Raw genomic sequence first — 57,671 nt, 5'->3', positions numbered from 1 at the left:
TTTGTCATCGATAGCACCGCCAACTGTAACAGAGCCTGCTTCTAGCTTCGGTTCATTTACTTTTGCGGTTACCCCTTTTTGGGAAAGTAGCTTTTCAAAAGCAGGATTAAATTTCGCATTTGCAAATTTGAAGTTCTTCTCTAGGAAGTTTACATTAAATTGCCCAGCAACAAATTGTTTCACATGTTTGGCGTTTAGCGTCACAGTGAATTCATCACCTTTATATACTTCTTTTTTATCATAGCTAGTTTTCGCATATTGAGCTCCTTGCGGGATAAACCAATAGTTATTTACACCGCTTGGATAGTCAGCTCCTGCAGTTGCATAATCGAAAATATATACCCCTGTGTTCATTGGACCTTCCACTTTAAAGGATTCAGGAGTAATGCCAACTTTAAAGTCACCGTTTGCATTAATAGGTAAAAACTTATGCAAGTATGGAGAATAGTCATAATACATCACTCCGTTTGCTTCTTGCGTAATGTTTAATCCTTTTCCTTTTAAGTAGTCAACATTCGAATCATACACATTTCCTTTAATCCATAATGCCTTTTTACCGTCTTCTACTGTATAGTTTTCTTCATTTAATTCATAAATACCAGGTTTTAATCCAGTTAATTTTACTTCTGGCGGTGTATTATCAATTACGACATAATCACCTTTCACACGTGCTTTACCATCTTTATCATAGCCAACAAATTCAATTGTGTAATCGCCTTCTGGTAAGTCGATTTTCTCATCACCAATTGGTTTTGCAGGATCATTTGTGAAAGGATATACTCTGCCGTTAAAGAATGAATCTAAGTAGTAATACACATCCGTTTTTAGTCCGCTTGTGTTTAATGTTCCAATGAAGCCAAGCGCTTTATTTGTTTTTGAATCCTTCACGATAAGATCTAACGTCTCAAGGTCGCTATTTAATTGGAATGCTCCGTGTAAATACGATTCACGGTATGGATTGAATTTAGATGTATCAGTTGAAATGGCTTTTCTTGATAAAAAAGCATTTTCAATACCAGGCTCTGATACACGAATAGAGAATGGTATTTGATACGTTTCTTCTTTATTTTTCGTATTTGTAATATGAATATATCCTTCATATCGGCCTTGCTTCACGCCAGCTGGAATATTAATTTTTGCTTCAACCTCATCTGATTTTCCAGCATCAACAGTAATTGTTTCTCGGGTAGAAACTTTTACACCATTTGCGGTAGCGTCGTTAATGGAAGGAGAAGCTGGTGTATAAGAAATTTCTGTTTTAAATTCTTTCTTCTCTTGTTTATTATGATTAGCTACTTTTATATTTCGTTTTTGTTCAAGAGCTTCACCGTCTTTTTGATAGAACTTCCCGAATGCAATGGATCCGGTTTCTTCTGGTACTTCAATTACTTCATCATTTACAACTGTTTTTGTTGTATCTAGCACTTTAAAACTTGTTTCCGTATGAACGGAGTTGTATGCATCTACTCGTCCAGCTCCAACTTCATATACGGAATACTTTTCTTTTAAATCATCAGCTGTGTTCATAAGAGACGCCTTTACATCGAATGGAGAGTATTCTGGGTGTTCTTGTAAAATAAGAGCAGCAACGCCCGCGATATGAGGAGAAGCCATAGATGTTCCTTGCATACGCTCATAGGAAACGTCATAGTTTTCGCCCTCTTGTGGGTCATTAATATATTCAGGTACTGTTGAAAGTACAGCAACACCAGGCGCTGTAATATCTGGTTTAATACCATCATTTGATGTAACAGGACCGCGTGAGCTAAAGTCTGCAAGATGATCGCCTTCTGTTTGAATATAACTAAGTTCGTCAAAAGTAAAGGATGTATTACCTTGTTCGATTTGAGCTTTTAGTTTTTCACCGTCTTCTTTCGTTAGGCGGAATGCTGGAATGTATTTTGTGCTTTCGCCAACGTAGAAAGGAATTTCTCCGTCCACATTGTTATAAATAATAACGGCCTTTGCGCCAGCTTGTTTTGCGTTAGCAATTTTTTCATCAAATGACAGTGTGCCACGTGCAACGAGAGCGATTTTTCCTTTTACATCTTTTTTACTAAACTCGTCAGGCGTACCGATTCCTATAGATTCAATAGGTAAAGTTTGTCCCTTGAAATCTTCTATTTTATCAGTGAAGTTTTTGCCGAACAAAATTAGGTTAGGGAATTGTAATTGTCCAGCATGACCTGATAGTTTCGGTAAGGAAATAGAGCTATCACTGGCTCCAACCGTAATAGCAAATGGCGAAGCACCTGGTGATCCGAGTGTTGATGGATTCGGTCCAGAGTTACCAGCAGCAACGACTGTAACAACGCCTGAAAGCATCGCGTTATTAACAGCGATAGATGTTGGATTAAGAGGATTGTTGCTATCATCACCTAACGATAAGTTAATAACGTTCATACCGTCAGAAATGGATTTATCAATTGCAGCGATAATACCTGAACTATCTCCACTTCCGTATGGTCCGAGTACACGATAGTTATACAGTTCAATGCCAGGTGCAACACCTTTTACTGCTGAATCAGATTGGTTCTTCTTTTGTGCAGAAACGATACCTGCTACGTGAGTGCCGTGGGCTGTGTAGAAGGAAGAACCACGGCTATCAAATTCAGGAGCACCAGATTGTTGCCATTCTGAATAAGTAGTTTCCATTGGATCTGCATCGTTATTAATAAAGTCCCAACCCTTTACTGAGTTTGGGTCTACTTTGCTAGAGTCCTCACCAGGTTTCGCGCGATAGCCTTTATATACGTCTTTTAAGTCAGGATGATTGTAATCAATACCTGTATCTAATACACCAACTTTAATTCCTTTTCCGGTAATGCCCTCACTATGTAACTTATCTACTCCAATTTGCGGGATGCTATCTGTTAGTTTTTGAGGCGCTTTTTGCTCAGCTTGTTTTGGTAAATTTAATTTCACTTCGTAATCTTTCCAAATACGTTTTACAACGCCAATTCGTAACAATTCTTCTACTGTATTTGCTGGTAATGTCATCGCAACACCATTTATCGCATGCTTATAAGAACGTTTAATTTGTACAGACTGGAAGTTTCCTGATTTTACTGATGGGCTGAATTGATAAAGACGTTTTAGTCCTTTTTCGAATTCTTCATGTTCTTGATCAATACGTGCTTTTATATTTTCAGGAGCAGACTGTAATCCTTTTTCTTTTTGTTTTAATTCATTAATCTTTACTGGAGCAGTTTGAAATTCTACGATGATATTTACAGGCTCAGAACTACTCGTATTAATATCTGGTGAAATTGTAAAACCAGGGTTGGCATCTACCGTTTGTAATGCCAGGCGTTGTTCTTTAGAAAGCTTAGATAATATAGAATGAGCATTTGAAGATTCAATTTGGTTAATAGGACTTTCAGCAAGTACATTGAACGGAATAGCAGTTGAAAACAAAACGCCAGCTGTTACAATTCCGGTAACAAAACGATTTTTCTTTTTCATTTATAGGCCTCCGGTAATTTATATTTTTAAAAATTATTTCTCCACGCCAGCTGTTTGCTCAGTATGGAATGTCCAGTTTAGCTGCAGGGAATCACCTTGAAATTTATTTTGATCTTGGTTGTTATCTTCAAATGAGAAGAGGACGTGTAAGAAATCTGTTTCACCAGATTTAATACCATCTATTAAGTTATGACGTTCTAGAGACGTAGCGACATCTTCAGGTTTCATAGTTTTTAATTGTGATAGTTTTGTTTCCCACAAAATCTCATGATCATCGTTTGGATTAGATGGCTGTCCATCATTTACTAGAAACTTGACGATAATGTGATCACCTAAATCTTCACCGTCATTATTTTGCTTTGCATCTGTAACTTCATATGATGTTTCAAGTGCTACTTTTGCGATATCCAATGTACCTTTATTTTCAAGCTTGAAGTTCCTTTCAATAAAATCACCTGGTTTTAAATCTTTCACATTAACGATTACACTTGGATTAATAGAAAGATCTAGTGTTCCAGCTTGAAATGAGTTACTTGATGTTTCTGAATCACTGAAATAGGCGAATACACCGCCGAATGTAAGGGATAAGCCAAGTGAAGCGGTGATAACTCCCATTCCTACTTTTTGTTTTAATGACATATGAAAGCCTCCTAGTTAAATTTGTATAGCAACCGTTCGCAACAAGGATAAATAAGTAAACATAGTAGTCCGCTATGAATTGTGGTTACGAAAGATCTATGTTCTTTATTGAGAACAAGTATATGCTTATAAATTTCGCATTTCAATAAAATTGTGACAAAAAATATTGAGAAACATTTTTTTATGACAGATTATTTTGTTTTGATTTTAAGTGAAAAATAGCATGAAAAATAGGATAAACATAATAAAATAAAGGTTGAGAAAAAATAATTGGTAAAAATATAGAAGAATAATAAAGCGTTTTCAATGAATATTCGTCAAAATTCGATATTTTACACGGAAATGTGAAGGAAAACTAACATTTTCAAGAAAAAAACGAATGTTTTTTATAAATTAACAAGGATATTGCAGTTTTTCGCAGAAATAGTTAAAGTATAAAAAATTCTGTCATCTAAGTGAGGTGAGCATATTGAGTGTAATAAATTGTGAAGAAGTGAAACGAGATGAGTTTCATACAGAAAAGTACTATGAAAGTTATAATATCTTTGGCGCACATGTTGTGACGGAAGATGAGATTCAAGGAGTACGATTTACAGTGTGGGCTCCTCATGCGAAAGCAATGAGTGTTGTTGGAGATTTTAATGAGTGGGATTATGAGCAACATAAAATGCTACAAGTGACAGAAGAAGGCATTTGGTCCTTGTTTATACCGCATATTGAAGAAGGAGAAATATATAAATATGCGATTGAAACGTTGGCTGGTGACGTCATTTTAAAGGCAGATCCGTATGCTGTATATGCAGAAGTAAGACCGAATACGGCATCTGTAGTTTTTGATATAAAGGGATATGAATGGAGTGATAAAAACTGGATTCGTAAGAAAAAGAAAAAATCGATTTATAAAGAAGCGATGACAGTTTATGAATTACATTTTGGTTCTTGGAAAAAGAAAGAAGATGGAACACTGTATTCTTACAGGGAAATGGTAGAAGAACTCATTCCATATGTGGTGGAACATCAATTTACACATATTGAAATTATGCCGCTTGTTGAGCATCCATATGATCGTTCTTGGGGATATCAAGGAACGGGATATTATGCAGCGACGAGTAGATTTGGTACACCGCATGATTTAATGTATTTTGTCGACGAATGTCATAAATATGGAATCGGTGTCATTTTAGATTGGGTGCCGGGGCATTTTTGTAAAGATGCTCACGGTTTATATTTGTTTGATGGTACACCGACCTATGAATATAAAGATAAAGATGTACAAGAAAATCCAGTATGGGGAACTGTCAATTTTGATTTAGGAAAGAGAGAGGTACGTAATTTCTTAATTTCAAATGCGTTATTTTGGATGAGATATTTCCATATTGATGGTTTCAGAGTTGATGCAGTTGCGAACATGTTGTACTGGAATAAAGAAGGACAAGAGCAAAGTAATGAGCATGCTGTTTCATTTTTAAGAGAGTTAAATGAAGCAGTGTTTGCAGAGGATGAAGATTTTCTTATGACGGCAGAAGATTCAACAGCTTGGCCACTTGTAACAACTCCAACGTATGAAGGTGGGCTTGGATTCAATTACAAATGGAATATGGGCTGGATGAATGACGTGCTGAAATATATGGAGTGTGCGCCTGAATATAGGAAACACATTCATGAGAAAATGACGTTTTCTTTGCTATATGCGTACTCTGAAAACTTCATATTACCGCTTTCTCATGATGAAGTCGTTCATGGGAAAAAGTCGTTATTAAATAAAATGCCAGGTGATTACTGGGATAAGTTTGCTCAGCTTCGTTTATTATATGGATATTTCTTTACTCACCCAGGAAAGAAATTACTTTTCATGGGAGGAGAATTCGGGCAGTTTGATGAGTGGAAAGACCTTGAAGATTTAGATTGGAATTTACATGATTTTGAAATGCATCGTTATATGCATGATTACTTTAAAGAGCTCATAGCATTGTATAAGCGCTCAAAACCACTTTGGCAGCTTGATCATTCGCCTGAAGGTTTTCAGTGGATTGATGCTAATAATAACGAGCAAAGTATTTTCTCGTTTATCCGTCAAGGGGATAAACAAGAGGATGCGTTAGTTATCGTATGTAATTTTACGAAAGCTACATATGAAAACTATAAAGTAGGTGTACCAGATTTCGAGTATTATAACGAGATTTTAAACAGTGATGCACAGCAATATGGCGGTTCGGGGCAAGTGAATAAGAAACGTCTTAAGACGATTCTAGAACCGTACCATAATCAAGCAGCACATGTAGAGATTACAATTCCACCATTTGGCGTATCCATATTACGACCAGTGAAGACGAGAAAGGGGAGCAAAAAACAAGATGGCTCAAAAACAAAAGTGCGTAGCAATGTTACTAGCAGGGGGAAAAGGTAGTCGTTTAAGTGCATTAACAAAAAATTTAGCCAAGCCAGCTGTTCCATTTGGTGGTAAATATCGCATTATTGATTTTACGCTAAGTAACTGTGCGAATTCTGGTATTGAAACGGTTGGGATTTTAACGCAATATCAACCACTCGAACTTCATAATTATATCGGAATCGGAAATGCGTGGGATTTAGACCGAGTAAACGGTGGAGTCACAGTATTACCTCCTTATGCGGAGTCTTCAGGGGTTAAGTGGTATACAGGTACGGCAAGTGCCATTTATCAAAACTTAAACTATTTAAGTCAATATGAACCAGAGTATGTTCTTATTTTATCAGGCGACCATATTTATAAAATGGATTACAGTAAGATGCTAGATTACCATATTGAGAAAGAATCGGATGTATCCATTTCTGTTATTGAAGTACCTTGGGATGAAGCGAGTCGCTTTGGCATTATGAATACGAATGAAGAGATGGAGATTGTTGAGTTTGAAGAGAAACCACAATTTCCAAGAAGTAATCTTGCATCAATGGGAATCTATATTTTTAATTGGTCAATTTTGAAAGAGTATTTAGAGATGGATGCAAGAAACCCTGAATCTAGTAACGATTTCGGAAAAGACGTACTTCCGCTTTTATTGGATGAAGGGAAGAAGTTAATGGCGTATCCGTTTGAAGGATATTGGAAAGATGTTGGAACGGTGAAGAGCTTATGGGAAGCGAATATGGATTTGCTTCGCGATGAAACATCACTGAATTTAAACGATCGTAATTGGCGTATTTACTCTGTCAATCCAAACGAACCGCCTCAATATATTGCTGAAAAGGCGAAAGTAGAAGAATCGCTTATTAACGAAGGGTGCGTCATTGAAGGGGACGTGAAGCATTCTGTTTTATTCCAAGGAGTGACGGTGGAAGAAGGAAGTATGGTGATTGATTCTGTCGTTATGCCAGGGGCTAAGATTGGTAAAAATGTTGTGATTGAAAGAGCGATTGTTGGATCAGAAATGGTTATTAAAGATGGAACAGTCATTCGTCCAGAAAAGAATGTTGACGATGTAGTATTAATTGCTGAAGGGAAATAGAAAAGGGGGATGAAATGAATGGGAGAAAAAATGTTAGGAATTATTAATGCAACGGGAAGTTTTCCTTCCTTAAAGAAAGTAACAGGGCATCGTTCACTAGCGGCGTTACCGTTTGGGGGCCGTTATCGACTCATTGATTTCATGCTTTCAAATATGGTGAATTCTAGTATTCATAGTGTGGCAGTTTTTACAAGCCATAAAAATCGTTCGTTAATGGACCATGTTGGTTCAGGAAAACAGTGGGATTTAGATAGAAAACGAGACGGACTATTTTTATTCCCGCCAAACTGCCAATGTGACCAAGATGAATTTGGGTCTTTTGCACACTTTAGAAGACATATTGATTATTTTCTAAGAAGCAGAGAAGAGTACGTTGTTATTACGAATAGCCATCTCGTAACAGCATTAAATTTTCAAGCGGTGTTAGAGCGACATATACATACGGCAGCTGATATTACAGAAGTTTGCCATGAAGGGGTTTCGCTTCAAACATACGTGTTAAAGAAACAATTATTGTTAGACTTATTTGAGTCATATAAAGGTGTGGAACAATACAGTTTATTTGATGTAGTGAGAGAAAAGCGCGGGAAATCATTACACATTGCTACATATGAACATACTGGATATGTAGCAATTATTGACTCGATTGAAAGTTACTATAAACATAGCTTAGAAATTTTGCAACCTGCTATTTGGAAGCAATTATTTAAGAAAGAAGCACCGATCTTTACGAAAGTAAAAGATGAGCCACCAACTCGTTATTTAAAGGGTGCAGTCGTGAAAAATACAATGATTGCAAATGGCAGTATTATTGAAGGGGAAGTCGAAAACAGTGTTGTTTCCCGTTCAGTTAAAATTGGAAAAGGTTCAAGTATTCGTAACAGTATTATTATGCAAAAGAGCCAAATTGGAGATAACTGTATAATAGACGGTGTTATTATTGATAAAGACGTGAAAATTGGCGACGGTGTCGTATTAAAAGGAAGCGCCGATGAGCCGTATGTTGTAGAAAAAGGAAGCGTACAAAACAGTACGATTAATAGTTATTCCTAAAGAATCAGTGGGGGCTTTTTCCTCCACTGATTAAAGTTTTAATTTAAATGAAAACTCGAAGGGAGGAAGCTGCAAGAGGAGTAATAAAAACTTTTCGCGCAGTGGGACAACAAGTGAATATTTTATTTGCAGTATCAGAATGTGTACCGTTTGTGAAATCGGGAGGATTAGCTGATGTAGCGGGTGCACTCCCAAAAGAGCTAAAAAAATTAGGAGTGGACGTTCGTATTATACTTCCGAATTATAGTCTCATTCCGCAAAAGTTAAGAGATGGATGTACGTTACATAAAGTAATTAACGTCCCTCTTGGGTGGAGAAATCAATATTGTGGAATTTTAAAAGGTGAGCAAGACGGAATTACGTATTACTTAATAGATAATGAATATTATTTTAAGAGAGATTCTCTGTATGGGCATTACGATGACGGAGAGCGTTTTTCTTATTTCTCAAAAGCAGTGTTAGAGTGTATTCCGCACCTTGATTTTGAAGTGGATGTTCTTCATAGCCATGATTGGCATACGGCTATGGTTAATTTCTTACTTCGTGAAAAGTATCAAGATAAACCGTTATATGAGCGTATTAAAACGGTATATACGATTCATAACTTGCAGTTCCAAGGTGTATTTCCTCCTGAAGTGATGTACGACTTGTTAGAGCTTGGTGATGAATATTTTCATAGTGAGCAGCTAGAGTTTTATGGAAACGTAAACTTTATGAAAGGCGGTATTATTGCTTCGGATCAAATTACAGCGGTGAGCCCGACGTATAAAGAAGAAATTCAATATAAATTTTTCGGTGAGAAGTTAGATGGATTACTACGAAAATATAATGATAAGCTTAGCGGCATTGTAAATGGTATTGATACGAGCGTATATAATCCAGAAACGGATTCGTATATTAAGGCCCAGTATGATGCAGAGTCATTATATGAAAAGAGTGAAAATAAACGCGCCTTGCAGCGTTATTTTGGTTTGCCAGAAAAAGAGGATACACCAATTATTTCAATGGTAACGAGATTAACGAAGCAAAAAGGTCTTGATTTAGTACGTACTGTATTCCGCGAAATAATGGAAGAAGATGTACAATGTATTATTTTAGGTTCAGGTGATTCGGAATATGAGCAATTCTTTGAGTGGATGGCATATGAGTATCCGGAGAAGGTAAAAGTTTATATCGGATTTAATGAAGAATTAGCTCACCAAGTGTATGCGGGAAGCGATTTGTTTTTAATGCCATCGCTGTTTGAACCGTGTGGACTTGGACAACTTATAGCATTAGCATACGGTACAATTCCAATTGTAAGAGAAACAGGTGGGTTAAACGACACGGTACATTCTTATGATGAAGAAACAGGCGAAGGAAATGGTTTCAGTTTCACGAATTTTAATGCACATGACATGCTACATACGATTCATCGTGCAATTGAATTCTATCACGATAAACCAGTGTGGGAGCAGCTTGTAAAACAAGCGATGAATGAAGATTATAGCTGGGAGCAATCGGCTCTTGCTTATAAGGAATTGTATAAAAGTCTCATGGAATAACATGTAGGTGGTGAAAAAATGTTTACTCATGTTGAAAGTTTTAAATCAACTTTTCTAGAAAAGTTAGAGACGATGTATGGTAAAAGTTTTAAAGATTCTACAACTCGTGATCAATATAATACGCTCGGCCATATGGTACGTGAGTATATGAATAGTCAATGGATTGCAACGAACGAGAGTTATCGATCCGGAGAGCAAAAGCAAATGTATTACTTGTCTATTGAGTTTTTGCTTGGACGTTTGCTTGGAAGTAACATCTTGAATTTAGGTATTCGAGATGTATGCGAGCAGGGGTTATCTGAACTAGGAATTTCGTTACAAGAGTTAGAAGAAGTGGAAGCAGATGCAGGCCTTGGTAATGGTGGGCTTGGACGCTTAGCAGCCTGTTTTCTCGATTCACTCGCATCTTTAAACTTACCAGGACACGGCTGTGGAATTCGTTATAAACATGGTTTGTTTGATCAGAAAATTGTTGATGGTTATCAAGTTGAATTTCCAGAACAGTGGCTTCTTCATGAAAACGTATGGGAAGTAAGAAGGTATGATCAAGCTGTAGAAGTAAGTTATTTCGGCAGTGTTGAACCGCTAGAAATTGACGAGCGTTTAGAGTTTAGGCATACAAATGCAGAAGTCATTATGGCCGTGCCATATGATGTGCCGGTAGTTGGCTATGAGACGAGTACTGTAAATACACTTAGACTTTGGAATGCTGAACCAGTTCCTTTCCCGCAAAACTGCAAAGATATTTTGAAATATAAGCGTGAAACAGAGGCTGTATCGGAGTTTTTATATCCAGATGATACGCATGATGAGGGAAAAATACTTCGTTTAAAACAACAGTATTTCCTCGTATCAGCAAGTTTGCAAAATATCGTTCGAATGCATAGAGAAAGATATGGTGACCTTCGTCAACTACATGAAAAAATTGCGATCCACATTAACGATACACATCCGGTTTTAGCAATTCCGGAACTGATGCGTATTTTACTAGACGAAGAAAAGTTAGCATGGGAAGAAGCTTGGCACATAACGACGCAGACGATTTCTTATACGAATCATACGACGTTATCAGAAGCGCTCGAAAAGTGGCCAATTCACATTTTTAAACCGTTATTACCGAGAATTTATATGATTATTGAAGAGATTAATGAACGTTTCTGTCATGAACTGTGGGAACAGTATCCGTATGAGTGGGATCGTATTGAAGCAATGGCGATTATTGCACATGACCTTGTGAAAATGGCTCATTTAGCGATTGTCGGTAGCCATAGCGTAAACGGTGTAGCAAAAATTCATACGGAAATATTAAAGCAGCGGGAAATGCGATTGTTTTATGAATTTTATCCAGATAAGTTTAATAATAAGACGAATGGAATTGCTCATAGGCGCTGGCTTATGAAAGCAAATCCACAGTTAACAAATCTCATTTCAGAGGCGATTGGAACGGAGTGGAAGAAAGAACCGATTAAGCTTCAAGAGCTACAATTAGTTCAATATGATGCGAGTTTCCAAGAGAAATTTGCAGAGGTAAAACAAGAGCGTAAAGAGATTTTAGCAGAGCGTATTCATAATACAATGGGGATTACCATTGATCCAAATTCTATTTTTGATGTGCAAGTGAAAAGATTACATGCTTATAAACGACAATTATTAAATGTTCTTCATATTTTAAATTTATATAACCGTTTGAAAGAGGATGCTAGTTTTACATTTTATCCGCGTACTTTTATTTTTGGAGCGAAAGCATCACCTGGCTATTATTACGCGAAAAAAATTATTAAATTAATAAATGAACTCGCAAGAAAAGTAAATAATGACCCGTATGTCAGTCAATATATGAAAGTTATCTTTCTAGAAAACTATCGAGTTTCTTTAGCGGAAGATATATTCCCAGCGGCGGATGTAAGTGAACAAATTTCAACGGCGAGTAAAGAAGCATCGGGAACAGGTAATATGAAATTTATGATGAATGGTGCGATTACACTCGGAACGCTAGACGGTGCTAACGTTGAAATAAAAGACCGGGTCGGTGATGATAACTGTTTTATTTTCGGTTTAACGGCCGAAGAGGTTCTTCATTACTATCAAAATGGTGGCTATCGTGCAAGTGATTATTATCACCACAATAGACACATTAAAAAAGTAGTTGATCAATTAACAAATGGTTTCTTTGCACAATCGGGAGCTGAATTTGAAGCGATTTACGATTCTCTCGTTATTCAAAACGATGAATATTTCGTTCTGCGAGATTTTGGTCCATATGCTGAAAGACAAGAGGCTGTCGGTAGAGCTTATGAGAACCGAACGAAGTGGCTAGAAATGTCGATTTTAAATATTGCACAGTCTGGTCATTTTGCGAGCGATCGAACAATTTTGCAGTACAGTAATGAAATTTGGGGTATTGGTAATGCAGTTAAACAGTTTTAAAGAGGTTGCTATATTGGGAGATATATTATCGATTTACCAACCGAAATGGATATTAATAAATAAAACGGGCTTAATAAAATTAAGCTCGTTTTATTTATTTTGCTTAAGAAAGAAATGGAACAGTGGTATATATGATACCTGCCCCATCATACTCTCCTGTCGCAAAGTATGAAAATGTAAAGAAACCTGTAACCGTAAAAATTACAATAAGAAAAAGTGCGAAGATAAATTTTAACATGTAAGGTCCCCTCATCCAAAAATAACTTCATACATTATTATAGTATACGAATATTTTATTTCCAATTGTTTACTGGTTAAAAATGAGAAGTCAGACATGTTTTGTATGTTGTAATGGAATGATTATTTGTAATGGATTTTGTGTTTTTTGTAAATGTCATGTTGTGATGGACGTGTGCATACTCCCAATCATGATCATTAAAATTTATGTTTCGGGGAGGGAGAAGTGGGACGACATCGAACAAGTTGACGAAACGAAAGCTACTAGCTACTTGTAGTTTATAATAATTTCGAAAAGCGATATCTCCTACTTTTGGAGAAGCGAATGTATAAAGTCCATACTGTGCGAAGGCAGTATTTATACGTGCATCTAATATGTGTAATGTGGCAAGCGCGCCACCTAGACTATGCCCAGTAGCTAGCAGTTTTTTATGTGCTGGCAATGATACGAGCATATCCATAATAGAATCACGACAAGACTCATAAATAGAGAGAAAACCGTTATGGACATTTCCGCCATTTAAAGCATAAGGATAAGGTTTTTGATTGACGAGAGAATCAATAATCCAATCGGGGTCTGTTTGAGTGCCTCTGAAGGCAACAATAATTGTATCCTCAGATTCTAATATAAATCCGAACCATTCTGTTGTTTGAATGGCCTTTCCTTGAAACCCTTGTACATATTGAAAACCATCTGGTATCTCGAAAATGCCATTTTGTTTATATTGTTCATACGTTAACTCACAACAAGAAGCTAACAGTATGGCAGTGTCTTTATCAAAGGATAAAGGAGTACGCATTAAGGTAGCCCTCCTTAAGAAAAGGTATAGTTTAATATATGCGGTGAGGAACTTGATTCATTCTTTTGGAGGTGGGGAATAGCTTGTATCGCTTATCTAAATCGGTGGAGGAAATTATAAGGTCAAAATAAAACAGTGCCTGATAAAGGCACTGTTTACTCTTTTTCATCTCAAGGAATCGACTTTTTTAGTTATTCTTAATGAACTGACGCATGCGTTAGTTGCATAAGTAAGAGGTTTGAAAAAATAGCCTGTATATATTTGAACGATGAATAACTTACCTATTTTCTTGTGTTTGTTTACACTATATACAGAAAAATTTGAAAAACAAAACGTATTATTTATCTGTTTGTTTTTGCTTCTTTTTCAAATACTCCGTACGCAATTTTTCAAGTTGCTGCTTTTTATCAAATTTGGCAGGTTTCTGTTTTTCATGGAACTTTGCCACAGCTACCTGACTTTTGGAATCCAATTGATATTTTCCCACTTTGTTCACCTACTTTTCTTGTCTCTAAAGAGAATCTATTCAACAAATATAATATACCTTATTTTCCTGAAGTAAACCTTATTACTTTATTTTAACTGCTTTTTCTCGTTTGTAGACGTAAATTAAAACACCCTTTCACTACATTACTGCAAGCAAGGGTGTTTTAATTTTATTATTTTATTAGTTGATGGCCATGCCTACATAAGGGCACAGTTTACTCTTTCCCATCTAATAAACGACCAAGTCCACCTAATACACTACCTTCGCCAGTACTTTGCGCTGCTGGGCTTGTAAGGCGTGCTGCTAAGCGGCTAAGTGTTAAGGACTGAATCCAAACTGTTCCAGGACCTTCTAATGTTGCGAAGAATAAACCCTCGCCGCCAAATAGAGCTGTTTTTACTTTACCAACGAACTCGACATCATAGTTAATGTCTTTTGTCATAGCAACGAGACAACCTGTATCAATACGAAGTTTCTCACCAGGTTTTAATTCACGTTTATATACAGTTCCACCTGCGTGCATGAAAGCAAGGCCGTCACCTTCAAGTTTCTGCATGATGAAGCCTTCACCACCGAAGAAACCAGTTCCTATTTTTTTCGTAAATTCAATTCCGATGGAAACACCTTTTGCGGCACAAAGAAAGGCATCTTTTTGACAAACTACTTTTCCTTGATACTCTGTTAAATCTACAGGAATAATTTTACCAGGATAAGGAGCAGCAAATGAGACGTGGCGCTTGCCGTGACCTGTATTTGTAAATACAGTCATAAACATACTTTCGCCTGTAACGAGACGTTTACCAGCGCCCATTAATTTTCCGAATAAACCTCCAGATGGGCCAGAACCATCACCGAAGATTGTTTCCATTTCTATGTAATCTTCCATCATCATCATTGCGCCAGCTTCTGCGATCACGCTCTCTTCTGGATCTAACTCAATTTCAACAAACTGCATATCATCGCCATATAACTTATACTCGATTTCGTGTGCTCTCATTTTTTTCACCTCGTATGTAATAGATACTTATATTGTACAGAATTTAATAGGATTAGAATACTTTAGTTTTGTTAATTTTCAAATAAATTGGAACCAGCCAAAACGGATTATCAGCTCCCGCCAATCAAGCTGTCCACAAATGGCGGGATAATATATGAATATGGAAATTCAACATTATATTAAAATTATAAAAAAATGGTGGAATGAAAGTGTTCTCATTTGACGTTTTGGATATAGCGTGATATAGTGAAATCACTATTGAGCTACATAATGTGGTACGGAAATAAAGCACGTTGAATTAAAGGCTGTAAGCTTGTTATACATTCATGTCCTTTATATCCACCTTTTCATGTGGATTCATAGTTTCATTTTTATTTAGGAGGTACATGACATGCAAACAGGTAAAGTTAAATGGTTCAACAGCGAAAAAGGTTTCGGTTTCATCGAAGTTGAAGGTGGAGACGATGTATTCGTTCACTTCTCAGCTATCCAAGGTGACGGATTCAAAACTTTAGAAGAAGGTCAAGAAGTTTCTTTCGAAATCGTTGAAGGTAACCGTGGACCACAAGCTGCTAACGTTACAAAAAACTAATTAGCTAGCGATAAAAAGCATTCCGATTTTCGGAATGCTTTTTTTTATTCTTTGGAACTAGATTCATTTGAAGATAATTCACCTTTGAAGGTACGTTCTTCAAAATCATCAAGCATTTGTTCATATTCTTCATGCTCTTCTGTAGCGAAAACTTGTGGGTTTTTCCCGTACATATCCGTACCGATAAAGTTTTCAAAATCCTCCACGTAGCCTACGTTTTCTTCACTATTTACATACATGCCATTATAGTTTTTTGAATCTTGTCTTTCTAAATCAGACGGCGTTTCAGATGTTCCGTAATTTGCGACATCTTGCCACGCATCTTCCGCATCGTACTCAACAGAATTGTCCTCATCATGCTTGTGGAAAGAAGGAGACAACACTTCTTCTTCAACTGGTCGTGTATTCATATTTAACTTATTTGTCGCGTGCTGGATGCATGTTGTAGCGGTTGGCATTGCTTCCAATCTTTCAAATGGAATCTCTTCGCCAGACACTTCGCAAATGCCGTACGTACCCGCTTCTATTTTTTGCAAGGCATGTTTCGTGTCCTCAAGCTGTTTATGCCAAAGTTCAATAAGCCCGAAGTCTTTTTCCCGTTCATATAGCTCTGTAGCCATATCACCTGGATGGTTGTCATAGCTAGACAGTTCTCCTACTGAGTCACGTTCAGAAGCACGATCTGTATTTTCATGAGTTTGTATCGTTTGCTCTAGTTCTTGTTTTTGTTTTTCTAAAATGGATTTAAATTGACCTACTTGTTGTGGAGTTAACATAGTCGTCCACCTTCCTACAATTCAGTTTCTTTACATAGTATGAGCGTTGAGAGTAGGAATTATGAGATGAATTTTAGATATGAAAAAGGAGCCGCATAAGCAGCTCCTTTTATAGAAAGTATCCAAGTAATAATCCGATTCCCATTAGGAAACCGAATATTGTATTTGTTTTTGCTGTTGCAATCATCGCAGGTACCATTTCCATCGGAATGCTTTTGCCGATAAAGCCTTTCGTCGCTTTAAATGCTTTCGGCGCACTTAAAAATACGATAAGCATCCATGGTGATACGATGCCCACGATAATTAAAGCAATTGTCCAAATGTAGGAAACGATGAACATCGAAGCAAGTACACCAACCGCTCGCTCGCGTCCAACGAGAATTGCTAACGTTTTACGACCGTTTTCTTTATCGCCATCCAAGTCACGAATATTATTGGCTAGTAAAATGGCACCAATTAAAATGGAGCTTGGAATAGATAGTAAAATGACTTCTGATGTTACAGTTCCAGTTTGAATAAAGAATGAAATCCCAATAATAATGACACCCATAAATAATCCGGCTGTCAACTCTCCAAATGGTGTATATGCAATTGGAAGTGGGCCACCTGTATAAAGGTAAGCAACGGCCATACAAACAAGACCGATTGCAGCAAGCCACCAGCTAGAATTTATACAAATATAAACACCTAATAGTATTGCGATGCCGAAAAATCCAAATGCTAAGTTAAGCACTGTTTTTGGCTGAATGCCATCGCGAACGATAGCGCCGCCGATACCAACTGAACCTTCGTGATCGAGTCCTCTTTTATAATCAAAGTATTCATTAAACATGTTTGTTGCTGCTTGAATGAGAAGACAAGCAAGAAGCATCATAAGGAAAAGAGGAAGATGTATTTGATTTATACCTCCGACCTGCATCGAATATGCTGTTCCGATGAAAACAGGTACGAAAGCGGCTGTTAATGTATGGGGACGTAGTAAACTCCACCAGATGCGCCAGCCTGTTTGCTTACTTGGCTTTGGCGCCGTAGGAGAGGAATTCGTTTTGACGTTCATTTCCATGTTGAATCCTCCTTTGGTCACATATTGTACACAACTAAGTGTAGAAAAAGCATCATTTAGTGTCAACGTTTATTTTCTAGGAAGAGAAGGTGAATTTCTCAGAAATGCTAAACGTTGACAGGCCTTTCGTTTGAGGTGTATCTTAAAATCAAGCGTAATTATGACTATTTTTCGCCCATAGGGGGGAGACAATTGTGATTCAAACGAAACAAAAAGGCTTGCAAGAAGTTCTTATTGCAGCTATCAAGCGTGCAACTAACGAAAAAACATTGGTTAGTTTTGTAAAACAAATAGACTGGGTGGATCCGCTTCTGTTCTATGCAGCAGGAAAAAGGATTTCATTCGAAAATAGATGTTATTTTGCAGACCCGGCTCAGCATGTAATATTTGCAGGAATTGGCTCTGTTTTCACTATAGCAAATTCTTCTCATAAGCGCTTTCAAATCGCTCGCGACGAGTGGGAGAAAGTAAAAGAGAATGCATTTGTCCAAAGAGATGAATATGAATTTGGAACGGGTCCGCTTTTATTTGGTGGTTTTTCATTTGATCCAGAAAAAGAGAAAACGGACCTATGGAAAGAATTTAAAGATACGACATTTTCACTACCAGCATTTTTATTAACTGTAAAAAATGAAAAAGCATGGTTAACGATGAATACATTTGTTTCAGCAACAGATTGTGCAGAAACTCTTTCTAACGAAATGATTTCTTTAGAAGAGAAAATTTTGAGAGAGAGTAAATGTGCGCTAAACGGATCGAAATTGACTGTTATTTCTAAAGTAGAAGTGGATCCGAAAGGCTGGATGAAAGCAATTGAAAAAGTACAAGATGAGATGAAGCAGGGTAACGTGCAGAAGGTTGTATTGGCGAGGGAACTAAAAGTAGAGATGAATCATTCGATTGATTCTGCTCTTGTTTTAGAAGCACTTCGCATTGGTCAACCGGATTGTTACGTATTTTCTTTTGATTATAAAGGAGCATGCTTCTTAGGAGCGACGCCTGAGAGATTAATTCGCAAAGAAAATGAGAAATTTACATCGATGTGTCTTGCGGGTTCAATCGGTCATGGTCATTCTATAGAAGAAAGTGAACGAAATAGTAATACGCTTCTTCATGATGAAAAGAATTTAGCTGAACATGGTTATGTTGTTAACATGATCCGCTCGGTACTAAATGAATATTGCGAATACGTTAATATTCCGGAAAGCCCAGGCTTATTAACAACGAAAAACTTAATCCACTTATATACGCCTGTAGAAGCAAAAGGCGATGCGAGTCTTTTAACAATGGTAGAAGAATTACATCCAACACCAGCTCTTGGCGGGACACCTCGTTTGGAAGCAATGAAACTGATCCGTGATGTTGAATTGTTAGACAGAGGGTTGTATGGTGCACCGATTGGCTGGATAGATGATGAAGGAAATGGTGAATTTGCGGTTGCGCTGCGCTGCGGATTATTAAACGGCGAGAAAGCATCCTTATTTGCCGGTTGTGGTATTGTAATTGATTCAATCCCGCAGCTTGAATATGAAGAAACAAGTTTGAAGTTTAGACCGATGCTTGGTGCTTTGGAGGAATTAATGAAATGAACAATCATATAGAAGCATTATCATATTATTTAGGCGCGTTCGTGGATGAACTGACGCGTCTAGATGTATGTGATGTTGTCATTAGTCCAGGCTCACGGTCAACGCCGATTGCTTTACTAATGGAACAACACGAAGGAATGAACACATATTTACATGTGGATGAAAGATCAGCAGGATTTTTCGCGCTCGGTATTGCGAAAGCAAAAAAACGCCCAGTAGCATTATTATGTACGTCAGGAACAGCAGCAGCGAACTATTATCCAGCTGTATGTGAAGCTTTTCATTCAAGGGTCCCACTTATCGTCTTAACAGCGGATAGACCGCATGAATTAAGAGATGTGGGTGCACCACAAGCAATGAATCAATTTAATTTATACGGTACTTTTGTGAAACAATTTACAGAGATGGCACTGCCAGAAGCAAGTGAAGCGATGTATCATTACGCTCGTATGACGACGCAGCGTATAGTAGCAAATGCTTGTTTAGCACCGCAGGGTCCTGTTCATCTTAATTTTCCAGTTCGCGAGCCACTTATCCCTGATTTCTCACTAGAAAGCTTATGGGATAAAGGACGTAGTGAATATACAGGAGTAGTTCAGCAAGGAAACGCGGTGATGCCGAGTGAATATGTAGATTCTCTTGTAGGGCGCCTTTCACATATGGAAAAGGGGCTTATTATTTGTGGAGATGATAGTCATGCAGAAATCGCAATATTTGCAACGCAACTAGCTGAAAAAACTGGCTATCCTATATTAGCAGACCCACTTTCTAATATTCGTAGCGGACACCACGATAAAACGATGGTAATTGACTGTTATGATACATTTTTACGAAATGAAAAGTTAAAAGAAACATGGAAACCGGACGTTTTAATTCGCTTTGGTGGTATGCCTGTTTCTAAATCATTAACGCAGTTCATAAAAAAACAAACAAAAGCAGTTCATATCGTTGTCGATGAATCAGGACAATGGAGAGATCCAGCTCTTGTTGCGACAGAAGTTGTGCAAGCAAGTGACATTGAATTCTGCAAGGCATTAATAGAAAAAATGCCAGTTATGAAAAAGAATGATTGGTCCCTAATGTGGCAACATATAAACGAAAAAACGAAGGAAACGCTTCGTGAAATGGAAACATATGAAACTGCATTTGAAGGAAAGGTTATTACAGATATTGTGCGCGTATTACCAGAAGACGCAACGTTATTTGCGAGCAATAGTATGCCAATTCGTGATACAGACTCATTCTTCTTCACATCGGATAAAAACATCCATGTGATGGCAAACCGTGGTGTAAATGGTATTGATGGAATCATTTCGACAGCTCTAGGAGCAAGCGTTATTTGCGATCCACTTGTATTAGTAATTGGTGATTTATCATTTTATCACGATTTAAACGGGCTGTTAGCAGCGAAATTACATGAATTAAACATAACAATTGTCGTTGTAAATAATGATGGTGGGGGTATTTTCTCATTCTTACCACAGTATGAGAAAAAGGAACATTTTGAATCATTATTTGGAACACCAATTGGACTTGATTATGAGCATGTTGTCAAAATGTACGGCGGTTCATTTAGCCGTGTAAATGGTTGGGAGCAATTCCGAGAAGAAGTTCGAAAAGGAACGACGACAGAAGGTTTACACGTTGTGGAAATTTGTACGAACCGTGATGAAAACTTAACATTGCACCGTACGTTATGGGCAAAAACACAGGACGTAATTACTACATCTTTACAAGGTGAATCAAAATGAAAGTAACGCTGCAAGGTGTATCGTATGAATATGAAGTAGTCGGAAGCGGGGAACCACTTCTACTTCTTCATGGTTTTACGGGAAGCATGGAAACGTGGCGTTCTTTTATCTCTTCATGGAGTGAGCAGTTTCAAGTTATTGTAGTTGATCTTGTTGGGCACGGAAAGACGGAGAGTCCTGAAGATGTTGCGCATTATGATATCCGAAATGTGGCATTGCAAATGAAAGAACTACTAGATTACCTTCATATTGAAAAAGTACATATACTTGGCTACTCAATGGGAGGAAGACTGGCGATTACGATGGCATGTCTATATCCAGATTATGTACACTCTCTTTTATTAGAAAATTGTACAGCTGGGCTCGAAGACGAAGCGGATAGAAAAGAACGTCGTGAAAAAGATGATCGACTTGCCGATAAAATTGAGCGAGAAGGCATAGAAAGTTTTGTATCGATGTGGGAAGATATTCCGCTTTTTGCAACGCAAAAACGTTTAGCAAAAAACGTACAAGAAGCGGTGCGAAAAGAACGACTTGCTAACAACCCAAAAGGGCTCGCAAATAGCTTGCGCGGCATGGGAACTGGGGCTCAGCCTTCCTGGTGGGATGAGCTGAAAAACTTAAAAATACCTGTTCTTTTAATGAACGGAGAATATGATGAAAAGTTCTTCCGCATATTAAAAAACATCGAAAAATGCGTCTCTGACGCGAAATTTGTCAAAATTCATGGTGCTGGCCATGCAATTCATGTGGAACAACCGGAAAAGTTTGATACAATAGTAAAGGGATTTCTAAAAACTATGCAGTGATACTTTTTTCAGTAAGAAGGAAGCCACGCTTATAGGTGAAATCAGAAATATACAAGGAGGTAGTTGTAATGGCTATTGAATGGGTAAAAGAAGGCAATTACGAAGATATTATTTATTCAACATACAATGGTATCGCAAAAATTTCGATTAACCGTCCTGAAGTACATAACGCATTCCGTCCAAAAACGGTAATGGAGTTAATCGACGCTTTTGCACAAGCTCGTGATGATGCAAATGTTGGCGTTATCATTTTAACAGGTGAAGGGGGACGTGCATTCTGTTCTGGCGGCGACCAAAAAGTTCGCGGTCATGGTGGATATGTAGGTGACGACCAAATCCCTCGTTTAAACGTATTAGACTTACAACGTCTAATTCGCGCAATTCCTAAACCAGTTATCGCAATGGTAGCAGGTTATGCAATCGGTGGTGGACACGTACTTCATATCGTATGTGACTTAACAATCGCTGCAGACAACGCTGTATTCGGACAAACAGGTCCTAAAGTAGGAAGCTTTGACGGTGGATACGGAGCTGGTTACTTAGCTCGTATGGTAGGCCACAAGAAAGCTCGCGAAATTTGGTACCTATGCCGTCAATACAACGCTCAAGAAGCGCTTGATATGGGCTTAGTAAACACTGTAGTACCATTAGAAGAGCTTGAAGCAGAAACAGTACAATGGGCACAAGAAATTTTAGCAAACAGCCCAATGGCACTTCGTTTCCTAAAAGCTGCATTCAACGCAGACACAGACGGTCTAGCTGGTATTCAACAACTAGCTGGAGATGCAACGTTATTGTACTACACAACTGACGAAGCGAAAGAAGGTCGCGACGCATTCAAAGAAAAACGCAGTCCGGACTTCGGTCAATTCCCTCGTTTCCCGTGATCAAACCAAAAGCGAAAGCGGCTTGTTTAGAACAAGAGGGCGTTGGAACTCCTGACGTAGAGGCGCTTTTTGCCTCGTAGGAAGGCGTGAAACGACCGACTGTTCTAGCCGCTGTAGCTGGATGAAACCAAAAGCGAAAGCAGCTCGTTCAGAATGTGAGGGGGATGGAGCTTCTGACGTAGAGGCGCTTTTTGCCTCGTAGGAAGAAGTGAAGCCACCGAACATTCTAGCTGCTGTAGCTGGACGTGACCAAAAGCGAAAGCGGCTCGCCAATAAAGTGAGACGCAACGAAAAGGTCAAACCGGAAACAAAACAACTAAGAGACTTGATATCATATCAAGTCTCTTTCTTTCATGAAAGGAGAATGAATGATGGAGACGATGCCAAATTGGTTAATGCAACGTGCATTTTTAACACCAGATCGCACTGCAATTGAAATAGAGGAAGAGAAAGTTACTTTTATGGAGCTGCATGAAAAAGTAGTATCTGTTTGTGAACACCTCACGCATGTTGGAGTGGAGCGAGGGCAAAAGGTGGCTGTTCTGATGAAAAATGGTATGGAGATGATTACAGTTATTCACGCCCTATCGTACCTAGGGGCAGTAGCTGTGCTTTTAAATACGCGTCTTTCAAGAGAAGAGCTACTTTGGCAAATGGATGATGCTGAAGTTGTTTGTTTAGTAACGGATCAAGATTTTGATGCTAAAGATGTTCCTGTTTATTCATTCGCCGAAGTGATGAATGGACCAAAAGAGGAAGCCTCTATACAAGAAGAGTTTTCTTTAGAAGAAACGATGACAATCATTTATACGTCAGGGACGACAGGAAAACCGAAAGGCGTTATTTTAACGTACGGTAATCATTGGGCAAGTGCGGTCGGCTCTTCGCTTAACTTAGGGCTTCGTGATGATGATTGCTGGTTAGCTTGTATGCCGATGTTCCACGTTGGCGGACTATCTCTTTTAATGAAAAATATTATGTATGGCATGCGCATTTTACTCGTTCCGAAATATGATGCGGATTTTATTCATAAAGCACTTCAAACGAGAGGCGTAACGATTATTTCTGTCGTTTCTAAAATGTTAACTGATTTATTAGAGAGACTTGGGGCAGAGACATATCCATCTTCTTTACGATGTATGTTACTTGGCGGAGGACCAGCGCCGAAACCGTTATTAGAAACGTGTGTAGATAAAGGAATTCCTGTGTATCAAACGTACGGTATGACAGAAACGTCTTCGCAAATTTGTACGTTATCAGCTGATTACATGTTAACGAAAGTAGGATCAGCTGGAAAGCCACTATTTCAGTGCCAGCTTCGTATCGAAAAGGACGGCGTAGTAGTGCCGCCACATGCGGAAGGTGAAATCGTAGTAAAAGGACCGAACGTAACAGGCGGTTACTTTAACCGTGAAGATGCGACGCGAGAGACTATTCAAAATGGATGGCTTCATACTGGCGACCTCGGTTATTTAGACAAAGAAGGGTTTTTATACGTATTAGATCGCCGCAGTGATTTAATTATTTCTGGCGGAGAGAACATATATCCAGCTCAAATTGAAGAAGTGTTGCTTTCTCATCCGGCAGTAGCGGAAGCTGGTGTTGTCGGCATGGCTGACGATAAATGGGGACAAGTACCAGCTGCTTTTGTTGTGAAAAGCGGGGCGGTAACAGAAGAAGAAATTCTTCATTTTTGCGAGGAGAAATTAGCGAAATATAAAGTGCCGAAGAAAGCATGTTTCTTAGAGGAATTACCACGTAACGCTTCGAAAAAATTGTTAAGACGAGAGTTAAGACAATTAGTGGAGGAGATGTAGGTGGAAATAAAAAAAGCGACACTGTATATAACGGAAATGCCACTCGTAATCCCGTTTGCTGCAAGCTACGGGACTTACGAAAAGCGTGAGAGTATCGTTATTGAATTAGAGGATACGGACGGGTACATTGGATTTGGGGAAGTCGTTGCATTCTCTGAACCGTGGTATACGGAAGAAACGGTGAAGACAGCGCTGCATGTACTGCAAGACTTTTTAATACCTGATTTATTAAAGGCTGAAATTTCTCATCCGAATGAGGTACCGGGTCTATTTCAACATATAAAAAGAAACCGAATGGCAAAAGCCGGAATAGAGGGGGCTGTTTGGGATTTATATGCGAAGCGTCAAAAGAAATCGTTAGCGACATTGCTTGGCGGAACGAAGTCTGAAATTGAAGTCGGCGTTGTAATTGGGATCAATACGATTCCGGTTATGTTAAAACAAATCGAGAAGTACGCAGAAGAAGGATACGAGCGTTTTAAAGTAAAAATAAAACCGGGGCATGATTATGAGTTATTGAAAGAAATCCGTAAAGAGTTTCCGCATATCCCGCTAATGGCAGATGCAAATTCAGCATATACATTAGCGGATACAGAGAGGCTGAAACGACTAGATGAATTCCAATTAATGATGATTGAACAACCGTTAGCGGATTACGATTTTCTTGATCACGCGGAGTTGCAAAAGAAAATTGAAACGCCGATTTGTTTAGATGAAAGTATTCATGGTTTAGAAGACGCACGCGTTGCAATTACGCTTGGTAGTTGCCGCATCGTTAACATTAAGCCAGGGCGAGTGGGCGGATTAACAGAGTCGGTTCAAATTCATAATTATTGCATGGAGCATACCATACCCGTTTGGTGCGGCGGTATGGTAGAAATGGGGGTTTCACGAGCGCAAAATGTTGCTCTTGCTTCACTGCCGAACTTTACGATTCCTGGTGATATATCCGCTTCTAGTAGACATTGGCAGAGGGATATTATTTCACCGGAAGTGACGCTTGAGGGCGGGAAAGTGATTGTGCCGCAAAGCGTTGATGCTGAGTATGAAGTAGATCGCGGAAGATTGGAAGAAATTACGAAGCAGCGGATTGTTTTTGAGCGGTAAATGGAAGTTTCATTAGGATGCCCGCAAGTAGCGAGAGGATTTTGTCGTTCATTGTCGGTAAGTCGATATATTTCAATAATCGCTGATATAATTTTATTTACAAAGGTTACTTTAACGAGTAGCCTTTTTGTATTGTACAAATTGGATAGACTAGTTTACAATCGAGCGTATAAAAATGGAATGAAAAAGGGGGAGTAAAATGAAACGCATTTCAATTTTAATCGCTGATGATGAGGCGGAAATTGCTGACTTAATTGAGATACATTTAGAAAAAGAAGGGTACCATGTTGTGAAAGCAGCGGATGGGGAAGAGGCGGTTCATATTATTGAAACGCAGCCAATCGACTTGGTAGTTTTAGATATTATGATGCCGAAAATGGATGGTTATGAGGTGACGCGTCAAATTCGCGCGAAACATCATATGCCAATTATTTTTTTAAGCGCGAAAACTTCGGACTTTGATAAGGTGACAGGTCTTGTACTAGGTGCGGATGATTATATGACGAAGCCTTTCACACCGATAGAATTAGTTGCACGTGTAAATGCACAACTGCGTAGGTTTTTTACGTTAAATCAACCGAAAGTAGCGGAGAGTAAATCTGCTTTAGAAATAGGCGGAGTCGTAATTAATCCTGAGCGCAGGACGGTTGATGTGTATGGTGAGCAAATTGAATTAACGCCGAAAGAGTTCGATATTTTATATTTATTAGCGAGTCATCCGAAGAAAGTATACAATGTGGAAAATATTTTTCAGCACGTATGGGCAGACGATTATTATGAAGGTGGAAATACAGTAATGGTACATATTCGTACTTTGCGGAAGAAACTTGGAGAAGATAAAAGAAAGGATAAATTAATAAAAACAGTGTGGGGAGTAGGTTATACTTTCAATGGCTAATATGATGAAAAGTTTTCGATTTAAAATGATTGCCTTATTTGCGTTAAGTATGGTGCTTGCAGCAACTGTAACTTATATAATTTATAAAGGATTGCAGTTGTATTATAAAACGATGGTTCGCTACGAAGAGCCTTTAGCACAATTTAGGTCAATGGTAAGGGAATTTGGAGACATTAATTTCTTTTTAATTTTCTTTATTCCGTTATCTATTATCTTTTTCTTCTTTTTGACAAAACCGTATTTAAAATACTTTGATGAAATTTCTAATGGGATTCATCATCTTGCGAACGGTAACTTTACGAATAAAGTTCAAGTTTCATCAAATGATGAGTTTGGAAATATCGCGCGTGAAATAAATATTGCAAGTGAAAAGTTAAAAGAAGCTGTTGAAAGAGGAGATTTTGCTGAAAGTAGTAAAAGTCAGCTCGTTGTGAATTTAGCTCATGATTTAAGAACACCATTAACATCCGTATTAGGATATTTAGATTTAATTCTTAAAGATGAAAATTTAACAAAAGAACAAATTAAACATTTCTCCACAATTGCATATACGAAATCGCAAAGACTGGAAAGTTTAATTGATGAGCTATTTGAAATTACACGTATGAATTATGGCATGCTAAAGCTGGATAAAAAGCCGATTGATATAAGTGAGTTGCTTATACAGTTAGAGGAGGAATTGTATCCGTTATTAGAAAAACATCATTTAGAAGCTAGATTGAATGTGGATCCTCATTTACCGATGCCCGGTGATGGGAAATTGTTAGCTAGAGTATTTGAAAACTTGTTAACAAATGCCGTTCGTTACGGGTATGATGGGCAATTTGTTGATATGAATGGGTATGTTGATAATGGAGAAGTTGTCGTACAAATTATGAATTACGGAGATAGCATTCCAGAAGAAGATTTACCTTATCTTTTTGATATGTTTTATACAGGTGATAAAGCGAGAACAGAGAACCGTGGCGGGACAGGCCTTGGACTATTTATTGCGAAAAATATTGTCGAGCAACATAACGGTACGATTTCTGCTGAGAGCAATGTAGTTAGAACGCTATTTGAAGTACGATTGCCAAAAGACGAGAATGTAACAATTTAATAAAAATTTAAACTTTACCCCACTTTTTATTTTAATAGTTTTTTCTATTCTATACGTAAGTTACGTTAAGGAGGAACTAGAAATGAAAAAGTGGGTATTTATTTCTTTTTTTATAGCATTCACAGTATGTGTAGGCGTTTATATATCACCGTTATTTCAAAAGGAAATCGATGTTAAAATTGTCGGGAAAGATGAGCTAGTAAAGGCGGCAAACACCGAGGGGAAAGAGATTACGAAGGAACAAATTTATAAGGGCGATTTATTATTAGTTAACAGGGATTATCCAGTAAAAAAAGATAGTATTAGGTCTGATATTATAAATGTAAATCATAATAGTGAATTAGTAAGAGGTTATGTAATATTTGATAGAAATCTTCGTTTATCAAAGGATGTTGTGAAAAAGTTTTTGAACGTTGTCGATGCGGCTGGAAAAGAAAGTGTTAACCATTTTTTGATTAGTAGTGGTTATAGAGATTTCCAAGAGCAAAAACAGCTATATGAAAAAATGGGATCTGATTATGCACTTCCAGCAGGATACAGTGAACATAATTTAGGATTATCACTGGACATTGGGTCTACTCAAAAGAAAATGGAGAAAGCGCCTGAAGGAAAATGGATTGAAGAGAACGTATGGAAGCATGGCTTTGTATTACGTTATCCGAAAAATAAAAGTAACATTACTGGAATTCAATATGAGCCATGGCATATCCGTTATGTCGGCCTACCTCATAGCGCAATTATGCAAAAAAAGAATTTTACACTAGAGGAATATTTAGAGTTTTTAAAAGAGGAAAAAGAGGTTTCAACTGAAGTAGAAGGTAAGAAATATACTGTTTCTTATTATAAAGTTTCTGAGAATACGAAAGTGAACGTTCCAGCAAACAAGCAGTATGAAATTTCCGGGAACAATATGGATGGGGTTATTGTGACGGTTCAGGAATAGAGAAAAAGGCTGTGCCATTTGGAACAGCCTTTTCTTATATAAGAAAGGAAGTGACGTTTTTTGTCGGTAAATCGATATTCTTTGTCGAATCGTTAATATATTATAAGTTATGATAGATATAATTGAAAAATCGTTGATATATTGTAAGTTATGATAGATATATTCAAAAAATCGTTGATATAATTTCCTATACTATTGCATTTTGGAGGAGCATCTTTTTATGTATTTTTAAACATTATAACGTTATATTTACTTCTCCCTTTTTTTGTGTTACGCTAAACGTGTGAAAGAGATATAAAAATGAAACTTTAATGTAAGCGTATTCTTATGGCTTCTTATAGAAAAGGGTGGAAATACAATGACAGAACGATTCGTACTACGTAATGTGAAACGTGTGAACGGGGAAGAGATTGACATTGTAATTGAAAATAACAAAATCGCACAGGTGACGAAAGCTGGTGCTGGCGAGGCTGGAAAGGTTCTTGATTACTCTGGTACTTACGTATCGAGTGGCTGGATTGATTTGCACGTTCACGCTTTTCCAGAGTTTGATCCGTATGGCGATGAGGTAGATGAAATTGGCGTTAAGCAAGGGGTAACGACAATTGTTGATGCGGGTAGTTGCGGTGCTGATCGCATTGCAGATTTAGTAAAAAGTAGAGAGCAGGCAAAGACAAATTTATTTGCCTTTTTAAATATTTCTCGCATCGGTTTGAAACGAATTGATGAATTATCCAATATGGAATGGATAGATAAAGAGAAAGCGATAGAAGCAGTAGAAAAGTATAAAGATGTAATCGTTGGGTTAAAGGCGAGAATGAGTAAAAGTGTCGTTTGTGATAGTGGAATTGAACCGCTGCATGTAGCGCGCGCTTTATCTCGAGAAACATCATTACCGATTATGGTACATATCGGTTCAGCGCCTCCCCGTATAGAGGAAGTTGTACCTCTTTTAGAAAAAGATGATGTGATTACACATTACTTAAACGGGAAAGAAAATAATTTATTTGATGAAGAAGGGAAACCGCTACCTGTATTACTAGATGCAGTGAAGCGTGGTGTTCATTTAGATGTTGGTCACGGTAATGCTAGTTTTTCTTTTAAAGTAGCAGAGGCGGCGAAGCATCACGGTATTGCTTTTAATACGATTAGTACAGATATTTACCGGAAGAATCGCGTGCATGGTCCCGTGTATAGTATGGCTCACGTTCTTTCGAAATTCCTTTACTTAGGTTATCCGCTAGAAGAAGTAATTGACGCGGTTACGAAAAATGCAGCAGAGTGGCTGAAAAAACCAGAGCTTGGCCGCATTCAAGAAGGAGATATTGCAAACTTAACTTTATTTACGGTGAAAGATGAGAAGGTTACGTTAATTGATTCAGAAGGGGATCAGCGCATTGCTGAAAGAAGGATTGATACGAAAGGGGTTGTAATTAATGGGTCATTCATTGAATGCTAAGTACGGATTAAAAAGAGTAATTAATGCGAGCGGTAGAATGAGTATTTTAGGTGTATCTGCTCCTACAGATACAGTAATGGATGCGATGAAACATGGGGGACAAAATTATGTGGAAATTACTGATTTAGTAGATAAAGCGGGAGACCATATTGCGAGAATTCTAGATTCAGAGGCAGCGGTCGTTGTGAACTCAGCATCGAGTGGAATTGCGCTTTCTATCGCTGGTATCGTTACAGAAGGAAATCACCGTAAAAGTGAAAGACTTCATCAAGAAGTAATCGCGAAAAACGAAGTGATTATGTTAAAAGGTCATAACGTTCAATACGGTGCTCCTGTTGAAACGATGATTTACTTAGGCGGCGGTAAACTTGTAGAAGTTGGCTATGCAAATGAAGGGAAAGCAGAGCATATTGAAGATGCAATTGGTGAAAATACAGCAGCGATTCTGTATGTGAAATCACATCATGCAGTGCAAAAAAATATGATTTCTGTTGAAGAAGCATGGGAAGTTGCGCAGCGAAATAAAGTACCACTTATCGTGGATGCAGCAGCTGAAGAAGACATTCAAAAATATGTGAAGTATTCAGATCTTGCTATTTATAGCGGTTCAAAGGCAATTGAAGGACCTACTTCTGGTATTGTGGGCGGTAAAAGAAAGTATATTGAATGGCTGAAAGTGCAATTACATTGCATTGGAAGAAGCATGAAAGTTGGGAAAGAAACAACTTTTGGTTTACTTCAAGCACTTGATGAGTACGGAGTAAAAGAAGATAAGAGCGAGCAAGAAAAAGAATTGCTACAAATACTTATGCCGCTAAAAGAATTAAATGGTGTAAATGTAACGATCGTTCAAGATGAAGCTGGAAGAGCAATCTTTCGAGCTCGTATTCATATTAACGAGAAAGAATTAAATAAATCAGCAAAAGATGTTGTGACTGCATTACGCGAAGGGGAAATTGCCATTTATACACGTGATTACGGAGTAAGACAAGGATTCTTTGATATTGATCCACGTCCACTTCAAGGTGATGACATATATGTGATTGAAGAAAAATTGAGAGAAATTGTAGGGGGAAACTAAAATGACAAACATTCAAAAACGTTTTTATAAAGACCGCGTAGCATTAAATGTATTGGCAAACAATATCCAAAATGCGAAAGATATTTTTGAAGCAGCAGAAGGATATGTAGTAGTAGGTGTTTTATCAAAAGATTATGCAACTGTAGAAGAAGCTGTTACAGCGATGAAAGCATACGGAAAAGAAATTGATGACGCTGTATCAATCGGACTAGGTGCAGGAGATAATCGCCAAGCGGCAGTTGTCGCTGAAATTGCGAAGCATTATCCTGGCAGTCATATTAACCAAGTGTTCCCTTCAGTTGGAGCGACACGTGCAAATCTTGGCGAAAAAGATAGCTGGATTAATAGTTTAGTATCGCCAACAGGAAAAGTAGGTTACGTAAATATTTCTACTGGCCCAATTAGTGCGGCTGGAGAAGAAAAAGCAATCGTTCCAATTAAAACAGCGATCGCACTTGTACGTGATATGGGCGGAAATTCATTGAAGTACTTCCCAATGAAAGGGCTAGCTCACGAAGAAGAATATCGCGCAGTTGCGAAAGCTTGTGCGGAAGAAGGATTCGCATTAGAGCCAACAGGCGGAATTGATAAAGAAAACTTCGAAACAATTGTACGTATTGCGCTTGAAGCAAATGTAGAGCAAGTTATCCCGCACGTGTACTCTTCTATTATTGATAAAGAAACTGGTAACACGAAAGTAGAAGATGTGCGTGAATTATTAGCAGTCGTGAAGAAGCTAGTTGATCAATATGCGTAAGAAAATTGCAGCGTTCGGCGAAGTAATGATGCGCCTGCAAGTACCTGGATATGAATTGTTGTCGCAAGCTAACACGTTAAATTACTCATTTTCAGGTACAGGTGTGAACGTTGCAGCGGCACTTTCTCACTTAGGGCATGAAGGGCTTCTTATTTCAACTTTACCGGAAAATTCGGTTGGAGATGCAGCTGTATCTTACATTCAAAAGTTAGGGATTCAAACTTCTCTTGTTTCAAGAGGCGGTAAATATGTAGGTATGTATTTTTTAGAAAATGGATTCGGTGCACGTGCAAGCCGCGTTACGTATTCGAATCGACTAGAAAGTAGCTTCAATACGGCGTCTGAAGAGATGTACCAATTTGAAGAAATTGCTAAGGAAATTGATATCGTTCATTTTTGCGGTATTACACTTGCGATGAATGATACGGTGCGCCATCATATGAAGTCTTTAGCGAGAGCAGTTAAAGAAAACGGAGGAACCGTCGTTTTTGATTGTAATTATCGTCCATCACTTTGGGGAGAAGACGGATATGAACAGGCAAAACCGCATTATGAAGAAATGCTGGGACTTGCTGATATCGTTATGATGAACGAAAAAGATGCAATGTTTGTTTTAGGAATAAAAACCGAAGAAACGGAGCGAGAGGCGCAACTTGTTGATCTTATTCCAAAGGTAGCTGAAACGTATCATATCGCTACAATCGCTGGTACTCATCGCTCTATTAACAGTGATAATACACATTCGCTTCGCGGGTTTATATGTAAAGATGGAACGTTCACTTTTGCAAAAACACTTACGTTTTCTGTATATGATAGAATAGGTGCTGGAGATGCTTATACGAGCGGAATTATTCATGGCGAGATAAAGGAGTTCGCACCAGAGAAAGCTGTTTCATTTGCGTCAGCAGCTGGAATGCTAGCACATACAATCGTCGGTGATACGCCAATGTCATCAGAGAAGGATATACTTCGGGCAATGACGGCATCAGTAGGTGATGTAGAAAGGTAGTGGGTGTAACGGTGAACGTAACGAGAAAAAAAGGACCATTATATTTGCAAATAAAAAATATTATTCGTGATCGAATATTGCATGGTGTATATGCGATTCATACGAATATTCCTTCCGAACCGCAGTTAGAAGAAGAGTTCAAAGTGAGTAAAATTACAGTGCGAAATGCGATTAAAGAACTCGCTCAAGAAGGATATTTGGAAAAGAAAAGCGGTAAAGGAACGAAAGTCATCCGCAATACTTCTGCGACAAAACTGTCAAAGGGTAAGAAATTTACTGAAGTGTTAGTGGAAGAAGGATATAAAGTACAGAAGAAATTGCTAAAAGCAGAAATTGTGCAGAATGAAGAAGGAACAGTGCCATTTCGATTATTCGGTAAGGAGAGTTTTCGTATTGAACGTTTATATACGTTAAATGATGCACCGTACATTCATTATACGCACTATTTCTCAGCAGGAATGGCAAGTTCAGATTTATCGGATTTTGACTTGCAATCGCTTTATGATTTAGTTGAAGACCGAGGTATTCATTTAGAAAACTTCAGAGATGAATTCGCTGTTGGACTCGCGCCTATTTTCGTTGCAGAAGCGCTAGGTGAAAAAGAGGGGACAGCGCTATTAAAACGCATGCGTTATTCTTACGATGAAGTTGGCGAAATAATTGAATATAGCGAAGGCTACTACAATACAGAAATGCAGCATTATGTAGTGAATTATGACGTATAAAAAAGAGGGGATTTTCCCTCTTTTTTTATCCCGCGTTAACGGACAGTAAAACTCCCACCTCAAAATTCAGTTGGAGCAAAGAAGTTAGGTGGGAGATCAACTGTCCATAAACGTCCGATTGGTTCAACTAATAATCAGTGGGGGATGAACAAAACCCCCACTGATTAAAGTTTCACTTTATAAAGTAAGGAGAATGGGAGATGGATATATACTTATTAATCGTCACGTTACTTGCAATTGCGATTGTTATTTTAGGGGTATCATGGTGGAAATGGCATGCATTTATTAGTTTAACAGTTGCGAGTTTGTTTTTAGCTATCATGTCTGGACTGAACTTAACGAAAATAGTGACTGCCTATGAAACTGGTGTTGGTAGTGTACTAGGGCATTTAGTTGGTATTTTAGCTCTCGGAACAATTTTAGGGAAAATGATGTCCGATTCAGGGGCCGGCATGCAAGTGGCAGATTTCTTTATTCGATTTTTCGGTGTAAGGAAACTACCTTGGGCTATGTTATTTGCAGGATTTGTTATAGGGATTCCAGTGTTTTTTGAAGTGGGGATCGTCATTTTATTACCACTTGTTATTTCCATTCGAAAAACGACGAAGCAAAATATATTATTAATTGCGTTACCTGTCATTGCAGGATTATCTATTGTTCACGGGCTCGTGCCTCCGCATCCAGGGGCGATGACAGCAATCGGTATTTATAACGCGAACTTAGGAAAGGTACTTTTATATTCATTAATTATCGCGTTACCAACAGCCATTATCGCAGGACCGATATTTGCAAAGTGGGTACATAAAAGGGTTATACCTGAAAATGAACCAGAGCTTATTCGAGTTACGACTGTCTCAACTGATTTGCCGAGTCGTAAAGTTTCATTCTTTATTATTTTACTACCAGTTGTATTGATGATTTTATCAGTAGTTGCACCATATATTTCATTACCGAAAAAAATGACTGAATTTTTCGTGTTTATAGGAAGTCCAGTAATCGCCTTACTTATTTCATGTTTCGCAGCATTTTATTTACTTGGTATCAAACAAGGAATTAATAAAAAGATGATTAAAAAATTAACAGACGAAAGTTTATTACCGGTCGGTTCCATTATTTTAATTATCGGTGCAGGCGGTGGATTTAAACAAATATTAATTGAAAGTGGCGTTGGAACGGCCATTGCGCAAATGGCAGAACATATATCGTTATCACCAATTGTATTAGCTTTCATGGTAGCTGGATTAATTCGAATTGCAACAGGTTCAGCGACAGTAGCATTAACGACAGCAGCAGGGATTGTTTCACCAGTTATTCAGCACATGTCTGGTGTGAATTTAGAGTTGCTTGTTATTGCAACCGGTGCAGGATCATTGATGTTTTCTCACGTAAATGATGCAGGGTTCTGGCTTGTAAAAGAGTATTTAGGTTTGACGGTGAAGGAAACGTTTAAAACGTGGACGGTACTCGAGACATTGTTATCATTTATTGCATTTGGTTTTGCTCTTTTGTTGAATATGTTTCTTTAGGAGAGGAGATCAGATTTAAACGAATAAAACCTACAGAGGAAATGTAATTTCTCTGTAGGTTTTATTCGTTTTTTGTGCTTTCTATTACTTAATGGAACGGACATACTGATCTTCTCCATCGTCTTTGACAAAGACTCCTAGCTCATTCAAATCTTTGCGTAAATGCTTCTTTTTTTTCGAGTTTCCTTCTCGAAGGGCATTTCGTCTTTCATACAAAATAGTATTTATGCTTTTATTAAATCGCTCATCCTCTAATTTCCATAAGCTATACTCATGTTTATAAGGATCTTGTTCCACCCAGGGGAAGCCGTGCATTAAGAAAGTATCTTTAATTTTGCTTGGGGTAATGTCAGATGTTTCACGTAACCATTCTCGGTCTTCTTGATCAATGATAACCACTTGACGCTTATCTACAAAAACGGCTTTTACATTTGATCTGGTGATTTGTTTCTTTTGATCGTCCTTATTCACGTGAATGCTTTCCGAAGTAATGTTCATTTTTAAAGCTTCAATATAAATAATTAAAGAAAATAAAATTCCTGCAATAACACCAATTAGCATGAGGATAATAGGAAGCCAGAAGGGGTTAATAGAATGTAAAAGTTCTATAATTTTTGAATCAGAAAAGAGAGGAATCTTTTTTATAATCTCTATTAATTTAGGGGAAAAATATCCAATAACGCCTAAAAGGATGGGACTTGCTATAGCAAGTAATTTTTCTAAAAAACCTAATCCAATGACAGATGCCTTTTTCATGTGTAGTTCATCCTTTCTTATATATTTTTTTTAACCAGGCATGTTTTAAACAGTGAGTTTCTTCACCATTTTTATGAGCTCATCTGAGTAATTTTCTATGGATATAGATGAATTTGCCTTCAGCATTCTTTCTTCGATTGCTCCTAAAATAAATGAAGCTAATGTGTCGGTTTGGAAAGAATCGGAAAACACGCCATTTTGTTGACCAGTCTTCAAAATATCTAATAACATCGTTCTAAGAGCATCCTCCTCTTCGTCGTCTTCGATTCTGTAATAAGGAACGTTCTCTTCATTTCTTGCATTAAAGACAATCTCAATTAAGGCAATATTATTTTTGTAATGAGTTTCTTGATAAGCCAAATGTGCTTCAATAAAAGCCTCTAGTTTATTTATTTCAGATTGAGCTAATAGCACTCGATTACTAATAAATTCATGTTGCTTGGCAACTAAAAATTGTAATGTGCGATTCATAAGGTAAAGCTTATCATTAAAATGATAAGAAATAAGTCCGGTACTAATCTTAGCCTTTTTTGCCACCTTCGTTAAGCTTAAGTTGTTATATCCAACCTCTTCTAATGTATCAATACATGCAAGAATAATTTGTTCACGCCTAGCCTCTGCAATAAAAGAATCAGTCACGCTATTCAACTCCTGATTTATATAATTTGAATGTATAATCAAAAAATTAATTGATCGTTCAATTAAATATTAGTAAGAAATTATTAGTATGTCAAATGTTTTATACCTACATCTTGATAAGGCTCATTTTCTGAAACAAGCCCGTTTTTAGGTAAGCCAAGCTTCCTATTCGCCCTGAAAACATAATATAAATGGAATCCCCTCATTTAGAGCAAGGTGAACTTGTTATGAATGATACTAAAGGAGGAATAGGGTAATGAGCGAAAAGTGTGAACACAGACATGATGATTGTAACCGCAGACATGGTTGCGGAGGCGGTTTTGCGCTTCTAATCGTATTGTTTATTTTATTAATTATCATCGGTGCTAGCTGCTTCGGCGGAGGCGGCGGTTGTGGCTATGGTGGTTATGGCGGTTATGCTGGCGGCTACGGCGGATATTGCTGCTAATTATTAAAAACTATTGAAAATGGCCTTGTGCAATACGCACAAGGCCATTTTATTCATATTTTTATATGCTGTGATAATTTATTAATGTACAGAGAACGGATTAAGAAGAAGAAAATGATCTCGATAATCCCGAAAAAGGTGAGTACGATACATGTCTCTTTTAGTAATGAGAAAGAGAACATGCTTTGTAAAAACTTAACTGCAAATAACGTGTGAATACCAGCAACGATGTAAGGGACGAAAAATAAAATTCCTAATTGAATCGTTGCAGAACGAAACATTTCTGTTTCTGTTAAACCAAGCTTTGTAATCGTAATATACTTTTGTCTCTCAGTTGTTAAGTCATTATACATACGGAAATATAAAACACTAGCTGCTCCGATAAAGAAAATAGAGCCGAGAAATGCCCAAATAAAGAAAGTAGCAATTGAATTTCCTTTGCTGTATTTTAGGTCATCGGCCGCTGTATAAATATTAAATGGGGTTGAAAATCAGTTTCCGCATTTTTGTGTGCCTCATAGAAGTTATCTGTATCATTTCTAATATGTTTTAATATATTTTTCGTAGGAGCAATCGCATTTTCCCAGTTTTCAACGAAGTAATTATACACTATGGTTGTTTCAATATGAGGAATCATATTATTGAATACATCATCTTGTACAACCATTAAATAAGGGAATGCGAAGGCTGGTTCAATTGATTTATTAATAAATCCTTTAATATGAAATTCTTTTTTATTAGATCCAATTGTAATTGTATTTTGTTTTGCGAATGGATTTGATACAAGATTTAAGAGCTCTGGTGAGTAACGAGAAATAATATAAACTTGTGTAGAATCAAGATGTATTTCGGGTCTCCTTAATTGTTTCGCAAGCGTGTTATAATCACTCATTTTCATAAGAGCAATGTCTTCTTTTAAAGCGGTATCTTTTAACAATGTAGACTTATGTTTGTTGTATTGAAAATTAGCATTTGTAAGCTCCGTTTCAATTTTAGCAATATGTTTTTGTTCAAGTGCATTTTCCCCTGTAGACGTATATGTGAAGGGGAAAGGACGGCGTTCTAATATCATTGCTTTCGTATTATTATTAGTAGCAAATAATCCGATAATAATCGTAAATGCAAGTGCAGATAGCATAGAAACGATAAAGAGTACATTAATATTACTACGAGTACGGTTAGCTAAATCTGAAATCCATAACATATTTATTTGCTTCATATAAAACTTTCTCCGCTTTTTCAAAATAAAGATAAAGAGAAGAAACGTTTGTGAAAAGAATAAATATGTTCCCACCACTACGAGCGGCAAAATAGATAAAATAATAAGGAGGGCAGAGCCGTTTTGTAAATTTTTTTCTGTTATATAACTTTGCGGATAACCAGCAATATAATAGCATAGTCCTAAACAAATTAAGGCAAATAGTGAAATGAGTATAGACGGTCTTTTTTCGTTTTTTTCCTTTTTATTATTTTTAATTAATCGAGTTGTTTTACGAGTACGAATGAACATCGGTGTAAACGTAGATACGATAAGAAATAAAATAATAAAAGTTATTGTTGTAACGATAATTGCTTCTGTAGGCCAATATAAATAGAGGCCTTTTGCGTTTGTTAATTTAGAAGTAACGAGTAAGAAAAAGTTAGAAAAAACAAGACCGCCTTGAATACCAGCAAAAATAGCAAGCATTCCAATGATCATATTTTCAGTAAACAAAAGACGTTTTAATTGTTTTTGAGATATACCGAGAACAGTTAAAACGCCAAATTGCTGTTTCCGTACATTTAAAAACGTCCCAATAGAATATAAGAGAAAGAAGAACGAGAACAAAACGATAACAAACTGTGCCATGCCGGTTAAGTTCATGAGCGGATCTTGTTCTTGTAATTTATTCATAATTTGTAAGCGCGGATGATACGCGTATACAGTAAATGAAAAGAAAACCATTATCGAAAACGCACTACTTACGAAATAAGCGAAATATGCTTTCGAATTACGTGAGACATTTTTAAATGCGAATTGCCAAAATGTCATCCACGTCTTCCTCCTAATAATGCTAAAACATCTAATATTTCTTGATAAAATTTCTCACGGTACAATCCGCGGTGTAGTTCATTGTAAAGCTCTCCATCTTTAATGAAAATAACACGGTTACAATAACTTGCTGCAAACGGATCATGGGTAACCATTAAAATCGTTGCATCTTCTTCTTTATTTAATTTCGTAAATAGCTCCATTACGTCAATTGCCGCTTTTGAATCTAAGTTTCCTGTCGGTTCATCGGCAAGTAGAAGTGAAGGATGATGAATGACAGCACGTGCTACTGCGGTACGCTGTGCTTGTCCCCCGGAAACTTCAAAAATACGCTTGTCCAAAATATGATCAATTCCAAGCTTTTTTGAAATGTTATCAAGCTTTTCATCCATTTCTTTTAATGGAACATTATCTAATGTTAAAGGTAGTACGATATTTTCACCGATTGTTAGTGTATCTAGTAGGTTAAAGTTTTGGAAAACAAATCCTAACTCTTGGCGGCGGAAAATAGCTAACTTCTCTCTACGAAATGTGTGCGGTTTTTTTCCGTTAATCACGACATCACCAGAAGTCGGAGAATCGATTGTAGAGATAACGTTTAAAAATGTAGATTTCCCGCTACCAGATGGTCCCATAATGGCAACGAATTCACCTTTATCCACGTGTAAATTTATATTTTTTAAAGCAGTATGAGGGACTTTTCCCTCATATACTTTTGAGACGTTTTTTATGTGTAATACTTCTTCCATAGTAATCACCTTTCTACTTTTTAAAACTTAATGTGTTGTGATAATTTTTGCATATAAAAGGAACGAATTAAAAGGAAAAATAAAATTTCAATTGTTCCAAAAATCATAAGTACGACTGTAATTTCAGCGAAGAACGAGAGATGTAATATTTCTTGTAACATCTTTGTCGCAAACATCGTATGGATTGATGCCATAATGTAAGGCACGAAGAAAAGAATCGCAAGCTGAATTGTCGCTGAACGTTTCATTTCAGTCTCAGTTAAGCCAATTTTCGTAATCGTTATATATTTTTCTTGCTCATTTGTTAAATCTGTATACATTCGGAAGTAAAGAACACTACCAGCACCGATAAAGAAAATAACACCTAAGAAAGTACCAATTAAGAAGAATGAAGCGACATTTAGTTTTGTTTTGTATAGAGAATCGCTCGCTTCACTTGCATGGAAAGGCGGGTGCTCTGCTTGAATTGCTGCATTATCGTTATCGATTTTTGTTATAAACGATGAACCGATATTATGTGCTTTTTCCCAATCCGTAACTTTGAAGTTATATACACTCATTTGTTTGGAAACGGTGGATAAGGCTTCTACATTTTCATCAGATAGTATGAGTAATTTGTATATTAAGCTATTTGGGAATGGGCTATAACTTTTATATTCTTTCACTTGTAGTTGTAAATTGTTTTGAGTAAGTGTAAGAGTATTTTTCTGTTCTTTATTATGAAGCGTTCCAATAACTTGATCATCTAAGTCTTTCATAAGAATATAAGATTCATTCTTATTTACTGTGAGCGTTTCCCAATTTAAAGCCTTAGCAAGTACATTATAGTCACTTTGTTTAATTGCGTAATAGAGCTGCGTGTTATCTTCAGCTGAAGATACTTCATATATATCCGTTTTAAATTTCATATAAGTAAAATGCTCTTCATTAAATTTCTGCTCTAACCAGTTTAAATGTTCATCAGCTAACGTATTTTCAGTATGCGATAAATACGTAAACGGGAAAGGGTTTTGTCTAATCGCATCAAACTTTGTAAACTTCCCGAATCCATATAAGAATGTAATCATTGTAAAAGCGAGCGTCGATAGCATCGCTACAATAAAGAGCATATTAATATTCGTCCGAATACGTGATGCTAGATCAGAAATCCAAAGCATATTAATTCGTTTCATATAAAACGTTCTTCGCGTTTTTAAAATACGAATAAGTAAAAAACTAATTTGTGAAAAGAAAAAGTATGTTCCAGCTGCAATAAGGGATGGGATGACAAATATACTAGAGACGGCATATAAAAGCCCAATGATGTCACCTAGCGACATAAAATACAACGGATTTGCGGCTAACGCATATCCACATATTAAACACGTCGCACCAAATAGAGAGATGAGCACGGATGCTTTTCTTTCTTTTTGTTGTGTTCCTTCTTTCAAAAGACGTACGGCTTTTCTCGTACGAATGAGCATCGGTGTAAAAGATGATACGAGAATGAAGAGCCCAAGAAAGATGATGATAGTTAAAACGATAGCACTTGTAGGCCCATATAAATATAAACCAGGTACGTGTGTAATTTTGGCGGTAACTAACAAAAAGAACTGTGAAAAGACAACTCCAAGTTGAATGCCAAAAAATATAGAAAGAACACCAATTAACATATTTTCTATAAATATGAGTCGTTTTAATTGTTTTTGAGATATGCCAAGTACTGTTAAAATCCCGAACTGTTTTTTTCGTACTTTTAAAAACGTCCCGATTGAATACAGTAAAAAGAAAAATGAAAAGAACACAATGACAACCTCTGAAATTGTCATTAATATGTTCAGATAATAATTAACGTCTGTCATATGCAATTTCGGATGAAATAAATAAACTGCAAATGAGAAAAAGATTGCAATGGAGAACGCACTGCTTACAAAATAGGCGAAATAAGCTCTGGCGTTCCGCGTCACGTTTTTAAATGCAAACTGCCAAAATGTCATTCACCTAAACCTCCTAATAGGGTGAAGATGAAAAGAGTATGAGAGATACTCTTTTCATCAAGTTTGTTTTAAATATTTTGTCCACTCGTGTAATGTGATAATTTTTGCATATAAAGTGAACGAATGAATAAGAAAAATACGATTTCAACGAATCCAAAAATAATAAGAACGGCTGAAACTTCTTTGAACAGAGATAAACCAATTACATCTTGTAGCATTTTTGTTGCGAACATTGTATGAATGGATGCCATAATGTACGGAATGAAAAATAAAATACTAAGTTGAATGGTTGCAGATCGTTTCATCTCTGTATCTGTTACACCGATTTTAGAAATCGTTATATATTTCTCTTGTTCGTTCGTCAAATCCGTATACATTCTAAAGTAAAGAACGCTACCAGCTCCAATGAAGAAAATAACTCCTAAAAATGTCCCAATTAGGAAAAATGCAGCACTGCCTGATGTTATTTTGTATAACGATCCTGCTGATTCAAAGGAACGAATAAGAGGTCCTTCATACTGGGATTTATTTCGATCTTTTTGCACTTTTTCTATAAAATTATCAGCAATTTCATATGTCTGTTCCCAGTTTTGAATTTTGTAATTGTATGCTGATATATGTTTTACGGTGTTAGGTAAGTTATTTACGATAATATCAGGCAACACTATCGTTTGATATGAAAAGTCAGATGGGATTGCGTTTACATGCTCATAACCTTTTACTCGTAATTTCGTATTTGTACTAGAGAGTGTAATGTAATCTCTTTTGTAGCTTTGCTCAAATTCGTTGAATATGGTGATATAAGATGTCCCTGTTAGCACATATGCTTCGTTATCATCCATAAATAGTTGTTTCATTCGTAAAGAATCTGCAAGTTTGTTATAGTCACTTTGCTTAATTGCGTATACGTCATTATAAATAGCTATATCTTTATCTTCTTTTAGTGGTGTTTCATATATATCAGCTTTTATTTTTTGATAAGGGAAATGCTCTTTTTGTAATTGTTGCTCGAGCCAATTTAAATGTTCTGTAACAAAAGGGTTCGCATCATAAGAAAAATAAGAAATTGGAAAAGGAGAAGTTCTATTCACCTCTAGCTTAATAAATTTCCCGAATCCATATAGAAACGTAATCATTGTGAAAGCAATTGTAGATAGCATCGCTACAATAAACAGCATATTAATATTCGTTCGAATACGGCTTGCTAAATCCGAAATCCAAAGCATATTAATCCGTTTCATATAAAACTTCCTTCTTTTCTTTAAAATATAAATAAGTAAGAAACTAATTTGTGAAAAGAAGAAATATGTTCCAATTGTAACAAGCGTTGGGATAACGAAAATACTTGAAACCATATATATAACACCGATTTGCGGGCTTACTGATACGAAATATTTAGGATTTCCAGCTAACGCATAACCACCAAATAAACAAATCGCACCAAATAATGAAACAAGTATGGATGGTTTTCTTTCTTTTTGTTTTCCACCATTTGTTTTTAAAAGGTGTACTGCTTTTTTTGTACGAATAAGCATTGGTGTGAATGCAGATACAATGATAAAAAGACTAAGGAAAACAATGGTTGTTAAAATAAACGCGTTAGTAGGCCCGTATAAATATATTCCTGGAACATGGGTAAGTTTGGCTGTTACTAATAAAAAAAATTGAGAAAAAACAACTCCAAACTGCATGCCGAAAAAGATAGATAAAATCCCGATTAACATATTCTCCATAAAAATAAGACGATGTAATTGTTTTCTCGATATTCCTAAAATGGTCAAAATACCAAATTGTTTTTTTCTAACTTTTAAAAAAGTACCAATGGAATATAGTAAAAAGAAGAAAGAGAAAAATACAATTACTACTTCTGAAAATATCATTAATCCTGAAATTTCAGAGGTCATGTCAAAGTTTTGTAATTTCGGATGGAATAAGTAAACAGCAAACGAAAAGAACACAGCAATGGAAAAGGAGCTACTTACAAAGTAAGCAAAATAAGCTCTGGAGTTGCGCGTGACGTTTTTAAATGCAAATTGCCAAAATGTCATAGATTATACCTCCGGCTAGAAGATATAGAAGTAGTTGTATTGCAAAAAATGTATGAGAGTGAGTTCTCATACATTTTGCTTGCATATGTTACGATCATACTTCGGTCACCTTCTCCGTATGTTCTGCTTGATTATTTGCAGCATTGTGGAAGATGATTTTAATGGTCGTTCCTTTACCAACTTCAGAATCTAGTTTGACAGAGTGACCTAAATAATCACAAATTTTACTTACAATATAAAGTCCCATACCAGTAGATTCTCCGAAGGCGCGACCGTTTTTCCCAGTGTAAAACGGTTCAAATACTCTTCGAATATCTTCTTGTGGAATACCAACACCTTCATCACGAACTTCTAAAATAATATCTTTTCCGTTTCGGTAAGCAGATAAGAAAACTTTCTTTCCGCGCTCACCGGAGTAACGAACAGCGTTTGTCATTAATTGATAGATGATAAATTTTAGCCATTTCGCATCAGAAGCAACTTTTAAATCAGAATGGACTTCTAAAACAGGGAAGACACCATTACGAATGAATAGTTCTTTTAATCCATTAATATTTTTTGTTACCGTATCTTTTAATGAAATCGTCTCGACATGGAAATCTTCATGGAAGTTATTTAACCTAGCCATGTATAAAGCCATATCAAGCCCTTGGTTTAGACGCTCTAATTCTTTTTTAAACTTTGGAATTAAATGCTCGTCTTCCATTTCTAGCACCATAAGCTGCATAACAGAAACAGGTGTCTTCATTTGATGTACCCAATGGTTAATGAATAGTTGATGTTCTTGTTGTTTTACTTCATACGATTGTAGTTCTTTTTGGAAGAGGCGGTACTGCGTACGCACGAGTTCATTGACACCGTGAGGCATCGGAGCAGTCGCTCTTTCAATAAACGCATCTTCCATTTTTTCTGGTTGCTCACTTAATCTATGGTACATTCTACGATTGCGAACGTAACGGTAAGCGAGGAAACAAATAAATAAATATAAACTTAAAACGACGAAGTAAAATTTATTGTTTTGAAATCCATCTACTGCATCATAAAGAACGAAAATGATACCGAAGTTTAAAACGTACAGTAGGAAAAATGCAAAATGATCACGTAAAAATAGCTTCATGCTTATTCACTCCAAGTTGCGTTAAAGCGATATCCAAGTCCACGTACTGTTTCAATAGAGTTCTCAATGCCAAGCTCATTAAACTTTTTACGAAGACGTGTAATGTTTACGTTTAATGTATTTTCCTCAACGAAGCTTTCGTCATCCCAAAGCGCAGCTAATAAATCTTCACGGCTCGCTGTACGAGGAAATTTAGATAATAACATTTCAGCTAAAATAGCTTCTTTCTTCGTTAAAAGAACTTGTTCAGATCCGAAGTGAATTTCTGGACGTTCAGGGAATAGTTTTAATCCTTCTACTTCAACGATACGTTCCGAAATATTTGGTGCATAATCACCGTAAATACGGCGTAATTGTCCTTTGATTTTCGCCATTACAACGTCGTAGTGGAATGGTTTTGTAATGTAATCATCCGCACCGCTTTCAATTGCCATAATTTGTTCCATCTCACCAGCACGCGCTGAAATGAAAATAATTGGACAAGTAGATTCATGACGAATTTGACGGCACCAGTAGAAACCATCGAATTTCGGTAAGTTTACATCAAGTAAAACAAGATGGGGTTTCACTGCGTTAAACGATTCCATAATATCATCGAAATTCTCCGCTACCACAGCCTCATAACCGTACTTCTGAATGTGAGATTGCAGTAATGATGAAATATTTGGATCGTCTTCAACGATTAAAATTTTATACATATGTATATTCCTCCTCAAAAAAAACAATTGTAGCTATAGTGTATCATGTGTTTCAAGTCTTTTCATTATGTTGAAAGATAAGCTAGTAAACAGTATAGGTTAAAAGTGAGAAAAGTAAAAAGGGCGCTGGATGAAATTGACAAATAACGGTAATTGGTTTAATATTTAGATAAATATCTAAATGTCTAATTATCGAAAGGAAGAAAGACATTGAATCAAGCATTCAAAGCATTAGCAGATCCAACAAGGCGAAAAATTTTAGACTTATTAAAAGAAGGCGATCTAACCGCTGGTGAGATTGCTGAACATTTCAATATGACAAAACCAAGTATTTCACACCACTTAAATGCACTTAAAAATGCTGAACTTATTCAAGATGAAAAGAAAGGGCAATTCGTTATGTACTCTTTAAACACAACGGTCTTTCAAGATTTATTGACTTGGGTGTTTACATTTACGAATAAGGGGGAAGAGGGGAAATGAAAAAGCATCTTTTTGCAATCTTATTAATTGTTATAACTTGTTTAGCTTGGGCGTTTGCTTGGCCACATTTACCGGATACAATTGCAACGCATTGGAGCGGCGGTAAAGTAGATGGATATTCTTCTAAATCGTATGGAATGCTTTCTATGGTTGGAATTATGATTGTTTTATATATTTTTCTAAACGTGTTACCAAAGATTGATCCAAAGAAAGCGAACTACGAGAAGTTTTCTAAAGCTTTTATGATGATGAATAACGGGATACTACTGCTACTATTTGTAGGGAATATAGATATTATTACAAGTGGATTAGGATACAATTTATTCATTAATCGCGTGCCGGAATTATTAGTGGGTATTTTATTTATAGTCATCGGAAACTATTTACCACAATGTAAACCAAACTACTTTGTAGGTATAAAAACACCGTGGACATTAAGTAACGAAGAAGTGTGGAGAAAAACGCACCGTTTTAGCGGAAAGGTGTTTGTTGCATTGGGGATCATTATGATTTTAAGTGTTTTTGCACCAGTGGCGTGGAAATCTTTCGTAATGGTTGGAATTATTATTGGTGCAGTAGGATTAACGATGGGATATTCTTATGTTGCTTATAAAAAAGAAATAGGGGCCTAATAAAAAATTATGGGGGAGAGAGGATGAAAAGACACGTATTACCATGGAGTTTAATTATTGGCATTGCAATTGGATGGTATATTGTATGGCCATATTTACCAGAACAAATTCCACGCCATTATAATGCGGCAGGAGTAGTAGATGGATATTTTTCTAAAGTAGAAGCAAGTTCTGTTTCAATAGGTAGCATGATGTTGCTGTATTTGATATGGCTAGCTCTTGGGTATATTGATGTAACGAAAGATAAGTATAAACAGCATGCTAAAGTCCTTTCCGCAGTCCATTATGCAATTCTTTTAATAGGATTCGGTTGTAACTTATTTGCGCTATTAGCAGCGTCTAATTATATTGCATCGGGCTCAATTGCATTTAATTTTGGACTTGGAACATTGTTTCTTGTACTAGGTAATTACATGCAACAAACGAAGCCGAACGGGTTAGTAGGCATTCGAATGGACTGGACATTAGAAAATCCTGTAGTTTGGAGAAAAACACATAGATTTGCTTCGAGGGTATTTGTAATAGGTTCACTTTGTATATATGCCGGGGCTTTGCTTCCAGATCCATTTAATATTTTTATGGGGATTGGAATCATATTAATATGTATTATCGTATCAACAATAAAGTCATATAGTATTTATAAAGAAGAGTTGAAAATGTAAATAAAGCTGCTTTTCCTTTTAGGGAAGAGCAGCTTTGTTTTTAGGGTATTCGAATTACTATATTTAATAAGTTATATTCAAATTTTTAATTAACCAAGGCTTTATCAATGACAGAACTGTTATAGGTTGCATAGCCTTAGTGTGATCCATATCATTTCCTCTTAAGATTTCTATATCCCATCCAAGATGTTCTAACTTTTGTTTGTTTTTTTGAAGTATACCAATAATATCAACTACTACATTGCCAAAATTTTTACCGTAAACAATAGTGTCTTTTTCCCCAGAAAACGCTAATCTCGGAATGATTAGTTTATGTTGGATGTCTTGATCATCAAACTCCATCAAATTCTCGTACATTGTAACAAACTGTTTAGTTTGACTCATGTCGATCTTTATCTGTATGTTATCCCAATCAATTTTTTCAGGATTAATATGTGCTTGATCAATAACAGGAGAATTGTGATTATTCACAGCTTGCTCGTATGTTTTATTTGTTACTACCATCATTTCTTTATATGGACCATCTATTGGTGGAAACCCGCCCATGATTATACTGTCTAATCTATCCGTTCGAATGGCTAATTGTAACCCAGCTAAAGCTAACCAAGAGTAACCATAATAACTAAACTTATTAATATTCATTTCGTCAGCAATTGTTAATAGGTCTTTTACTATATTTTCAGGTGTGAGATTCTCTGGATTTGGATGTTGCAAACGATGACCTTCGTAGTCAAAATATAAAATCTGAAACTTATCTATGAGTCCATCAATAAAATGTTTTCCAAATTCAGGATCTACCCCCCACAACTTTAAAGTTTCAGCATCTTGCCCATATACAGATTCTTTAGCAACTGGGAGCATGATTGTTCTAAATTTTGGATTTCCAACCAAACCAACCTTTAATACTGATTCGTCCGTAAGTTTTATGATTTTCTCCATTTCTATCACTCCTAAATTGTTTATACTAAAATCATATAACATTCATGCAATCTTCCGGATTTATGATTTTTTTCTCGTATATATAAGGATTTTATTTGAAATATGTTAATGTAGCACTTTAAGGTTTAACTTTAAAAAGGAGTTAATAAATGAAGACATATAGTCCTAAACAAATTGCGAATGTCTTAAATGTTAGCACAACAACTTTGAGAAGATATGAAGAACAAAATCTCATTCCTGTTGTGCCAAGAACGGAAAGTAATCACCGGTTTTATACATCGATACACTTTCAAGCATTTATTACCATTAGAGCATTATTAAAAGGATATGATATACCTATTGTTTATAAAGTTATGAGGATGATTAAAAACGTAAAGTTTGAAGAAGCACTCTGGTTAATTAATGAACAGCAATTCAATATTCAGGTGGAGAAAAAGCGAGTAGAAGAAATACTAAACATGATTCGAAATGCTGATTTTACTAAATATAAAAATGTAGAGTTAAGTGAACGTATGAGCATTGGAGAGGCTGCAAAAATAGCAGGCGTAAATACTTCGGCTATCCGTCATTGGGAACATGAAGGGTTAGTCCACTCAGAAAGAAATAAAGAAAACGGTTATAGAATGTTTCCAATATCAGAACTGCGTAAAATACTGGTTATAAGCAGTTTGAGAAAAACCGTGTATTATATAGAAAATATGAAAAGCTTGCTAGATGATTTAGAAACATTACCTTATGGAAAAATTGAACGTTCCTTTCAGTTGGCTTTAGAAAACTTGAACACTCAACTATTACTCCAATTTAAAGGAATGGAAGAACTGATGAAATATATACACTTTTACGAGTAAGCAAATATGTAAAAAGAGCTAAGCACAATGCCTAGCTCTTTCCTTTTGTTATCACTTCTTTAAAACCGGTATCCAAATTTCACTTTTGAAGTTTGGAGAAGATATATCTTTCTGTTCATTCCACAATATTTCCGGCCCTTCCGCTAGTTCATAGTTCGAAGAAGGGAACCATTCAGAATAAATACGTCCCCATACATTTTGTAGTGCATCAGGAAACGGCCCGACAGCTTCAAATATAGCCCATGTTGAAGCTGCAACTTCAAGTTGTACGAATTGCTCTGGGCAATCTTTCGTTGTGGCTACTCCAATGTAGTGATCGAGTTCGCCTTTTTCCTCCATTCTTCCTTCAGAAAAATTAGTAGAGGCACTAATAATTCCAGTAGGTTCAATGTTTGAAAGGGACTTTAATGTTTGAATAGACTCTGGGTTTAAACTTTTCCACATAGAAGCAATTTCTTCATTTACACCATTAAAAACGATTGGTACTCGTTTTGTAATACCTATAATTCGAAATGGCTCTTTTTCTTCAATTCGATAATTCATTTCATTTCCTCCTTGAATGGATAATTGGAAGGTCATTGGTGAATAAGCCTTCAAAGAATGGCTACTATTTCGGGCTTCTGAAGGTGTTATACCGTGCAAGTTTTGAAATGCACGAGCGAATGAATCTGGTGAGTTGTATCCATATTTTATAGCGATATCAATGACTTTTACATTGCTGTTTTTTAGTTCAAAGGCAGCGAGAGTAAGACGTCTACAGCGAATATATTCTGATAGTGATATACCTGCTAAAAACGAAAACATTCTTTTAAAGTGATACTCAGAACAAAGAGCTAGCCTCGCAACTTCTTTAAAATCAATTTCATTCGTAAGGTTATCTTCAATATAGCGCATTGCAGCATTCATATTTTTAAGTGAATCCATATTATGACCTCCTCTGTACATAGAATAGCAGGAACGAAATAGCTCCATCCGACATTTCGTGCACAACTTTGTAGGTGCATTTTTTACCTTACAAAATTGTAATGTTCCTGTAAGGAGAATGAATGGATGGTATGATATCCCAATGTTATAGTAACAAAGTACTTTAATTCATTACGTTAACTTTTTGATTTCTTTACTTATGTGCCTTACATAACTGTCATGTTTGTGTAAGAAACATCGATAGTGGCAAGAGTAGAGAGTGTATATAGTTGAAAATAGAGAATAGATGAAATGAGGGATGTCGAGATGAAAACAGTGCTAGAAGCAAAAAATATTGAAAAAGTATATGACACGGGTGGTAATAAATTTGCAGCGTTAAAAGGTATTAACTTACAAGTAAAAGAAGGTGAGTTCGTTGGAATTATGGGACCTTCAGGTTCTGGTAAGACGACTCTACTAAATGTTCTTTCTACAATTGATAATGCGACGAACGGTGAAATTTTAATTGATGGAAAAGATATCGTAAAAATGAATGACGATAAGTTAGCGTTATTCCGCCGCGATCATTTAGGTTTCATTTTCCAAGATTATAACTTATTAGATACGTTAACGGTGAAAGAGAATATCGCTTTACCACTTGCGTTATCAAAGGTGAAAGCGAGTGAGATTGATCGCCGCGTTCTTGAAATCTCAAAGAAATTCGGTATTGATCATATTTTAAGTCAGTTCCCATATCAAGTATCTGGTGGACAGAAGCAGCGCTGCGCAGCATCACGTGCGATTGTTACGAATCCAAGTATGATTTTCGGAGACGAGCCAACTGGAGCGCTTGATTCTAAATCTGCAACAGATTTACTTGAAAGTATGAAGTCGTTAAACGAATATGATAACTCAACAATTTTAATGGTAACGCATGATGCATTTGCAGCAAGTTATTGTAAACGAGTTATTTTCATTAAAGATGGTGAACTATATAAAGAATTGCACCGCGGTGAATCGACGCGTAAACAGTTCTTCCAAAAAATTGTTGATGTAATGTCTTCTATTTCTGGGGGTATGGCTGATGACCTTATCTAGCATTGCCCTCCGCAACATACAGCGGAACTTTAAAGACTACTTTGTATATTTTGCATCTATGATTTTTAGTATCGTTATTTATTTTACATTTAAAGCATTGCAATACAATTCACAAATGGAAAAAGCTGCAGAAGCTTCAAAAAAAATTAGCGGAGCGTTCCAAGTTTCAAGTGTCATGCTTATCATTTTCGTAGCAGTGTTTATTATATATTCGAACGGTTTCTTTACACGTAAACGTAAAAAAGAAGTTGGCTTATATTCGTTATTAGGTATCCGTAAAAGACAAATTGGTAAAATGCTCTTTTATGAAAATATGTTAATGGGATTAATGTCTTTAATTATCGGTATTGCGATTGGTAGTGTCCTTTCAAAATTATTCCTTGAACTGCTAGTAAGCATGATGGGATTAAACTTAAATGTTCATTTTGAAGTACCGATGGCTGCCATTATTGATACAGCACTTATTTTCTTTGTGATTATTTTATATACATCACTTCAAGGATATCGTTTAATTTATCGATTTAAGCTAATTGAACTTTTCCGCGCCGAACGTGAAGGAGAAGCAATGCCAAAAGGATCAGTTATTATGGCATTAATTTCAGTTATCTTAATCGGTTCAGGTTATTTTTTAGCATTAATGTTCATGAAAGCAGTTAAATATGCAGACTTTATGGCAGTTGCACTTTATATTTTATTGGCGACAGTATTAGGTACGTACTTACTATTTATGTTCTTTACAGTATTCGTATTGAAACGTGCAAGAAATAATAAATCATCGTTTTATAACGGTATGAATATGGTAACGACGTCGCAGCTACTATATCGTATTAAAGGAAATGCAAAATCACTTGCGACAATTTCTATTTTAAGTGCGGTAACATTAACAGCGGTTGGTACGTCTGTTACGATGTATTACAACACATTTACGCAATCAAAAGCAGTTGCACCATATAGCTATTCTTATGAGAAAAAAGATGCAGCGCTTGATAAGAAAGTAAATGCGATTTTTGCAGAAGAGAAGAAAGATCATCCGATTAAAGATCAATTTGAAATTGAGGCAGTTCCTGTAAAAGGGAAGTTTGAAGGAGATAAAGTTGATTTCATCTTTAATATGAACTACAGTATCTCAGAGAAATATCAATTTATGTCTCAATCTGAATTTAATAAGCTTGCTAAGAAAATCGACGCAGAAACAGTGAATGTAGCTGCTGATGAAGCATTTATATATGATAGTTCGTATATTGAAGGACATGAGTTTAGTCCACAATATAAAGGAAACAAAGCAGTATTCCAAATTGGGAACGAAACGAAGCAATTAAAAATCCAAGGTGCAAATGACGTTGCGATTACAAATTTAGGTGAATTAGTTGTTGTCGTTTCAGATGAAATGTATGAACAAGCGAAACAAGCATTTGGAACACGTATTGTAAAAAATATTGATGTGAAAGATGAGAAAAACAGTAAAGTGTTAACGGAAAAATTAACAAAAGTGATGCCAGCTGGTGAATCAGAAATGGTGTTATCATTTAGAGATTTCTACACTGGTTTCCATATGGGGCTTGAAGGAACAGGATTAATGATGTTTATTGGAATGTTCTTAGGGCTTGTATTCTTACTAGCAACAGGTTCTATCATTTACTTTAAACAATTAACAGAAGCAAATGCTGATCGTGAGCGTTATGTTGTACTTCACAAAATAGGGGTCACAAAACAAGAAATGAAAAAAGCTATTGCAAAACAAGTAAGCTTTATCTTTGCAATCCCGTTAGTAATCGGAATCCTGCACAGCTTGTTTGCATTAAAAGGTTTAGGGAACATACTACCATTTGAAATTATGATTCCGCTTCTAATTAGTATCGGAGTATACGGCGCTATTTATATTGGATATTACTTCTTAACTGTTCGTTCTTATTATAAGATCGTGAGTGCGAAGTAATAAGGGGCAGCTATCGCTACAGGCGATAGCTGTTTTTTTATTCTTCATAAAATCTTAAGAAACTTCCTCAATTTTTATTAAGAAACGATAGTTATACTTAGACACAAGTTAAAAACTACCGAACGAATGAGGAGAGGTTTATATGCAACTCATAACATTCTTACATGAATTTATGAAACATCCGAAACATACTGGTGCAATTGCGCCAAGTTCAAAAATATTAGCAAAGAAAATGGTCGATGTAATTGATTTTAATAAAGCGAAATGTATTGTAGAGTTAGGGCCTGGTACAGGGGTCTTTACGAAAGAGATTATGAAGAGAAAAAAGAAGGAAACAATATTTCTTCTTATTGAAATTAATGAAGTGTTTTGCAAAGAGCTAAAGAGAAAATTTAAAGATGAGCAGAACGTCATTGTTGTGCACGGTTCAGCTGAAAATATAAAGAAGTATATGGAAGAGTTCCATATAGAATGCGTGGATTACGTTTTATCGGGATTACCTTTTACTTCTTTACCAGAAGAAGTTTCAAAACGTATTTTAAACAATGTAATGGAAGCGATACATGAGAATGGTGAATTTATTACATTTCAATATTCACTTGTGAAAAAAGGATTTATACAGCACTTCTTTCCTGAAATTACGCTAGAGAAAGTGTGGCTCAATTTCCCACCAGCGTACGTCTTTAGCTGTAAAAAAGAGCTAAGGAGAGCGTATGCATAATGGAATTACATGAATTATTATCCTATATTGAGCAGTACGGTTATTGGGCATTATTTTTCTGTTTATGGTTAGGTATTATCGGTATGCCAATTCCAGATGAAATGATTGTTATGAGTGGAGGATTTGTATCTTCATTAGGTATATTAAATGTTATTCCTGCGTTTTTATTAACGTATTTAGGCGTTGTGTCCGGACTTTCTTTAGGCTATATATTAGGGAAAATATTTGGTACAAAAGTACTTGATAAGCTAATGAAAAAGAAAAAAGCAAAGTATGTTGTGAAATCGCAAGAGATGGTAGAGAAGTATGGTCATTATGCATTAGTTACAAGTTACTTCATACCAGTTGTAAGACATGTTGTACCGTATTTAGTTGGAATGAATAACATGTCATTTAAGACGTATGCTTTGTATTCTTATACGACAGGATTTCTTTGGACACTCGTTTACTTTGTGCTAGGTTCTTTATTTGGACAACATATTGAAAGAATTGTAGCAGTTGCGATAGAGTATGGCTTGTATTTTGGCGTGATTGTTTTTATTGTTACAGGTATTCTTTATTTATATAGACAAAAAAGAATCACACTGATGAGTAAATAGAAGTAAAGAAAGTTTCTTCCAGTATGAAGGACAAGATAGGATTATAAGTATAAAATTATCTTTATTTAATGGTAAAATATAGGTAAGTAGTTAAGGGAGGAAGAGCGTTGTGCTACTCATTTTTAGCCTTATCTTAATTGGAATTATGTGCAGTATGAAAATAGTATCTTTACACATGATAGAACGACAAAAGGTAGAGGAACGATATGTATATTGTCCAAAATGTGATACAAAAATTAGAAGAGGAAATTCAGCTCCTTTTTGTTCGAAATGTAATTTAATATTTTAAAAATAAAAAGTCCGAAATCACTTTATATAGTTTCGGACTTTTTATTTTTAAGTAAACATTAATCCACCTAGTTCTCTTTCGTTTGTTTATTAGCTAAAATGGATTATGAATAACAATAGTATGTAAACGAAAATAAATATAAATGTACACATGGAGTGTTATATTTGGAGATTTTAATCATAGTAGGATGCCTATTAATAGGAATTATTTTGATTAGTATAAGTATCTATCGATTTGTTAAAGAAATAAAAGAAAAAAATTCAAAGAAAGAGAAATGGAAAGTAGTAGCTGGAAATTTGATAGAGTTATTTAGTGATCCATTGCACGGAGCACCGTTCTATTTTTTAACTGGGGGTCTCTTTTTTGTAATCGGGCTGTTATTTCTTTCTATGGGAATGGGATGGCTTGAAATTGATTAAGGCGTATTAACAAAGATGTTTCATAGTTGTATTGCGAAGAGGAGAGAGCAAATGCCAGTTATAAGAGATATACAATTGAGTTTTCTAAAAGTAAAAGAGCATACTAGAAGCACTGAGACATTACAGTTAGCATCTACAAGCAACTACGATGAAGATATCTCTTTTGGTAAAGAGACGAGCTGTATTACTTCTTTATATTGTCGACATATGCCAAAGTTAAGAATGGAGTATGAGAAAGGTATTTTGATTCATTGTGTGGATGATATTTCATTACTCGATGAGTGGGAGAAGAAATATCGAATTTTCCCTGAATATATGAATGCTTTTGTGGAATATGGGAGTGTGAGGGATTTTCCATATTTATCAGATAGAGAGAAAAAAGAATTAGCCCTTCAAATCATTCATGCGGAAATGAAGCGTTTAGCTGTGAAATATGATTGGGATATAGAAGAGTTAGAAAAAGTGAAGAATAAGATACTAGAATTGAATTATAGAAACGAGTTCGTATATATAAAAAAGAGTAGTCCGAATAAAAAATACGTATGTAATATAACATGTCAGCATGAAGTGGCTTATGCTGACGTGTACTTAGAAATAAGAGAGTATAGAACGAGGCGGTTAATCAAAAAGGAAAAGCTTATTAGAGAAGAAGATATGTATAAGATGTTTCATCATGTTAGTGAAGTGGCTTGGAAGTTAAATCATAAAGTGCTACTGATGAACGATAAAGGAAAAACTGTATGGATGTTAACCTTTTTAGAGAAAGATATCCCAGCTAATTTAGTTTGGAAGATTGAAAGAATAGATTGAAAATAGATGAGAAGTGGAGTGCATATGATGGAGACACAAATCGTTATTGGAGTACCTGGTTTATGGAAAGATAGAACAGAATTAATACAAGAAGTTGTGAGTAAAAGTAACTATATATTAGCGGGAAATGTTATGCACCATAAGGAGAAAGAGATTGGCTTTGAAATTGATATATATGAACAAGACCCTTCTTTGAGAGAGGCTTTCTTCTATGCAGGTGGTGAGCGTTTTGATGAAGAATTGCTTCAGGAGTTGGAGAAGCATACTTATACAGTGTATGTTATTGCAAAAGTTGACGATACAGAGAGATTACAAGAAGTAATTGATGTAGGAATGGAACTTTTAAATGCAGGTGGACTTGCTTTAAAAGTTGAAACAGCAGGTGTGGCTTATTCGAAAGAAGAATGGCAAGAGCTTACAGAGGATAAGGAAATCTTCCCGATGTATTCGCACCTTGTAACTTTAGTTGGAGATGAAGAGGACGGTTATTATTCATGTGGAATGCAAGCATTTAATCTACCAGACGTTGTTTTAGACGGAGGGATAGATCCGGAAGTAGCTGTAGATTTATTGAATGATTTTAACCTACATAATATATTGGAAAAACCTAATTTGAAAGATGGAGATACAATTAGTTTCACAGAAGATGCTCCAGTGTATCTCTTATCTCATTATATAGATAATCGTTATGAACAAGAGGATCCATTTTATAATCCGTGTGGGGTATGGAAGTTAGAGAGTGCTTCGGCAAAGAAATCTATCTTTCAAAAATTGGGGAGTGTGCTAAAAGGATGGAAAAATACATAAAAGAACAGAGGAGTATATGTGATAAATATAAAGCGGAGTATGTAGAATCTCCGAATGACTTGAAATTAGGAATAGCGCAAAATGTGAAAGATGGTATTGTTCCGATTAATGGGTTACGAATGCCTATAGAAAACGGAACGACAGGTTGGTACATTTGGGCTGGTGAAGAAATGGGGACAGAAGAAGATTTCTTTCTTCCTTTACATGTTCAACATATTGATGAATGGGCACCTGAAATAAAGAAGTATTTAGGGTTACCACCTGGTTGGAGATTTTTAATTGCTGGAGATTACGAGGACGTGTGGTATGATCCGAATTTGTTTGATGAAGATTTAGAAGAGGATGCAGATGAATGGTACATGCATAGCATATTAGCAGAAGATATTGATGGCATCCATGCTAATTATCATACGCATGGTCTAAGAGATAACTTTAATCATCAAGATTTACAAATAGCATTAAATATGGATCCTGAAGTCGCGCATAGTGTTTTTTGTACCATAATAGAAGAAATAAAGAGCGGAAAAAAGTTTGAACAAGGGATTGAGTATACGAATATTATTGAAGGATATCCCATTATTATGAAGTCTTTCGTAGAGATGGATCGAGAAGTTTTGAGGGTTTTATTACCTGATGAAAGAGGGATTCTTCCTACTAGGTCAGAGTGTGATGAGTGTTATAAGACTCAATTGGATAGTATTGAGGAAATTTGATAAAAAAAGAGCTTGAAACTATTCAAGCTCTTTTTTTATCACTATTTATGTCCTAAAATATGCTCAATCTCATGCAAACTTAATTTACTTGCCTTAGCAATCGTTTCAAGTGGTATACCAAGATCATACATATTTTTAATCATTTGAATTTTCCCCTGTTGAATGCCTTTTTCAATGCCTTTTTCAAGCCCTTTTTTAATTCCTTGTTCCATTCCTCTCGTATATTAATATTTAAGCCCTATCTCAGGCTTAGTTTTACTCTCTAATAAGAGTCCAGTAATAAAGAAAATACTTGGACGTCTCAAGATATTTCTAGATAATGGTCTT

General features: G+C 36.3%; 52 protein-coding genes and 2 pseudogenes (1 of these 54 running past the window's edge). 35 read left to right on the top strand and 19 right to left on the bottom strand.

Annotation, left to right across the window (positions count from 1 at the left end):
- Both MR168_RS10035 and MR168_RS10030 read right to left on the bottom strand, forming a co-directional pair.
- A protein-coding gene (locus MR168_RS10035) for a S8 family serine peptidase (protein WP_242291248.1) crosses the window boundary here: on the bottom strand, positions 1 to 3,465 show its 5' portion. The gene continues 759 nt to the left of window position 1, outside the view; the window shows 3,465 of its 4,224 coding nt (coding positions 1-3,465); its start codon is at positions 3,463 to 3,465; its stop codon lies off the left edge, out of view.
- Between the two features lie 33 nt (positions 3,466 to 3,498).
- Positions 3,499 to 4,104 (bottom strand): CalY family protein, encoded by a 606-nt coding sequence (locus MR168_RS10030; protein WP_242291247.1) that lies wholly within the window; start codon positions 4,102 to 4,104, stop codon positions 3,499 to 3,501.
- Positions 4,105 to 4,573: 469 nt separating this feature from the next.
- Between MR168_RS10030 and glgB the strand changes: the two genes are divergently transcribed.
- From glgB to glgP, 5 genes are all read left to right on the top strand, one after another.
- Positions 4,574 to 6,511 carry a 1,4-alpha-glucan branching protein GlgB gene (gene glgB, locus MR168_RS10025; RefSeq protein ID WP_086411544.1) on the top strand — a complete coding sequence of 646 codons (1,938 nt, stop codon included), beginning with the start codon at positions 4,574 to 4,576 and terminating at the stop codon, positions 6,509 to 6,511.
- A complete protein-coding gene (glgC, locus tag MR168_RS10020; protein ID WP_242291246.1) occupies positions 6,459 to 7,589 on the top strand; it encodes a glucose-1-phosphate adenylyltransferase in 1,131 nt (376 codons plus the stop codon). Before glgB ends, glgC begins: the two co-directional genes overlap by 53 nt.
- Positions 7,590 to 7,607: 18 nt before the next feature.
- Entirely contained in the window at positions 7,608 to 8,642 is a 1,035-nt protein-coding gene (gene glgD, locus MR168_RS10015; protein WP_006915634.1) for a glucose-1-phosphate adenylyltransferase subunit GlgD, read from the top strand.
- 113 nt (positions 8,643 to 8,755) lie between these two features.
- Complete coding sequence (gene glgA / locus MR168_RS10010; RefSeq protein ID WP_086411547.1) at positions 8,756 to 10,186, top strand: glycogen synthase GlgA; 1,431 nt, start codon at positions 8,756 to 8,758, stop codon at positions 10,184 to 10,186.
- Between the two features lie 18 nt (positions 10,187 to 10,204).
- Positions 10,205 to 12,613, top strand: a complete 2,409-nt coding sequence (gene glgP, locus MR168_RS10005) for a glycogen phosphorylase (RefSeq protein WP_086411543.1) — start codon at positions 10,205 to 10,207, stop codon at positions 12,611 to 12,613.
- Between the two features lie 103 nt (positions 12,614 to 12,716).
- Here glgP and MR168_RS33325 read toward each other — a convergent pair whose 3' ends face one another.
- The 4 genes from MR168_RS33325 to MR168_RS09990 form a co-directional block, all read right to left on the bottom strand.
- Positions 12,717 to 12,851 carry a hypothetical protein gene (locus tag MR168_RS33325; protein ID WP_000911075.1) on the bottom strand — a complete coding sequence of 45 codons (135 nt, stop codon included), beginning with the start codon at positions 12,849 to 12,851 and terminating at the stop codon, positions 12,717 to 12,719.
- Positions 12,852 to 12,927: 76 nt separating this feature from the next.
- Positions 12,928 to 13,650, bottom strand: coding sequence for a lipase family protein (locus tag MR168_RS10000; protein WP_001260111.1), 723 nt, complete (start codon positions 13,648 to 13,650; stop codon positions 12,928 to 12,930).
- 337 nt (positions 13,651 to 13,987) lie between these two features.
- Entirely contained in the window at positions 13,988 to 14,137 is a 150-nt protein-coding gene (locus tag MR168_RS09995; RefSeq protein ID WP_000521639.1) for a hypothetical protein, read from the bottom strand.
- Positions 14,138 to 14,351: 214 nt separating this feature from the next.
- Positions 14,352 to 15,134 carry a TIGR00266 family protein gene (locus MR168_RS09990; protein WP_001201257.1) on the bottom strand — a complete coding sequence of 261 codons (783 nt, stop codon included), beginning with the start codon at positions 15,132 to 15,134 and terminating at the stop codon, positions 14,352 to 14,354.
- A gap of 391 nt (positions 15,135 to 15,525) precedes the next feature.
- Here MR168_RS09990 and cspD point away from each other — a divergent pair, with 391 nt between their 5' ends.
- Positions 15,526 to 15,726 carry a cold-shock protein CspD gene (cspD, locus tag MR168_RS09985; RefSeq protein ID WP_001193054.1) on the top strand — a complete coding sequence of 67 codons (201 nt, stop codon included), beginning with the start codon at positions 15,526 to 15,528 and terminating at the stop codon, positions 15,724 to 15,726.
- A gap of 44 nt (positions 15,727 to 15,770) precedes the next feature.
- Here cspD and MR168_RS09980 read toward each other — a convergent pair whose 3' ends face one another.
- Positions 15,771 to 16,502, bottom strand: coding sequence for a yteA family sporulation protein (locus MR168_RS09980; RefSeq protein ID WP_000957396.1), 732 nt, complete (start codon positions 16,500 to 16,502; stop codon positions 15,771 to 15,773).
- 109 nt (positions 16,503 to 16,611) lie between these two features.
- The gene (locus MR168_RS09975; protein ID WP_000425766.1) at positions 16,612 to 17,565 is read right to left on the bottom strand and encodes a 1,4-dihydroxy-2-naphthoate polyprenyltransferase; all 954 of its coding nucleotides are present in this window, start codon (positions 17,563 to 17,565) and stop codon (positions 16,612 to 16,614) included.
- A gap of 194 nt (positions 17,566 to 17,759) precedes the next feature.
- On the opposite strand from MR168_RS09975, the gene MR168_RS09970 reads away from it, so the two are divergent.
- From MR168_RS09970 to gntP, 15 genes are all read left to right on the top strand, one after another.
- Positions 17,760 to 19,154, top strand: a complete 1,395-nt coding sequence (locus MR168_RS09970) for an isochorismate synthase (RefSeq protein ID WP_242291245.1) — start codon at positions 17,760 to 17,762, stop codon at positions 19,152 to 19,154.
- Entirely contained in the window at positions 19,151 to 20,905 is a 1,755-nt protein-coding gene (gene menD, locus MR168_RS09965) for a 2-succinyl-5-enolpyruvyl-6-hydroxy-3-cyclohexene-1-carboxylic-acid synthase (RefSeq protein ID WP_086411541.1), read from the top strand. Before MR168_RS09970 ends, menD begins: the two co-directional genes overlap by 4 nt.
- Positions 20,902 to 21,714 (top strand): 2-succinyl-6-hydroxy-2,4-cyclohexadiene-1-carboxylate synthase, encoded by an 813-nt coding sequence (gene menH, locus MR168_RS09960; RefSeq protein ID WP_016123511.1) that lies wholly within the window; start codon positions 20,902 to 20,904, stop codon positions 21,712 to 21,714. Before menD ends, menH begins: the two co-directional genes overlap by 4 nt.
- 68 nt (positions 21,715 to 21,782) lie before the next feature.
- The gene (menB, locus tag MR168_RS09955) at positions 21,783 to 22,601 is read left to right on the top strand and encodes a 1,4-dihydroxy-2-naphthoyl-CoA synthase (RefSeq protein WP_000963881.1); all 819 of its coding nucleotides are present in this window, start codon (positions 21,783 to 21,785) and stop codon (positions 22,599 to 22,601) included.
- A 371-nt stretch (positions 22,602 to 22,972) separates the two neighbouring features.
- On the top strand, positions 22,973 to 24,418 hold the full coding sequence (locus tag MR168_RS09950) for an o-succinylbenzoate--CoA ligase (RefSeq protein WP_140159341.1): 1,446 nt from the start codon (positions 22,973 to 22,975) through the stop codon (positions 24,416 to 24,418).
- The gene (gene menC / locus MR168_RS09945; RefSeq protein ID WP_086411539.1) at positions 24,419 to 25,525 is read left to right on the top strand and encodes an o-succinylbenzoate synthase; all 1,107 of its coding nucleotides are present in this window, start codon (positions 24,419 to 24,421) and stop codon (positions 25,523 to 25,525) included.
- A 199-nt stretch (positions 25,526 to 25,724) separates the two neighbouring features.
- Positions 25,725 to 26,423 carry a response regulator transcription factor gene (locus MR168_RS09940; RefSeq protein WP_000822510.1) on the top strand — a complete coding sequence of 233 codons (699 nt, stop codon included), beginning with the start codon at positions 25,725 to 25,727 and terminating at the stop codon, positions 26,421 to 26,423.
- Positions 26,416 to 27,522: a sensor histidine kinase gene (locus MR168_RS09935; protein ID WP_086411538.1), complete on the top strand. Its 1,107-nt coding sequence runs from the start codon at positions 26,416 to 26,418 to the stop codon at positions 27,520 to 27,522. The genes MR168_RS09940 and MR168_RS09935 overlap by 8 nt, the downstream gene beginning before the upstream one ends.
- A gap of 82 nt (positions 27,523 to 27,604) precedes the next feature.
- Entirely contained in the window at positions 27,605 to 28,465 is an 861-nt protein-coding gene (locus MR168_RS09930) for a D-Ala-D-Ala carboxypeptidase VanY (RefSeq protein WP_000759402.1), read from the top strand.
- A 358-nt stretch (positions 28,466 to 28,823) separates the two neighbouring features.
- A complete protein-coding gene (locus MR168_RS09925) occupies positions 28,824 to 29,924 on the top strand; it encodes an amidohydrolase/deacetylase family metallohydrolase (RefSeq protein ID WP_016123507.1) in 1,101 nt (366 codons plus the stop codon).
- On the top strand, positions 29,902 to 31,005 hold the full coding sequence (locus MR168_RS09920) for a DgaE family pyridoxal phosphate-dependent ammonia lyase (RefSeq protein WP_242291244.1): 1,104 nt from the start codon (positions 29,902 to 29,904) through the stop codon (positions 31,003 to 31,005). The genes MR168_RS09925 and MR168_RS09920 overlap by 23 nt, the downstream gene beginning before the upstream one ends.
- A 1-nt stretch (position 31,006) precedes the next feature.
- Positions 31,007 to 31,762, top strand: a complete 756-nt coding sequence (gene dagF / locus MR168_RS09915; RefSeq protein WP_000181896.1) for a 2-dehydro-3-deoxy-phosphogluconate aldolase — start codon at positions 31,007 to 31,009, stop codon at positions 31,760 to 31,762.
- The gene (locus tag MR168_RS09910; protein ID WP_006915669.1) at positions 31,755 to 32,771 is read left to right on the top strand and encodes a sugar kinase; all 1,017 of its coding nucleotides are present in this window, start codon (positions 31,755 to 31,757) and stop codon (positions 32,769 to 32,771) included. The genes dagF and MR168_RS09910 overlap by 8 nt, the downstream gene beginning before the upstream one ends.
- Complete coding sequence (locus tag MR168_RS09905) at positions 32,771 to 33,496, top strand: GntR family transcriptional regulator (RefSeq protein WP_000539276.1); 726 nt, start codon at positions 32,771 to 32,773, stop codon at positions 33,494 to 33,496. Before MR168_RS09910 ends, MR168_RS09905 begins: the two co-directional genes overlap by 1 nt.
- A gap of 200 nt (positions 33,497 to 33,696) precedes the next feature.
- Positions 33,697 to 35,022, top strand: a complete 1,326-nt coding sequence (gene gntP / locus MR168_RS09900; protein WP_000356182.1) for a gluconate permease GntP — start codon at positions 33,697 to 33,699, stop codon at positions 35,020 to 35,022.
- 84 nt (positions 35,023 to 35,106) lie between these two features.
- On the opposite strand, the gene MR168_RS09895 is transcribed toward gntP, so the two are convergent.
- Both MR168_RS09895 and MR168_RS09890 read right to left on the bottom strand, forming a co-directional pair.
- A complete protein-coding gene (locus tag MR168_RS09895; RefSeq protein WP_086411537.1) occupies positions 35,107 to 35,778 on the bottom strand; it encodes a YqeB family protein in 672 nt (223 codons plus the stop codon).
- 45 nt (positions 35,779 to 35,823) lie between these two features.
- A complete protein-coding gene (locus MR168_RS09890) occupies positions 35,824 to 36,417 on the bottom strand; it encodes a TetR/AcrR family transcriptional regulator (RefSeq protein ID WP_000132248.1) in 594 nt (197 codons plus the stop codon).
- 256 nt (positions 36,418 to 36,673) lie between these two features.
- On the opposite strand from MR168_RS09890, the gene MR168_RS09885 reads away from it, so the two are divergent.
- Positions 36,674 to 36,865: a YjcZ family sporulation protein gene (locus tag MR168_RS09885; RefSeq protein WP_001290392.1), complete on the top strand. Its 192-nt coding sequence runs from the start codon at positions 36,674 to 36,676 to the stop codon at positions 36,863 to 36,865.
- A gap of 53 nt (positions 36,866 to 36,918) precedes the next feature.
- Here the strand turns inward: MR168_RS09885 and MR168_RS09880 are convergent.
- The 6 genes and pseudogenes from MR168_RS09880 to MR168_RS09855 form a co-directional block, all read right to left on the bottom strand.
- Positions 36,919 to 38,897: pseudogene (locus MR168_RS09880) on the bottom strand (FtsX-like permease family protein).
- The gene (locus MR168_RS09875; protein ID WP_000393250.1) at positions 38,894 to 39,646 is read right to left on the bottom strand and encodes an ABC transporter ATP-binding protein; all 753 of its coding nucleotides are present in this window, start codon (positions 39,644 to 39,646) and stop codon (positions 38,894 to 38,896) included. Before MR168_RS09875 ends, MR168_RS09880 begins: the two are co-directional and overlap by 4 nt.
- A gap of 20 nt (positions 39,647 to 39,666) precedes the next feature.
- Positions 39,667 to 41,622 carry an ABC transporter permease gene (locus MR168_RS09870; protein ID WP_086411536.1) on the bottom strand — a complete coding sequence of 652 codons (1,956 nt, stop codon included), beginning with the start codon at positions 41,620 to 41,622 and terminating at the stop codon, positions 39,667 to 39,669.
- Between the two features lie 68 nt (positions 41,623 to 41,690).
- Entirely contained in the window at positions 41,691 to 43,670 is a 1,980-nt protein-coding gene (locus MR168_RS09865; protein WP_006929207.1) for an ABC transporter permease, read from the bottom strand.
- A 94-nt stretch (positions 43,671 to 43,764) separates the two neighbouring features.
- A complete protein-coding gene (locus MR168_RS09860; RefSeq protein ID WP_000765342.1) occupies positions 43,765 to 44,787 on the bottom strand; it encodes a sensor histidine kinase in 1,023 nt (340 codons plus the stop codon).
- 2 nt (positions 44,788 to 44,789) lie between these two features.
- Positions 44,790 to 45,485: a response regulator transcription factor gene (locus tag MR168_RS09855; RefSeq protein WP_000276738.1), complete on the bottom strand. Its 696-nt coding sequence runs from the start codon at positions 45,483 to 45,485 to the stop codon at positions 44,790 to 44,792.
- Between the two features lie 210 nt (positions 45,486 to 45,695).
- On the opposite strand from MR168_RS09855, the gene MR168_RS09850 reads away from it, so the two are divergent.
- The 3 genes from MR168_RS09850 to MR168_RS09840 are packed head-to-tail and all read left to right on the top strand — an operon-like array spanning position 45,696 to position 47,262.
- Entirely contained in the window at positions 45,696 to 45,968 is a 273-nt protein-coding gene (locus MR168_RS09850) for an autorepressor SdpR family transcription factor (RefSeq protein WP_001070523.1), read from the top strand.
- Positions 45,965 to 46,600, top strand: a complete 636-nt coding sequence (locus MR168_RS09845; RefSeq protein ID WP_000716363.1) for an SdpI family protein — start codon at positions 45,965 to 45,967, stop codon at positions 46,598 to 46,600. The genes MR168_RS09850 and MR168_RS09845 overlap by 4 nt, the downstream gene beginning before the upstream one ends.
- Positions 46,601 to 46,623: 23 nt before the next feature.
- Positions 46,624 to 47,262: an SdpI family protein gene (locus MR168_RS09840; protein WP_000820676.1), complete on the top strand. Its 639-nt coding sequence runs from the start codon at positions 46,624 to 46,626 to the stop codon at positions 47,260 to 47,262.
- Between the two features lie 63 nt (positions 47,263 to 47,325).
- On the opposite strand, the gene MR168_RS09835 is transcribed toward MR168_RS09840, so the two are convergent.
- Entirely contained in the window at positions 47,326 to 48,201 is an 876-nt protein-coding gene (locus MR168_RS09835) for an alpha/beta fold hydrolase (protein ID WP_016123500.1), read from the bottom strand.
- A gap of 149 nt (positions 48,202 to 48,350) precedes the next feature.
- Here MR168_RS09835 and MR168_RS09830 point away from each other — a divergent pair, with 149 nt between their 5' ends.
- The gene (locus tag MR168_RS09830; protein ID WP_000861047.1) at positions 48,351 to 49,049 is read left to right on the top strand and encodes a MerR family DNA-binding transcriptional regulator; all 699 of its coding nucleotides are present in this window, start codon (positions 48,351 to 48,353) and stop codon (positions 49,047 to 49,049) included.
- A gap of 51 nt (positions 49,050 to 49,100) precedes the next feature.
- On the opposite strand, the gene MR168_RS09825 is transcribed toward MR168_RS09830, so the two are convergent.
- Positions 49,101 to 49,973: an AraC family transcriptional regulator gene (locus MR168_RS09825; RefSeq protein WP_000377719.1), complete on the bottom strand. Its 873-nt coding sequence runs from the start codon at positions 49,971 to 49,973 to the stop codon at positions 49,101 to 49,103.
- 306 nt (positions 49,974 to 50,279) lie between these two features.
- Here MR168_RS09825 and MR168_RS09820 point away from each other — a divergent pair, with 306 nt between their 5' ends.
- The 9 genes from MR168_RS09820 to MR168_RS09780 all read left to right on the top strand — a co-directional run bounded on the left by MR168_RS09820 (position 50,280) and on the right by MR168_RS09780 (position 57,344).
- A complete protein-coding gene (locus MR168_RS09820; protein ID WP_000859655.1) occupies positions 50,280 to 51,050 on the top strand; it encodes an ABC transporter ATP-binding protein in 771 nt (256 codons plus the stop codon).
- The gene (locus tag MR168_RS09815) at positions 51,037 to 52,986 is read left to right on the top strand and encodes an ABC transporter permease (RefSeq protein ID WP_086411534.1); all 1,950 of its coding nucleotides are present in this window, start codon (positions 51,037 to 51,039) and stop codon (positions 52,984 to 52,986) included. The genes MR168_RS09820 and MR168_RS09815 overlap by 14 nt, the downstream gene beginning before the upstream one ends.
- Before the next feature lie 142 nt (positions 52,987 to 53,128).
- Positions 53,129 to 53,707: a class I SAM-dependent methyltransferase gene (locus tag MR168_RS09810; protein ID WP_001176087.1), complete on the top strand. Its 579-nt coding sequence runs from the start codon at positions 53,129 to 53,131 to the stop codon at positions 53,705 to 53,707.
- Complete coding sequence (locus MR168_RS09805; RefSeq protein WP_025709992.1) at positions 53,707 to 54,306, top strand: DedA family protein; 600 nt, start codon at positions 53,707 to 53,709, stop codon at positions 54,304 to 54,306. The genes MR168_RS09810 and MR168_RS09805 overlap by 1 nt, the downstream gene beginning before the upstream one ends.
- 109 nt (positions 54,307 to 54,415) lie before the next feature.
- A complete protein-coding gene (locus MR168_RS33640; RefSeq protein WP_001986677.1) occupies positions 54,416 to 54,595 on the top strand; it encodes a hypothetical protein in 180 nt (59 codons plus the stop codon).
- A gap of 164 nt (positions 54,596 to 54,759) precedes the next feature.
- Complete coding sequence (locus tag MR168_RS09795; protein ID WP_000404319.1) at positions 54,760 to 55,014, top strand: hypothetical protein; 255 nt, start codon at positions 54,760 to 54,762, stop codon at positions 55,012 to 55,014.
- Positions 55,015 to 55,065: 51 nt separating this feature from the next.
- Complete coding sequence (locus MR168_RS09790; RefSeq protein WP_086411533.1) at positions 55,066 to 55,824, top strand: hypothetical protein; 759 nt, start codon at positions 55,066 to 55,068, stop codon at positions 55,822 to 55,824.
- A 27-nt stretch (positions 55,825 to 55,851) separates the two neighbouring features.
- A complete protein-coding gene (locus tag MR168_RS09785; RefSeq protein ID WP_042867582.1) occupies positions 55,852 to 56,631 on the top strand; it encodes a DUF4261 domain-containing protein in 780 nt (259 codons plus the stop codon).
- Positions 56,616 to 57,344, top strand: coding sequence for a DUF4262 domain-containing protein (locus tag MR168_RS09780; protein WP_016123495.1), 729 nt, complete (start codon positions 56,616 to 56,618; stop codon positions 57,342 to 57,344). Before MR168_RS09785 ends, MR168_RS09780 begins: the two co-directional genes overlap by 16 nt.
- 41 nt (positions 57,345 to 57,385) lie before the next feature.
- Here MR168_RS09780 and MR168_RS09775 read toward each other — a convergent pair.
- Positions 57,386 to 57,562 (bottom strand): annotated as a pseudogene (locus MR168_RS09775) (Rpn family recombination-promoting nuclease/putative transposase); the annotation flags it as partial.
- Positions 57,563 to 57,671: the final 109 nt, after the last annotated feature.

Source organism: Bacillus cereus group sp. BfR-BA-01356 (assembly GCF_022663635.1).
Lineage (GTDB): Bacteria > Bacillota > Bacilli > Bacillales > Bacillaceae_G > Bacillus_A > Bacillus_A cereus.
This window is presented reverse-complemented; position numbering and strand designations above follow the sequence as displayed.

What these genes read in the sequence shown, in the direction of transcription:
- MR168_RS10030 (WP_242291247.1), bottom strand. Translation starts at nt 4,104, where the DNA reads ATGTCATTAAAACAAAAAGTAGGAATGGGAGTTATCACCGCTTCACTT.
- glgC (WP_242291246.1), top strand. Translation starts at nt 6,459, where the DNA reads ATGGCTCAAAAACAAAAGTGCGTAGCAATGTTACTAGCAGGGGGAAAA.
- glgD (WP_006915634.1), top strand. Translation starts at nt 7,608, where the DNA reads ATGGGAGAAAAAATGTTAGGAATTATTAATGCAACGGGAAGTTTTCCT.
- glgP (WP_086411543.1), top strand. Translation starts at nt 10,205, where the DNA reads ATGTTTACTCATGTTGAAAGTTTTAAATCAACTTTTCTAGAAAAGTTA.
- MR168_RS33325 (WP_000911075.1), bottom strand. Translation starts at nt 12,851, where the DNA reads ATGTTAAAATTTATCTTCGCACTTTTTCTTATTGTAATTTTTACGGTT.
- MR168_RS10000 (WP_001260111.1), bottom strand. Translation starts at nt 13,650, where the DNA reads ATGCGTACTCCTTTATCCTTTGATAAAGACACTGCCATACTGTTAGCT.
- MR168_RS09990 (WP_001201257.1), bottom strand. Translation starts at nt 15,134, where the DNA reads ATGAGAGCACACGAAATCGAGTATAAGTTATATGGCGATGATATGCAG.
- cspD (WP_001193054.1), top strand. Translation starts at nt 15,526, where the DNA reads ATGCAAACAGGTAAAGTTAAATGGTTCAACAGCGAAAAAGGTTTCGGT.
- MR168_RS09980 (WP_000957396.1), bottom strand. Translation starts at nt 16,502, where the DNA reads ATGTTAACTCCACAACAAGTAGGTCAATTTAAATCCATTTTAGAAAAA.
- MR168_RS09975 (WP_000425766.1), bottom strand. Translation starts at nt 17,565, where the DNA reads ATGGAAATGAACGTCAAAACGAATTCCTCTCCTACGGCGCCAAAGCCA.
- menD (WP_086411541.1), top strand. Translation starts at nt 19,151, where the DNA reads ATGAACAATCATATAGAAGCATTATCATATTATTTAGGCGCGTTCGTG.
- menH (WP_016123511.1), top strand. Translation starts at nt 20,902, where the DNA reads ATGAAAGTAACGCTGCAAGGTGTATCGTATGAATATGAAGTAGTCGGA.
- menB (WP_000963881.1), top strand. Translation starts at nt 21,783, where the DNA reads ATGGCTATTGAATGGGTAAAAGAAGGCAATTACGAAGATATTATTTAT.
- MR168_RS09950 (WP_140159341.1), top strand. Translation starts at nt 22,973, where the DNA reads ATGGAGACGATGCCAAATTGGTTAATGCAACGTGCATTTTTAACACCA.
- MR168_RS09940 (WP_000822510.1), top strand. Translation starts at nt 25,725, where the DNA reads ATGAAACGCATTTCAATTTTAATCGCTGATGATGAGGCGGAAATTGCT.
- MR168_RS09935 (WP_086411538.1), top strand. Translation starts at nt 26,416, where the DNA reads ATGGCTAATATGATGAAAAGTTTTCGATTTAAAATGATTGCCTTATTT.
- MR168_RS09930 (WP_000759402.1), top strand. Translation starts at nt 27,605, where the DNA reads ATGAAAAAGTGGGTATTTATTTCTTTTTTTATAGCATTCACAGTATGT.
- MR168_RS09925 (WP_016123507.1), top strand. Translation starts at nt 28,824, where the DNA reads ATGACAGAACGATTCGTACTACGTAATGTGAAACGTGTGAACGGGGAA.
- MR168_RS09920 (WP_242291244.1), top strand. Translation starts at nt 29,902, where the DNA reads ATGGGTCATTCATTGAATGCTAAGTACGGATTAAAAAGAGTAATTAAT.
- dagF (WP_000181896.1), top strand. Translation starts at nt 31,007, where the DNA reads ATGACAAACATTCAAAAACGTTTTTATAAAGACCGCGTAGCATTAAAT.
- MR168_RS09910 (WP_006915669.1), top strand. Translation starts at nt 31,755, where the DNA reads ATGCGTAAGAAAATTGCAGCGTTCGGCGAAGTAATGATGCGCCTGCAA.
- gntP (WP_000356182.1), top strand. Translation starts at nt 33,697, where the DNA reads ATGGATATATACTTATTAATCGTCACGTTACTTGCAATTGCGATTGTT.
- MR168_RS09895 (WP_086411537.1), bottom strand. Translation starts at nt 35,778, where the DNA reads ATGAAAAAGGCATCTGTCATTGGATTAGGTTTTTTAGAAAAATTACTT.
- MR168_RS09885 (WP_001290392.1), top strand. Translation starts at nt 36,674, where the DNA reads ATGAGCGAAAAGTGTGAACACAGACATGATGATTGTAACCGCAGACAT.
- MR168_RS09875 (WP_000393250.1), bottom strand. Translation starts at nt 39,646, where the DNA reads ATGGAAGAAGTATTACACATAAAAAACGTCTCAAAAGTATATGAGGGA.
- MR168_RS09870 (WP_086411536.1), bottom strand. Translation starts at nt 41,622, where the DNA reads ATGACATTTTGGCAGTTTGCATTTAAAAACGTGACGCGGAACGCCAGA.
- MR168_RS09865 (WP_006929207.1), bottom strand. Translation starts at nt 43,670, where the DNA reads ATGACATTTTGGCAATTTGCATTTAAAAACGTCACGCGCAACTCCAGA.
- MR168_RS09860 (WP_000765342.1), bottom strand. Translation starts at nt 44,787, where the DNA reads ATGAAGCTATTTTTACGTGATCATTTTGCATTTTTCCTACTGTACGTT.
- MR168_RS09855 (WP_000276738.1), bottom strand. Translation starts at nt 45,485, where the DNA reads ATGTATAAAATTTTAATCGTTGAAGACGATCCAAATATTTCATCATTA.
- MR168_RS09845 (WP_000716363.1), top strand. Translation starts at nt 45,965, where the DNA reads ATGAAAAAGCATCTTTTTGCAATCTTATTAATTGTTATAACTTGTTTA.
- MR168_RS09840 (WP_000820676.1), top strand. Translation starts at nt 46,624, where the DNA reads ATGAAAAGACACGTATTACCATGGAGTTTAATTATTGGCATTGCAATT.
- MR168_RS09835 (WP_016123500.1), bottom strand. Translation starts at nt 48,201, where the DNA reads ATGGAGAAAATCATAAAACTTACGGACGAATCAGTATTAAAGGTTGGT.
- MR168_RS09830 (WP_000861047.1), top strand. Translation starts at nt 48,351, where the DNA reads ATGAAGACATATAGTCCTAAACAAATTGCGAATGTCTTAAATGTTAGC.
- MR168_RS09825 (WP_000377719.1), bottom strand. Translation starts at nt 49,973, where the DNA reads ATGGATTCACTTAAAAATATGAATGCTGCAATGCGCTATATTGAAGAT.
- MR168_RS09820 (WP_000859655.1), top strand. Translation starts at nt 50,280, where the DNA reads ATGAAAACAGTGCTAGAAGCAAAAAATATTGAAAAAGTATATGACACG.
- MR168_RS09815 (WP_086411534.1), top strand. Translation starts at nt 51,037, where the DNA reads ATGACCTTATCTAGCATTGCCCTCCGCAACATACAGCGGAACTTTAAA.
- MR168_RS09810 (WP_001176087.1), top strand. Translation starts at nt 53,129, where the DNA reads ATGCAACTCATAACATTCTTACATGAATTTATGAAACATCCGAAACAT.
- MR168_RS09805 (WP_025709992.1), top strand. Translation starts at nt 53,707, where the DNA reads ATGGAATTACATGAATTATTATCCTATATTGAGCAGTACGGTTATTGG.
- MR168_RS09790 (WP_086411533.1), top strand. Translation starts at nt 55,066, where the DNA reads ATGCCAGTTATAAGAGATATACAATTGAGTTTTCTAAAAGTAAAAGAG.
- MR168_RS09785 (WP_042867582.1), top strand. Translation starts at nt 55,852, where the DNA reads ATGGAGACACAAATCGTTATTGGAGTACCTGGTTTATGGAAAGATAGA.
- MR168_RS09780 (WP_016123495.1), top strand. Translation starts at nt 56,616, where the DNA reads ATGGAAAAATACATAAAAGAACAGAGGAGTATATGTGATAAATATAAA.